The following is a 52714-nucleotide window of genomic DNA, read 5'->3' on the forward strand; positions in this document are numbered from 1 at the left end:
GGCACGTGATGGGGTTGTTAGCGTTGTATGGGGTGCGCGTGACGACCCAGTCTCGGAACGAGGGGCCAGCTGATTCTTGAGATCAGTGCTTAGCCATGGATGGACGCCCCCACTCGTAACGGCTTCGCGATGTGCCAAAGAGGAAGCGTTGCTTCAGCCATTTGAACCGAGAGGGGCGTTCATCCATTGTTCAGTACCCCCTCGGGATCACAAGTGCAACGCTGCGCCCGTCGGTCGTGTGCCAAGCTCCCCGCAACGGAATGGGTTGGCCGTTGTCGTCCTTGCCCTGGTTGCTGCTGGCCTCGATGCACAGCCGCCCGCCGCACTCAGTCATGACAATGCGACCACCCTTCTTCGCCAGCGCGGCGATGTTGGCCTGCAGCTGCTGCACCTCGTCTTCCAACGCCGCGTGCTGCTCCACTAGGCCGGCCATCTGATGCAACTGCCACTCGACCATCGACCAGGCCGCCACGATCACAACAAGGACAGCGGCACTGCTCACGCCGCCCACCACCGCCGCCAGCTTCCAGCCGAAGCCGTTCAGCGAGCGCGTCAGTGTGCCGTCTGCCTCGCGGGCGGCCTGCGCCGCGCCATTGATCGTGGTTAGGACTGGCTCGGTGGCTGTTTTTAGTGCCGCTACGGCGGTTCCGGAGATCCCGGCAAGGCTCTGCCTCACCGCAGCTCCTGCGGCCGTTCCTGCGGCCTGCTGGAGCCTTGGAGCAGCCTGCTCTGTGGCGGTGGTTACCGCGTCAGCCAGCTCGGCCATGCGCTCCGCGGCGTCGGTCAACACGGCCCGTTCTTCAGCCAGCGCCTCGCGCTCTTTGGCAAGCTCGGCTCGCTCCTTGGCGAGCCCTTGCAGGGCCTTCGTGACGACCTTCTGCTGCTCCTCGGCCAGGGCCAAAAGCCCGAACAGTTCCTGTTGAGGGTTGTCCACGCGCTACCTCCTTGGGGACTACCGCGACCAGCTCGGACCATCCTGCCGTCGCTGCTGTGCTCGCTGCTTCTCGGCCTCGCGCTGCTGCTCCGACTGCCTTTGCTGCTCCTGCTGCTGCAGCACTTCCTGACGGGCTTGCGCGGCCCGCTCGGCGGCCTGCCGTGCCTGCTCAGCTTGGAACCTCTGCAGTGCCCGCTCCTTGCCCACCTTGGCCTGTCGATGCAACTCGAATTGGCGCCGAAACTCAGCTATGCCGCTGGTAACCAGAGGTTTCACAGCTTCTATAGCTTGCCAACGCTCCTGCTCCTGACGCTGTTCGCGCTCGCGCTCTTGCAGCGCGGCTTTCAAATCACCCGACAAATCGAAAATGCAGCGGTCTAGCTGGCTTGCTTGGCGCTCCAGTTCACCGGCCTCTTTCGCGTGTGTCAGTCGCTCGGCCACCTCGCGCTCAAACTCCAAACGTTTGCGGCTGGCTTTTCCGGTACGTCGCTCAATGGCTGCCGCTGTCGGCCCTAGATGCCTTGTGGCTTGCCGCTCGATTCCCTGCGCTTCCAAGCTACGATGATCGACATAGGTTTCATGACCGTATTCCCGCAGCCGTTCGTTCTGAAGCTGAGCAAATCGTTCTCTCCACCGATCCACTTCCCGGCTCTTGCGGTCATCTAGTTCGCGGGTTTTCTCTGTAAATCCCTGCGGCCCCAAGCGCCGAGTCGTGAGCAAGACGTGGGCGTGATGATTTCGGCTGTCGCCAGCCTTGCCGGCAGCATGAATGGCAAGGTCCACCGCGCAACCGTGGCGCTCCACAATTTCCCGCGCCAGGTCTCGGGCCAGCCGCTCCCGCTGCTGAGCCGAAAGCTCGGCCGGCAGGGCAATTTCAAATTCGCGGGCAACGGTCGAGTTTTTCCGCGTCTCAGCCTGCTCAGCCGCATTCCACAGGGCATCCCGGATATGTGCCCACCCGGGCGCACCTTTTGGCAGAAACAGCTCAGTTAATTCCACCCCGCCCTTTCGGCGGTAATCGTGGAGTTCGCCCGTGCGCTGGTCCACCAGCCGCTCGGCAGTGCGGTACGCCACCGCCGCCACCGCGCTACGGCCGGCAGATCGGCTCACCGTCTTTACCGACAGGTGGTAGATCGCCATGGGGGCTTTCTCCCGGCGGGGTTGAGGGGCGCAGTCCCCACGCACGGCAAACAGGCGCAGCCTGTTTGCATAAGTGCGCCCTTGTCTACCTCGTAGCCTCGGGACACACTGCGCTCAGCGTACTCCTAGCGATCTGTCTTTGGGCTTTCGCTGACAGCGCGTTACGCTGCTCCTGACATCGCTTCTAGGGTCCTCATGGCAACCATCGACGAACGCATTGCAAGCCTGGAAGCCAAGCTCAAGCAGGAACGAGCCAAAAAGCAAAAGGTCGAGGCTAGGAAACGGGCTATCGAACGAAAGCTTCAGCGGGCAGCCGACACGCGCCGAAAGATTCTCGCGGGCGCCTTGGTGCTGGAACTCATAGAGCGCGACGAAGCTTCCCGGCAGCGTTTTATGCAGCGCTTGGATGCTTACCTGACACAGCCTGAAGACAGAGCGCTTTTTGGCCTAAATGAAAATGACGGCAGCGGGAATTGAAAGTACTATTGGCGTCGACAAAATTTTTCCACTTTCGCAAGATCGCTGCCTGGAGAAAATTCAGCCACTCTAAGAATTTATTACATTGACGCACCATAGCATCGCCACCCATTGGGACAGTGGGCGACGCTCCTTAAATACCGGGGAACTTTTTGCTTTTAGCAGTTAAAATATAACGATAATTACCAGAGAAGGCCTAATCTTCCTTCAGAACGTTGAAATTAATACGAGCGCTTCAAACCATTCCCCTCACAGGCCATGTCAAAGCCTGGACGGGACACGGTAATGAACGGACTACCTCAGTCCACCCCCGCAGGCGTGTTATAGGCGCCTGAAATTTTGTATCTATTGCCCAGGATTCTCCCGGGACACCACAGCAACCCCTGCCGCCCCAACTTCAAAATTCAATTTTCATGCAATGAATACCGTGAAGATTCTTCGCGTCCGAGTATTCCTGGCACCAGTTCCCGGTTGGACGCATTGGCAATACAGGTGAATACGTTGCTCCGACCTTCGGCAGCCGCCCCTCACCCCTCCGGCAACCCCGCCGCCCGCAGCAGCGCGACATATCTGCCGCCCCATTCGCCGCCCTCCCTTTCGCCCGCTGGCCAGGTGGCCTTGAGTTTCGCCACGCTCCAGCCCGGATTGCTCGCCATGAATTCCGTCATCACGCGCCGCCCCTGGTCCACGTTGCCCAGTTCCATCGCCGCCGCCGATACCACCAGCGGCGCATAGCGGTTGCCTCCAGGCACCCGCATCGCCTTCTCGCCCGCTTCCAGCGCGCCTTGGGCGTCGCCGCTGAAGAGCCGCGCCCGCGCCAGCACGCCGTAGAAGAGGCCCGCGTCCGGGTCGTCCGGCCCGGCCAGGCGCAGCGCCTCGTCGGCTTCGCGCACGGCCGTCGCGGCGTCGCCCAGACGCAGGTGCGCCACGGCGGCCCACATCCAGGCCGGCGCGTAGCCCGGGTTGCCGCGCAGCTGCGCCTGCACCAGCTCCAGCAGTTGCTCCGGTGTGGCCGCGGGATGCCGCCCGGCGCGGCCGGCCGCGTCCACCATCAGCACCATCTGCAGCTCGCGCGCCACGCGCGCGGTGAGCGCGGGCGGCAGCGCTGCCGGATTGGCGTCCAGACCCTCCGCGCGGTGCGACCACACCACCTCGCCCGCCTGCGCGTCCACCAGCCGCAGGTTCAGCTGCGCCCGCGCACCGGCGCGATGCAGGCTGCCCTCCATCACATAGCGCACGCCCAGCTCGCGGCCCACGCGGCGCGCGTCCTGCGCCTCGCCGCGGTAGCGCTCCGCCAGGCCGCGCGCGACCACGAAAGTCCCGGGAATGCCGGTGAGGTCCGAGGTGAGGTTGTCGGCGATGGCCTCGGCCAGCGCGTCCCGCGCCTGCCCGCTCACCGCCGAGGACAGCGGCAGCACGGCCAGCGAGAAGCGCGGCGGCTCCACCGCTGCCGGGCGCACCGACAGGCCCAGCGCTACCAGCGCCGCCACCGCCAGCACGAAGCCGCCCAGCAGCCAGCGCAGCCGCGCGGCGCGTAGCGGGGCCGGGAGGGCGGCAACTGCCGTTTCAACAGGAACAGCTGCCACGTCGCCGTCCGGAGCCGGTGAGGCCGGTACCGGCTCGCCAGCCGGACTCGGCCCGGTTTCCGTCGGCGTCGGTGCCTCGTCCGCCTCGGCCTCGACGTCCGCGAAGGCGTAGCCCACACGCGGCAGGGTGCGGATGCGCTCGGCCGCCGGGCCCAGCGCGCGGCGGATCTCCTTGATGCACTGCGCCAGCGAGTCGTCCGTGACCACGGCGTCGGGCCACACCTGCCGCATCAGCGTCTCGCGGCCCACCACGCGGCCCCGCTCCTCCAGCAGCACGGCCAGCACCGCGGCGCTGCGCGGGCGCAGCCGCGCCTGCCGCTCGCCCAGGCGCAGCTCGCCGCGCAGCGGGTCGAAGCTGCCGCCGGCAAAACGCATCGGGTGAAGGGGTGCTTCCATCGCGCCACCTGCCGGAACCGCCCGGCTCTCAAGGAGATTTCAGCCGCCTTCCCGGTTTTTTCAACCGATTTCCGCGACAGCCGGAGGCCGCAGGCGTCCCATGAGGGCATCGGTCCGCACCCCGGGCCGCCCTCACGAGGAGCCCCACATGACCTCCATATCCCTCGCCGCCGCGGCCTGCGCGGCGCTGTGCGCTTCGGCCTCCGCGGTCGCGGCGCAGGCCGAGGCCCCGGCCGACACGCCGGCCACGCCACAGGCGCTGGTTGATGCCTTTGAAAGCGTCTCCGGCAAGCACCCGGGCTTCCGGCGCGGCGGGGCCAAGGGTTTGTGCGCCGAAGGGCATTTCACCGGCACGGCGGAAGGCCGCGCGCTGTCCTCGGCTTCGGCCTTCAGCGGCGAGCGTTTCCCGGTGGTGGCGCGCTTCTCCGTCACCGGCGGCAATCCGCGCGGCTCGGACAAGGCCCGCACCACGCGCGGCCTGGCCCTGCAATTCGCCCTGCCCGGCGGCGAGCGCTGGCAGATAGCCAACATCTCGGCGCCCATGAATTCGGTCTCGACCCCGGAAATCATGCTGCGCTCGCTGGAAGCGCGGAAACCCGACCCGGAAACCAAGAAGCCCGACCCGGCGAAAGTCAAAGCCTTCACCGAGGCCTATCCGGAAACCCGGGCGCAGGCGGATTGGCTGAACAGCCACGGCGTTCCGGCCAGCTACGCGGCCGTGAATTACTGGGGCGTGCACGCCTTCCAGTTCACCAACGCCAAGGGGCAGTCGCAATACGTGCGATGGGTTTTCGAGCCCGTTGGCGGACAGGAATTGCTGGACGAGGAAAAACTGAAATCGCTGCCTGATGATTTCCTGACCGACGAGTTGCGGCACCGCGTGGCGGACCGCCCGGCGGAATTCGCCCTGCGGCTGCAATTGGCCGAGGCCGGGGACAACCTGGTGAATCCAACCCTGACCTGGCCCGACACCCGCAAGACCGTCACCGTGGGCCGGCTCGTGATCGACAAGGTCGACAGCGGCCCCGGCGGCGCCTGCGACCCGATGGTGTTCGACCCGAACGTGCTGCCCAAGGGCATCGCCGCCTCCGACGATCCGGTGCTGCGGGCGCGCTCGGGGGTGTATGCGGTATCGGCGGGGAGGCGGCTGGCGGGGCAGTGAGCACTGGAAGGCGACGGCCCGGACCAGCCATTCGTCACCCCGACGACACCCGCGCCCGCTCCTCGCCAACCGGCGCCGCGTCCTCGGCAACGGGGGCCACCCGCTGCGCCTGTGCGTCCGCGCCGCCGGTTTCCGCTCCTCGCCCATGCACCCGGGCGCGATCGCGCCCGGCCGCCTTGGCGGCGTACAGCGCCTCGTCCGCGCGGCCCAGCGCGGGCTCCAGGTTCTCCTCTCCGGGGCGCCAGACGCTGATGCCCACGCTGGCCGTCACGCGGATCTCCTGGCCCTTGTGCGGCACCACCAGGCGCCGCAGCGCCTTGCGCAGGCGCACCGCCGCGCGCAGCCCTTCCCGCTCGTCGGCCCCCACCAGCAGCGCCACGAACTCCTCGCCGCCGAAGCGGCCCACCAGGTCGCTGCCGCGCAGCACGCCCTTCAGCGCCTCGGCCACGCGCGTGAGCACGAGGTCGCCTGCCTGGTGGCCGAAGCCGTCGTTGATGCGCTTGAAGTGGTCGATGTCCACCATCAGCGTGGCCAGCGCGTGCCGGCCGTGCCGGATCTCCTGCTCCGCGAGCTGGTTGAAGTGACGCCGGGTCAGCAGCGAGGTCAGCGAGTCCACGCGGGCCTGGCGCTTGAGCTCGGCCTCCAGGCGTTGGCGCTCGGTCACGTCCATCACCGTGATCTGCAGCGCCGCCTCGCCCTGCCAGGCGATGCGCCGGCCCATCATCTCCATCCAGAACGGCGTGCCGTCGCGCCGCAACGCGGCCACGCGCAGGTGCATGGCGTCGACGTCGCCGCGGCACATCCACTCCCAGTGCTGGCGCATCTCCTGGCGGGCGTCCTCGGGCAGGAACGAGGCCAGCCGCGGCTCGCGCAACAGCGCCGCCGCCGTCCCGTAGCCGTACATGCGCGCGGCCACGTCGTTGGCGAAGAGCACCTCCACGTCCTCGCCCATGCGCGCCACCAGGATGCCCTGCAGCGAGCCGTCGATCAGCGCCCGGTAGTGCCGCTGGCTGTCGCGCAGCTCGGCCTGTGCCTGGCGCAGCGTCATCTCGGCGTGCTTGAGGTCGGTCACGTCTTCCTGGCTGATCACCACGCAGCCGTCGGCTCCCTCCAGCGGCGTGACGCGCACCTTGTACCAATGGCTCCCGTCCGCGCCGGTGCATTCGTAGTTGTGCTTGGACCACGGCAGGTCCTTGCGCATGACGGCCTGGATGCCCCACAGCACGGCGGTGACGCCGTCGCGGTCGGCGGTGCCGGCGCGGCGCAGCACCTCCAGACCGTTGCGGGCCTCGGGCTCGGCCCCGTGCGCCAGCGTGAAGCGCGCCCAGGCCTTGTTGGCGTCCACGATGCGGCCCTCGCGGTCCACGATGGCCACGGTGGCGGCCACCGAGTCCAGGATGGCGCGCGTGAATGTGCGGCTGGCTTCAAGCTGCGCCTGCTGCTCGGCGTCGCGCTGCAGCGCGCGCAGCTGCTGCGCCGTGGCCTTGGCCAGCACCGCGATGGCCAGCGTCAGCAGCAGCGCCGAGAGGAACAGCTCGCGCTCGAAAGCGCGTGCCAGCGGCACCGCGCTCACCGAGGCCGTCACCACCAGCGGATGTGCCTTCGAAACGCGGTAGCCGACGAAGCGCTGCTCGCGGTCCAGAGGCGACACGCCCACGAAGGCGCCGCCGTCGCCGGCGCCCAGGCGGCGGCCGAGCAGCTCCCCGCCGCGGGCGCTAGCGCCGGCCAGCTCCGCGGGCATGGGCTCGCGCAGCAGCACGCGAGCGTCGCTGCGGAACAGCGTCACCGCGCCGCCCGGCCCCAGGTTGAGCGAGCGGTAGAAGCTGCGGAAGTAGTCCAGCTCCAGCATCGCGACCACCACGCCGGCGAAGTTGCCGTCGCGGTCGCTGACGCGGCGGCTGTAGGTGAAGGCCCGCTGGCCCCAGGCGGTGTCGATCAACGGACCCAGGAACGTGATGTCGCCGCGGCGGTGCGCCAGGAAGTAGTCGCGGAAGGCAAAGCTGCCCGGCAGCGCGGGCGGGAAGCGGGCCGAGTAGCTCATCACCCGGCCCTGGGCGTCGAGGATGACCAGGGCACTGATCTGCTGCAGCGACGCCGCCGACACGGCAAGCTCCTCCCACTCCTGGCGCGACTGCCCGAAGCGGTCGATGCCCTGGCGCCGGATGCGGTCCGCCACCTGGCGCAGGATCAGGTCGGCCGGGTCCAGCGAGCGGTGCATGTGCTCCAGCAGGGTCTGCGCCACGCTGTCGGTGCGCTGCTCCACGTCGCGCGCGATGCCCGCGCTCTCGTTGCCCAGGATCAGCGCCCAGGCCGCGACCAGTCCCGCCGTCGTGACGCCGGCCACGGCCAGCGGCGCGGCGTGGCGGCGGCAGCTGCCCGGGGCCGTGGCGGCGAGGCACAGGCCGCCGGTCGCCAGGGCCAGCACCATCTGCAGCACCGCCGACTGCGGCGACTGCGTCACCAGCAGCAGCCGCTCGCCGCTTTGCAGCCACCAGGCCGCGTAGGCCACGGCCACCACGCCGCTGGCGGCCGTGCCCACCACCGCGGCCACCGCGGCGCAGGCTAGGCCGCGCCCGGTGCGCGGGTCGAAGTACAGCGCCGCCCCAGCCACCAGCGCGAAGCTCAGCGACAGCAGGGGCGGGCTGAGCAGGGCAGCGTACTGGCTTGGCGGCTGGGCGAAGACGCAGGCCAGGCTGGCGAGCGACACCGCCAGCAGCGGCAGCGCGGCGTGCTGGACCTGCAACCCCCTGAAGGGCGGCCGGCCCATGGCGGCCACGCACAGGCCGGCCAGGAGAAAGCCCAGCGCCGAGCCGGGCCGCATCGGCGGCACGGCGGGCAGGCCCAGGGAAAGCAGCTGCCCGTGGCCGTTGAGGCAGATTCCCAGCGCCAGCAGGCCGCAGGCGGCCACCAGCAGCGCACCGGCACGTGCGCCACGCTCGCTCCACAAACGGAGGCTCATCTCCTGATGACGCGCACGACGCCGGACACTGAAAGCCTTCTTTCGGACAACGAAGGAACGTCGTCATCGGCACGTCAGGTGGCGCCTGTAGAGCGCAGCGGCTTGTTCCGGGTCGATCCGGAGGGATTGGAGGCAGGGACGTGAAGTAGTTCCGGTTGGGAGATGGGTTCAGATGGATTGCCGCAGGCCCGCCGGGCAGCTCTCGAATGACGCGGTGCCAGCTTCCCCTTGCCCGCAAACCTTCAACCACCCCCGCCGGCTCGCAGATGAAGCCCGACACGCGGCTGCCGTCGGCCAGCAGCGTGGTGCCGATGCCCAGCGGCGCGGGGATGCCGGCCACGAAGCTGCCGAAGTGGCGCGCGGGCAGCTCCCATACCTCCACCTCGATCGCCGCCCCCGCCTCGCCCTCTCCCACGCGCATCAGCCCCCGCAGCGGGCAAAAGTCGAGAGGGCACTTCTCGCAAAGTGGTCCTCCCGGGCTTTTGTCCCTCCGTGGAGCCTGCGCCGATGGAAAGGTCGCCACAGGCCGACAGCTCTCGGACCAGACAGGGCGCGCAAGCCGCGAACCCCCAGAACCCTAGCCATCCTTGAAGGCACGGCGCCAAGGCTGTCCCTCTCAGTGCCCCGTTTCCGGCCGCCGTGGCGCTTGAATACCGCTCTCGTTTGCCCCATGTCGGCGCGTCCTGGGCACGGAGATGCTTGTGGTGCACGCGAGTGGTGCCGATTCGGCGTCCTGAGGCCGTTCACTGGTTGCCTCGGACACATCCCGGGTTTGGCTTTTGCCCGTCTGGGGGGTGTCCTCTTCCCGCACTCCCCGTCCGGGGCCGCCTGAAGCCCCCGACAGCCTGCAGACCGCCGCTGCCGCCGATGGGTCGCGTTCGCGCCTGGGAGCCGGCCTGATCACCGGCGCCTCGGACGACGACCCCAGCGGCATCGGGACTTATGCGCAGGCCGGATCTCAGTTCGGCTTCGGGCTGCTGTGGGTAATGTGCTTCACCTACCCGCTGATGGTGGCGGTGCAACTCATCTGCGCACGCGTGGCCCGCGTGACGGGGCGCGGCCTGGGTGCCAACCTCGCTCGGGTGCTGCCGCGCTGGGTGCTGCTGCCGCTGCTGCTGGCGCTGTTCGCCACCAACGCCGTGACCATCGGCGCGGATCTGATGGCCATGGGCGAAGCCGCCACGCTGCTCGTGCCCGGCCACGCCGCGGCCTGGGGCGTGGGGCTGGGCCTGGGTTCCATCGCGCTGCAGGTGTTCGTGCCCTACAGCCGCTACGTCAACCTGCTGAAGTGGCTCACGCTGAGCCTGCTGGCCTACGTGGCGGCGGCCTTCACGCTGCACGTGCCCTGGGGCGAGGTGCTGCAGCGCGCGCTGCTGCCGCATTGGCAGGACAGTGCCGACTACGCGCGCATGACCGTGGCGGTGCTGGGCACCACCATCTCGCCCTACCTGTTCTTCTGGCAGTCGTCGCAGGAGGTGGAGGAGCAGCGCGCCGCGCCCGGCGAGGCGCCGCTGCGGGCAGCACCCGCCCAGGCGCCCGCGCAGTTCGCGCGCATGCGCTTCGACACCAGCCTGGGCATGGCGGTCTCCAACGGCATCGGCTTCTTCATCATGCTGACCACCGCCGTGACGCTGCACGCGCACGGGGCGGGCACGATCGAGACCGCGGCCGAGGCGGCCAAGGCGCTGCAGCCGGTGGCGGGCAAGCTGGCCTTCGCACTGTTCGCCGCCGGGATCGTCGGTACCGGGCTGCTGGCCATCCCGGTGCTGGCCGGCAGCGCGGGCTACGCGCTGGCCGAGGCCTTCGGCTGGCGTCGCGGGCTGGAGCGCAGGTTGGGCGCAGCGCCGGCCTTCTACGCCGCCATCGCCGCCGCCGTGGTGCTGGGCATCGCCATGACGCTGCTGCACGTCAACGCAATGAAGGCGTTGGTGTTCACTTCCATGATCAACGGCGTGGTGGCCGTGCCGGTGTTGGCGGCGCTGCTGTGGGCGGCGCGCTCGCGTGCGCTGCTGGGAGACTTCACCATCGGCCGCGGCCTGTGGGCACTGGGCTGGCTCACCGTCGTGCTGATGCTGGTGGCGGCCGTGGCGCTGTTCTTCTAGCGCGCGGCCCGCTTCGTGCTTGCGCCTTGGCGCAACGCGCTCGTCATTGCCCTGGACACAGTGCGGGCCACAGCACGGCGTTGCACTACTGTGCAAAGGGACAGTGCGGAGGTACGCATACCGGAGTACCCTGCCCAAAGAGTAGGCAGAGCGCCCCGCCCGGCGTCGAGCTTGCCCATGCACGGGCCGTCCAGCAATGAGGCGCCTGCATGCCGCTCGCGCAGGAAGCGATCCTGAAACCTGATCCAGGAGCAGAAGCCATGGCCAGCCTACCCGTCTCGTCGCTCACACCGTCCCGGCGTGATGCCTTGCGAGAGAACCTTCCGATCATCGTGCAGCTGCTCAAGCAGCACCTGGCCCGCCACATCCCGGACGGCTACGTCGAGGACTACCTCGCGCTGGACTGGCTGGAGTGGCACGGCGGCACGCTGCGGCTGACGATCACGGGGCAGAACATCTGGCGCTACGCCACCTCCATGCAGGGCCGCGCGGCGGAGGGCCTCAAGTCAGCGTGAGCAGGATGTCGGCGTACCAGGCGCAGTTCAGGCCCAGCGCCTCGTCCTGCAATTGGTCGCGCCCGGCGATGTCCATGCGCGAGGAGTGAACACCCAGCAGCTTCCAGGGCAGGCCCTGGACGGCTGCGGACGGCGAGGTGTCGCGCATCAGCACCGGCGCGCCGCTGGTGCCGCGGTGAGTGCGGGCATCGGTCAGGAAGTAGCCCTTGCCCTGGAAGCGCATGCCGTAGGACGACGCGATCACGGCCTGGCGCACCACCGGCAGGTGGTGCAGCAGGTCATGGAAACCCAGGGGGAAGCCGACGATCAGCAGCGCGTCCCCGACTTCGATGTGCTCGCCCTCGGCGGCCGGCAGGTGCGCCGGCGTGAAGGCCTGCAGCACGCAGCGCTCGGGCAGCGCGGCGCGGTCGATCTCGAGCACCGCGACGTCGATGTCGCCGCCGCTGTCCTTGCCGTCGCGCCACACGCTGCGTCCCTCGCGGTACAGCAGCATGGACAGGCCGATGGACTGGGTCAGGTTGTCCGGATCGGTGTGCAGCTCGATCTCGATGCGATCGGGAAAGTGCTTGCTCGGCTCGTCGATGAACACGTGCCGGCTTGTCACCAGGAACAGCCGGTCCTCGCGCTCGAAGAAGAAGCCGCTGGCGCCGGTCAGCGGTTGCTGGCCGTCAAAGGTCGAGATGCGTGCCGCGGACAGCAGGATGGCCTCCGTGGTCGTCGAGGGACCGGAATTCATCGTGCGTCCTCCTGCGGCAGCTTTCTCAAGGCACGCTGCCGGTGCCTGGGACGTGCTTACAGCGTCCGGATGTTGGAGGCCTGCGGGCCCTTCTGGCCCTGGGTGACCTCGAACTCCACGCGCTGGTTCTCGTTGAGGGTCTTGAAGCCGGTGCCCTTGATTTCCTTGAAGTGGGCAAACAGGTCCTTGCCGCCGTCGTCAGGCGTGATGAAGCCGAAGCCCTTGCCTTCGTTGAACCATTTCACGGTGCCGGTCTGGGTAGTCATGTCGTCGATCCTTGTTGGGACGGTTGGGGGAAAAAGTTTGGGGTTGCGTGCCGGGACTGCCCGGCATCAGCGCCGACGCTGCGGTGCAGACGAAGGCGGCGGACCGCGGCGCTCCAGGTGGCGGAACGTGATGCGGCCCTTGCTCAGGTCGTAGGGCGAAAGCTCCAGCGACACGTTGTCGCCCGCCAGGATGCGGATGTGGTGCTTCTTCATGCGCCCGGCGGCGTAGGCCACGAGCTCGTGCCCGTTCTCCAGCTTCACGCGGTAGCGCGAGTCCGGAAGGACCTCGTCGACCACGCCGTGCATTTCGATCAGTTCTTCCTTGGCCATGTGCTTGCTCCTGTTTCGAGAAGGACGGGAGGCCACGGCTGCGCCTGGCCGGCGGTGGTGCGGCCTATCCAGTCCAGTCCTTGGGTGGTGGCGTACTGCAGCGCTTCCTCGGCGGAGTCGAACTCCGGAACGAAGCGCAGGACGCGGTCATGCGTGGAACTGCCACGCCCGCTGCGAATGGAGACGGACGAGGCATGACGACCCAGCCCTGCGGGGCGGGTCAGCGGGGAGACAAGGTACTTGCCTACCTGGATGGAGGAATCGATGAGGTACTTTCAATCGCCCGAACCTTCAACGAGGCCGAGCAGGGCTGGCAGGAACAGCGCGCAAAGCGCACGCTGGCGGCGGATGAACTCGGTCCGGGCGCGGGCTGGCAGGGGTATTCGCTGCCGGCCTGGGGCAACCAGAACGTCGAGATCGCCGTAGCAATCAGCAGCCCTGGAAAAGGAGAGAGATCAACTCGTGATCCGAGCACCTGCGCGATGGCGTCAATCCTTTTGGGAAGACCTCCGGCCGCAAGTGCCAGGTTGGAAATGTACCACTCTTGATGTAACGGCTGCTTGGCAAGGTCTTGTGTGCAGGCCATGCAGGCCGCTGCCAGCGCTGACCAACGATCAGCCGGGCTTGTTGCGCCCAGAGGTGGCGCCCTGGCAAATGTTGTGGCCCGTGATCGTCAACCGCAGCGAGCCCCCATGCCACTCCAGCCAGTCCAGTGCCAGGTAGTCTTCAAGGTAGCCAGCCGGTATGTCGCAGGCAAGCCGTTGCTTGAGCAACCCGGCGGTGACCGGCAGGCCGTCGCGCAAGGCCTCGCGCCGGGATGCGGGAGGTGAATGGGATGGTCTTGGCATGGTGTGGGCTCCTGGTTTGCGCGTTTCATTCAGCCCTGCGCTGCCGGCGCAGCATGCACGGCATAGGCCACTGCGTCGGCCAGGCGCTCGTAGCGGTAGCGCCCGAGCCTGTAGATGCCGGCATCGAAGCCGATGCCCCAGGCAGCCATCTGGGCCAGCTCATCGGTGCCTGGCAGTCGGGGCGGCTCGTCGGGGGCAAGGGACGCATGGGCCCGCGCCTGGAGGCCGCTGATGTTCCTGGGCAGTTGCGCGTAGGCCATGGCATCGGCCAGTCGGTCGTATCGGTAGCCCCGGTATTCGTAGTGCCAGCCAACGCGCCGCACACCCAGTTCATGCATGTGCTGCTGGCTCTCGTCCGCCGGCACCGGGCACGTTGACGGGCCCGCCGCGTCCAGCGCGCCCTGGGTGCACGGACCCGTGCCCTGAGACGCCGCAAGGTCGTACTGGCAACGCAGTCGCTCGACGACGGACCGGAACTCGGCTTCCAGTTGGGCGTCCTGCCGCGCGCCGTGCTCCAGGCGCTCCATGTTCCAGTTCCGGCCGACCTCGTCGCGCGCGTGCTCGGTCGGCACCGGGATCTGCAACAGCGTTTGCGGAAGCACGGCCACGGGGGTGCGGGCGCTGAGGAGCCAGTGCATCCGGCGCTGTACCAGGGTGGTCAGCAGCGCCGGGGTCAAGGGCTCCTTGCGGCGCTGGGCGAAGTCCGGGCCGAGCTGGAAGTACCCCTCGAAGCCCCGTTGCCACGCATCGTGCCGGCCGGACCAGTCTGCCAGTGACTCGCCCGTGGCCTGCGGCATGTTCTCGCGCAGAAGGAAGGGGTTGGATCGCCAGCTTGCACCGCGCGATGCAGCCTGCGCGCCATCGCGCTCCAGCGCAGATTGGCCGAACACGTCCATGACAGCCGCCTTGCCCGGTCCCTGGGACCGCGTGATGTGAGCTCAACCTTGTTGATCAGAGGCTGCGCCTGGTCTCACGAGAGCATCGGCCTTGTAGGAACACGCTCGATCCGCGTCCCCTCGACAGGCTACTCCTTTATCCGGGCAAGAACACTGGCCCTTTGCCTCGCAGTGCCAAGGCGGCCATCAGGCCAAGCGGATGCTGGAAGCCGTGCTACGGCCCAAGCAGTTCGTCCAGCTCCCAGGATGTGACGGCACCGGCCGGCGGCGCATCCGTCACGGCCACGCCGATGCGGGCCACCTTGGTCATGAGCTTGAGCTCGCCGATGCCCATGCCCAGCACCAGCTGCGAGGCCAGCGAGCCCGGCACGCCCTGGTCCATGTCCGTGACCGCGCCCGAGGGCACGAAGCAGGCGATGTCGAAAGCGCCCGGCTCGGCCTCGCTGGGCTTGGCCATGTACCGCAACGCCGTCACGTCCAGCGCCTTGCCGGCCAGGTCCATCGGGCCCTGGCTTTCGGCCACCTCGCGCGGCACCGGGGGCTTGAAGGCACAGGCGCTCAGCCCGGGCGGCAGTTCAGGTGCGGCCTCCACCAGCGTGCGCGCCGCGGCCATGCCCGCGGGATCGCATCCGCAGCTGATGGCCAGCAGCACCGTGCTGCCCCCTCCCGTCGGCACCTGGTTGATCTCCACCGACAGGTGCTCGTCGAAGTCCCGGGCGGCGGTGTCGATCGCGTCCAGCTTGTCGATTGCCGCCTCGACGGCTTCGCCCCACTCCACGCTCTCGGGCGGGAGATGCGCAGGCGCACGCAGCACATCGGCATGGGCCTGGACGGTGTTCCAGAACCCGGCGGCCTGGTCTTGATGCATGGCTTCTCCAGTTGCCGCCGCGAAGGACTCCGGCGGGCGCGGCCCAGCATACGCCCCGGCCATGAGCCGGCCTGCCGGCAACGCCCATTGAATTTTTCGTCCGCACTGCCCTCCCGACACGGGTCGCCTATCGGGCTGGCGTGTTCTCGCACGCTCATGGCCGCGGCTTGCGGTGCAGGACAATCCGCCCACCCGGCGCCACGGCCCACGAGGCCGCCCGCGCGCCGGGCCACGCGGCGTGCCGGGCCACACCCGGGTGCGCCGTTCCCTACGCCCAGGACGATGAACCCTTCATGGAACTCAAGTGGCTTGAAGACCTTTTGAGCCTGTCGCGCACGCGCAGCTTCTCGCGCACGGCCGCCGAGCGCTTCTGCACCCAGTCGGCCCTGAGCCGGCGCATCAAGGCGCTGGAGCTGTGGGTGGGCGTGCCGCTGGTGGACCGCAGCGCCTACCCCACCTCGCTCACCCCGGCCGGACTGGTGTTCCGCGACACCGCCGAGGAGGTGGTGAGCCAGCTGCTGGAGGTGCGCGACGACCTGCGCGACCGGCTGCAGCCCAGCAGCGACGCCGTGACCATCAACTCGCTGCAGACGCTGTCGGTGGTGTGCTTCCCGCAGTGGCTGCAGGCCTGCCAGCAGCGCATCGGTCCCTTCGACGTGCGCCTGGTGCCCGACAACCTGCACGGCTGCGTGCGCGCCCTCGTGGAAGGCAGCTGCGACCTGATGCTGTCCTATGCGCATCCGGCCGTGTCGGCCGCGCTGGACCCGGAGCGCTTCCCCTCCGTGCTGCTGAGCACCGAGCGCTTCCTGCCCGTGAGCAAGGCCGGCGCGAACGGCCAGCCGCTGTTCGCCCTGCCCGGCACGCGGCGCGAGCCTCTGCCCTACCTGGCCTACGGGCCGGACACCATGCTGGGCCAGGCTGCCGACTTCGCGCTCAAGCAGCGCCAGCACCACGGCGTGTACCTGCGCTGCTGCTACCAGAACCCGATCGCGGAAGGCTTGAAGCCCATGGTCAAGGCCGGCCACGGCGTGGCCTGGATGCCCAGCAGCCTCATCAAGCGCGAGCTCGACAGCGGCGAGCTGGTCCCCGCGGGCGACGCAAGCTGGGAGCTGGCGCTGGAGACGCGGCTGTACCGCCGCGCCGAGGGTACCAAGCCGCGCGCGCTGCAGGCCTGGGGCGCGCTGCAGGAAGGGCTGCCCGGGCAGGCCTGAGCCCGTCCGCGGCCGGGCGCTTCGGCCCAGGCCCCCGCGTGCGCGGGATGGCTGCACACGACAGCCCCGTGCCTTGCGCTTTCGCAATCCACGGCCGGCTCCCGTATTGACCATGGCCGACGCCCGGCACACACCGGGCCGGCCAAGCCGCCGGCATCCGCCCGCGCTCACGAGCCGCGGCCTTGGGCCTTCACGTCTTCGGGTGAGCGTACCTGGTCAACCACGGGGGTCCCCTATGCAACGCATTCGCTACAGCCTTGTCGCCCTGAGCGTCGCCACGGCACTGGCGCTGCCCAACGCCGGCAGCGCGCATGAAGACAACCGCTTCGATTACGAGGCAACCAGTGCGAAATGGTGGCAGTGGGCCCTGTCCATACCCACCTCCACCAACCCGCTGGCCGACACCAGCGGTGCGCACTGCATGGTCGGCCAGCGCGGCCCGCTGTGGTTCCTGGCAGGCACCTTCGGACTGGGTACCGTCACCCGCCACTGCAGCGTGCCGGCGGGGGTGACGCTGTTCTTCCCGGTCGTCAACTCGGTGCAGGTCAACACCCCGGGTGTCTGCGGGCAGACAGGCCCGTTGAGCGTGCATGAGATGCGCGCCAACAACGCAGCGTTCATCGATGGTGTCACCCAGATGACGCTGACGCTGGACAGCCGTCCCGTGCCCAAGCTGCGCAGGGTGCGCTCGGAGCCCTTCGTCGCCGTGCTGCCGGCGGACAACCTCTTCCTGAACCCGTGCAACGGCGACTCGCCCGCGGGCGTGTACGGCCCCTCGGTGGACGACGGCTACTACGCCCGCCTGGAGCGGCTGTCCCCGGGCCGCCACGTCCTGCAGTTCACGGCGAAGAACCCCAGCGCCAACTTCGACCTGAACGTCACCTACATCCTGGACGTCGTCAGGACTGCCGGACCGCGGTAGGCCAGTGAGGGCCAGGCCGGACCGGCCTCACGCCAAGGCCGCGGTGAGCGCCGGCACGGCCTCGAACACGTCGGCTTCCAGGCCGTAGTCGGCCACGCTGAAGATCGGCGCCTCCGGGTCCTTGTTGATCGCCACGATCACCTTGGAGTCCTTCATGCCCGCCAGGTGCTGGATCGCACCGCTGATACCGCAGGCGATGTACAGGCTCGGCGCGACGATCTTGCCGGTCTGGCCCACCTGCCAGTCGTTGGGCGCGTAGCCCGCGTCCACCGCGGCGCGCGAGGCGCCCAGCGCCGCACCCAGCTTGTCGGCCAGCGGCGTGAGCACTTCGGTGAACTTCTCGGCCGAGCCCAGCGCCCGGCCGCCCGACACGATGATCTTGGCGGCGGTCAGCTCGGGGCGGTCGCTCTTGGTCAGCTCGCGGCCGACGAAGGCGCTCTTGCCGCTGTCACCCACCGCAGCCAGGCTTTCGACCGCGGCGTTGCCGCCGGTGGCGGGCGCAGCGTCGAAGCCCGTGGTGCGCACGGTGACCACCTTCACCGCGTCGGCGCTCTGCACCGTGGCGATGGCGTTGCCGGCGTAGATCGGGCGCTCGAAGGTGTCGGCCGACAGCACCTTGGTGACGTCGCTGAGCTGCGCCACGTCGAGCTTGGCCGCCACGCGCGGGGCGGCGTTGCGGCCGTTGGCGGTGGAGGGGAACAGGATGTGGCTGTAGGCGCCTGCCACGGCCAGCACCTGGGCGGCCACGTTCTCCGCCAGCTGTGTGCCCAGCGCGGGCGCGTCGGCGTGGAGCACCTTGGCCACGCCCTGCACCTGCGCGGCGGCCTGCGCCACGGCAGCGGCGTTCTCGCCGGCCACCAGCACGTGCACCTCGCCGCCGCAAGCGGCCGCGGCGGTGATGGTGTTGAGGGTCGCGCCCTTGAGCTGCGCGTTGTCGTGTTCGGCGATGACGAGGGAAGTCATGTCAGATCACCTTGGCTTCGCTCTTGAGCTTGTCCACCAGCGTGGCCACGTCGGGCACCTTCACGCCCGCGCCGCGCTTGGGCGGCTCCCCGACCTTCACCGTCCTGATCCGCGGCGCCACATCCACGCCCAGGTCCGCCGGCTTCACCGTCTCCATCGGCTTCTTCTTGGCCTTCATGATGTTGGGCAGCGTCACGTAGCGCGGCTCGTTCAGGCGCAGGTCGGTCGTGACGACCGCCGGCAGCGCGACTTCCACCGTCTCCAGGCCGCCGTCCACCTCGCGCTTCACCTGGGCCTTGCCCTCCAGAACTTCGACCTTGGAGGCGAAGGTGGCCTGCGGCAGGTCGGCGATGGCCGCCAGCATCTGGCCGGTCTGGTTGTTGTCGCCATCGATCGCCTGCTTGCCCAGGAGCACCAGGCCGGGCTGTTCCTTGTCCACAAGCGCCTTGAGGATCTTGGCCACGGCCAGCGGCTGCAACTCGGCGTCGGTCTCGACCAGGATGGCGCGGTCCGCGCCGATGGCCAGTGCCGTGCGCAGCGTTTCCTGGCATGCGCTCGCGCCGCAGGAGACTGCGACGACCTCGGTGGCGGCGCCCTTCTCCTTGAGCCGCACGGCCTCTTCGACGGCGATCTCGTCGAAGGGGTTCATGCTCATCTTCAAGCCGGCGAGGTCCATGCCGCTGCCGTCGCTCTTCACCCGGACCTTGACGTTGTAGTCCACCACCCGCTTCACGGGCACCAATACCTTCATGTCGTTTCTCTCAAGGTTGCAGATAGGTCGTCTTCACGCTCGTGTAGAACTCGGCCGCATGCCGGCCTTGCTCACGCGGCCCGTAGCTCGATCCCTTGCGCCCGCCGAAGGGCACATGCGCATCCACGCCCGCGGTCGGCGCGTTGACCATCACCATGCCGGCCTGCAGCTCGCGCTTGAAGTGGGCGGCCATCCGGAGCGAGGTCGTGCACACGCCCGCCGACAAGCCGAACTCGGTGTCGTTGGCCACAGCAAGGGCCTCATCGGCATCCCGCACCCGGATGACGCTCGCCACCGGGCCGAAGATCTCCTCCCGGTTGATGCGCATGGCATTGCTCGTACCGGTGAACAGCGCCGGCTGCAGGTAGTGCCCGGGCTGGCCGTCCACGCTCTGCAGCGCCTGACCGCCGAAGGCCAGCGTGGCACCCTCCTCGCGGCCGATGGCGATGTAGTCCAGGTCCTGCCGCAGCTGCTGCGCATCAACCACCGGCCCGATCACGGTGCCCGGATTGCGCGCGTCGCCCACCTTCAAGGTGGCCAGTCGATCGACCATGGCGGCCACGAAGCGGTCGTGGATGCCCGCGCTCACCACCAGGCGCGAGCTGGCCGTGCAGCGCTGCCCAGTGCCGAAGTAGGCGCCGTTGACGGCGCAGCTCACGGCCACGTCGAGGTCGGCATCGTCCAGCACCACCAGCGGGTTCTTGCCGCCCATCTCCAGCTGGAACTTGGCCATCGCGCCACGGCGCGTCACGCAGGTGGCCGCCACCTTGCGGCCCGTGGCCTCGGAGCCAGTGAAAGTCACCGCCGCCACGCGCGGGTCCTGCAGCAGCGTGTCGCCGATGTCGCGCCCGCGCCCCATCACCAGGTTGAACGTTCCCGCGGGCAGCCCGGCGCGGCTGAGGATCTCGGCCAGCGCCCAGGCACTGCCGGGCACCAGCTCCGCCGGCTTGAACACCACCGTGTTGCCATAGGCCAGCGCCGGGGCGATCTTCCACGCCGGAATGGCGATGGGAAAGTTCCACGGCGTGATGATGCTCACCACGCCCACGGGCTCGCGCGTGATCTCCACGCTCATGCCCGGCCGCGTCGACGCCAGCAGCTCGCCCGGGATGCGCAGCGCCTCGCCGGCGAAGAACTTGAAGATCTGCGCCGCGCGCGTCACCTCGCCCGTGGCATCGGCCAGCGCCTTGCCTTCCTCGCGCGCCAGCAGGTCCGCCAGCTCCGCCTTGCGCGCGGCGACCTCGCTACCCACGGCGTCGAGCACGTCGGCACGCTGCTGCGGCGTGGCTGCCGCCCACTTGGGCAAGGCCGCATGCGCCGCGCCAATGGCGTCCAGCGCCTGCGCCTGGCTGGCGCGTGCGTACAGCCCGATCACGTCGCGCGTGTCGGACGGGTTGATGTTCTCTCCGGCGGAGCTGCCCTCGATCCACTTGCCGCCGATGTAGTTGCGCCTGATGTCCATGTCCTCAGGCCTCCGGATACAGGCCATGCACGCGGGCGAACAGCCGCGTGAGCCCCAGCAGTGCATCGATGCTGGGCATGGGCATGCCCAGTCGGCTGCCGATCTCGTGCACCGCGCCCACGATGGCGTCGAGCTCGATGGCCCGCCCCGCTTCCACGTCCTGCAGCATCGAGGTCTTGAAGGCGCCCAGCTTGGCCGTGACGGCGTGGCGGTCCTCGGCGTTCTGGCTGATGGCGCAACCAATGCGCTCGCCGATGGCCGCGGCCTCCTGCATGGCCGCAGAGCAGAAGCCGCGCACCAGCGGGTCGGCCAGCAGTCGGTCGATGGTGGCGCCGGTGATGGCGCTCACCGGGTTCATGGTCAGGTTGCCCCAGAGCTTGTACCAGATGTCATAGCGCACGTCGGCCGAGTGCGTGACGTTGAAGCCGGCCTGCGCCAGCAGGTCCGCCACGGCCTGCACGCGCCCGCTCTTGCCGCCACGTGGCTCGCCGACGATCAAACCATCGCCCATGCGGTGCTGCACCAGGCCCGGCTCGGGCGTGGAGGTGCTGGCATGCACCACGCAGCCGACCACGCTGTCGAACGGGATGGCCTGCGCGATGACGCCGCCCGGGTCCACGCTCTGCAGCGGCGCCTCGAAGCCGGGCTGGCCCTGGCAGAACCACCAGGGCACGCCGTTCATCGCCGGCAGCACCAGCGTGTCCGGCCCCAGCAGCGGCGCGATGCCCTGCGCGACCGAGGTCAGCGCCGGGCCCTTGACCGCGATGACCACCAGGTCCTGCACACCCAGCGCCTCGGCGCGGTCGCTGGCCCGCACGGGTCCCGTGACCCGGCCCTGCGCCGTATCCATCCGCCAGCCGTGCTCGCGCAGCGCCGCCAGCGTGGCGCCGCGCGCCACGGCGCTGACGTCCGCGCGGCCCGCCGCCGCCAGCCGCGTGCCGATGAAGCCGCCGATCGCGCCGGCGCCGACGATGCAGACCTTCATTGAGCACCCTCCTTGGCCCGGCGCAGGTTGTCCTTGAAACGATCCGGCACCCGCTCGTCGAAGCCCAGCGCCACGCGCCGCACCTCGGGACTGTCGGTGGGCTGGTGGCCCACGCCGAGCGCTGCAGCACGCGGCGCATCGACCGCGGTGACCGTGCCGCTGATGCGGCCGATGCCCGTGATCTCGCATTCCACGACCTGCCCCGGATCGACGCTGCGCGAGTGGCAGGGCGTGCCCATCAGGATCACGTCGCCCGGCACCAGCGTGATGTGGCGCGCGATGTCGGCAATGACGTAGTGCGGCCCCCAGATCGTCTCCTCGCCGATGTGGGCCTCCTGCACCACCAGCCCGTTGACGTAGGTGCGCAGCGTCTGCTCGAACAGGTTCACGCCGCGCACGATGCCCGGTCCGATGGGCAGCAGCGTGTCGGCGCCCTTGACGCGCAGCATCGAGCCCTGGTCGGTGTCGCGGAAGTCCTGCAGACCCATGTCCAGCGCCGGGCAGAAGCCCTCGATGCAGTCCCACGCCTCATCTGGCGTGACGTTGCGCGCCGTGCGGCCGATCACCACCGCGTACTCGCCCTCGTAGTTGAGGTACTTGCAGTCCGCGGGCTTGAGGATCTGCCCCTTGTGCCCGTTGAGCGAGGTCGGCGGCTTGGTGAAGTAGGTCGGCGTCTCGGTAGGCCGCGCCTTGTTGCGCGTCTCGAAGCTGCGCGAGCTGTACGAGATGTGCACCGCGATGATCTTGCTGGGACTGACCGGCGGCAGGTAGGTCGCACCGTCGGCGTCGAGCAGGCGCCCGTCGTCCAGGCGCAGCCGGCCGCGGTCCGGGCCCTCCTCGACCATCGTGCCCCAGAACGCGCTGCCGCCCACCAGCACGCGGCGGCGCTCCACGCGCGGGCCGCGCATCACGGCCGGCAGTCCCTTCAGCGGAAACTCGAAATTCATGCCGCGCTTCCCGTGGTGTCGAACCAGATGTGGATGTTGCCGGTGCCCCGCGCGTTCTCATAGGCCGACAGCGGCTCGCCCCTGGCCCGGCAAGCCTCACCGCCCATGGCGCCGAGCATCTGCAGGTAGTGTGCGCCGAAGGCCTCCCAGGGCAGCTTGCGGTACTCGTCGTCCCAGCGCTCCAGGATGAGGTCGTGCCGCCCCTGCTTGAACAGCTCAATGGCGCCCTTGTCGCTCTCGATGTTCTCGGGCCGCGAGACGTTGCTCTCGTGGAAGATGCGCGGGTGCTTGGGCTGCCAGTCGATGCCGTTGAACTTGTGGCTCAGCGCGCCGGAAGCCAGCAGCACGACCTTCAGGTCGCTGCGGCGGATCGCCTCGCCGATGGCCTCGCCGGACTTCAGGAAGTGCGGCCACTCGCAGTTCTGGCAGGAACTCACGCTCACCACCGGCGTGTCGCTGATCTCCAGGCGCAGCTGCTTGATGAGGTTGATGCTGGCGTACTGCCGGCCCAGCTCGGGATGGCAGACGGCGCGGTTGTAGCCGCCCTGCTCGCGCGACACGGCCTCGATGGCCAGCGCGAGCCCAGGATGGCCACGGTAGTCGTAAGGCACGCCATGCAGGTACCAGGGCATCTCGTCCGAGATGTAGCTGCCTTGGTAGCGCGCACCGCCGTCCACCAGGTGGTAGCCGGTGGTGAACCAGTGCGAGTCCAGGATCACGACCACGTCCGGCCTGGCGGCCGTGATCTTGTCCCTCAAGCGTGCGAAGCCGGCGATCAGGTCCGAGTCCTCGCCAGCGCCCATGGCGCGGCGAAACTCCTCGCACTGCATCAGGCCGGGGTGGTGCGAGACGACGGCTGCGCCAACGATCTGTCCCATGATGATGATTCCTTGATGTCGTTGACGGGCTCAGCGCTGGCTGAAGCTGGCCCGGAAAGGTTTCTTGGGCACCACGACATCCTTGATGTCGCAGAAGAACTCGAAGCTCCAGTCGCCGCCCTCGCGGCCCACGCCCGAGCGCTTGATGCCGCCGAAGGGCGCCGCCAGGTCGCGGATGCCGAAGCTGTTGATCCAGATGAAGCCGGTGCGCACCCGCTGCGCGACTTCCGTGGCATGGCCGGTCTCGCCGTAGCACACGCCTCCCAGCCCGTAATCGGTGCCGTTGGCCAGCTCGATGGCCTCGTCATCTCTGCCGAAGGTCTGCAGCGTGAGCACCGGCCCGAACACCTCGTTCTGCACGATCTCATCGTCCTGCCGCAGCTTGGTGACCATGGTCGGCTGCACGTACTGCGCGCCGAAGGGATGCCGGGCGCCGCCCCACAGCACCTCGGCGCCGCCGGCCACCGCACGCTCGATGAAGCCCATCACGCGCTCGACCTGGCGCGGGTGGATGATTGGGCCCACCTCGGTGGCTTCCTCGCGCGGGTCGCCGATGGTCAGGCGCTCCACGTAGCCGCGCATCGCGGCGATGAATTGATCAGCCACCTTCTCGTGTACCAGGAAGCGCGTGCCCGCCAGGCACACCTGCCCGGCATTGCGGTACATCAGCGCGCCGGTGGCGGCGGCGTTGTCGATGTCCGCGTCCTCCAGCACGATGAAGGGGCTCTTGCCGCCCAGCTCCAGGCTGCAGGGCACGAGGTTGGCGCCGGCCGCCTGCGCGATCCACTTGGCGGTAGGCACGCTGCCGGTGAAGGACACGCGCGCGATGCGCGCATCGCTCACCAGCTTCGCGCCGGTATTGGCGCCCGTGCCCTGCACGACGTTGAACACCCCCGGGGGTAGCCCCGCCGCGTGCGCGGCATCGGCCAGCAGCGAGCAGGTCAGCGGTGCCCACTCGGGCGGCTTGAGCACGCAGGTGTTGCCCGCGGCCAGCGCCGGGCCGAGCTTCCAGGTGGAGAGCATCAGCGGCGCGTTCCAGGGCGTGATGATCGCCACCACCCCGGCCGGGTCGTGGCGCACGATGTGGTGCGCCTGCTCGGTGTCGATGGGCCGGTCCTGCAGCTCCAGCGCGTGCTGCGCGAACCAGGTGATGTTGAGCATGGCGCGCGGCACCACGCCATGGCGCATGCGCGACAGCAGCACGCCCGCGTCGTTGCTCTCCAGCCGGCAGAAGTCGTCGGCCCGCTTGCCGATCTCCTCGGCGAAGCGGTCCAGGTAGGGCTTGCGCTCGGCCGCGGTGAGCGCCGACCAGGCCGGGAAGGCCTGCTGCGCGGCGCGGATGGCCGCATCCACGTGCGCCGCGGTGCCCTCGCTGATACGGCCCAGCGGGCGTTGGTCGATCGGGCTGAACAGATCGAAGCTCTCGGCGGAGGCCACGCGCCGGCCGCCGATGTAGTGGTCCGGCGAAACCGCGATGCCGGCGATGTCCAGGAGTGTCGTGCTCATGAGGTCCTCAGGCGTCGGCGGTGAAGCCGATGGTCTTGATCAGCGGCGCCCAGCGCTCGGTGTCCTTCTTCAGCAGGGCCGCCAGCTCGGCGGGCGTCGAGCCCTTGGCTTCGAGCCCCATCTGCGCCAGCGCGGCCACCAGGTCCGGCGCACCCAGCGCCTTGCGCACGGCCACCGAGAGCCGCTCGACGACGTCCTGCGGCGTCCTGGCCGGCACGAACACGCCGAACCACTCGTCGTACACGATGTCCTTGAAGCCCTGCTCGACGAAAGTCGGCGCGTTGGGCGCGAAGCGGCTGCGCGTGGGGCCGGAGGTGGCGAGCAGCCGGACCTTGCCGGCAGCCAGGTGCTGCATGAACTCGCCCACGGGACCGCAGGCAGCGGCGAGCTGGCCGCCGATCACGTCCATGATCGCGGGCTGCGAGCCGCGGTAGGGCACGTGCTTGAGATCCACGCCCGCGGCCCGGCCGAACAGCTCGCCCACGAAGTGCGGCACCGAGCCCGCGGCGGGGCTGCCGAAGTTGGCGTCCCTGCCGTTGGCCTTGCACCAGGCCGCGAAGTCCGAGAGGCTGCGCACCGATTCCGGCACCAGCGGGCCCACGGCGAAGCCGAAGTCCAGCCGCACGATCTGCGAGACCGGCGCGAAGTCGGTCATCGGGGCATAAGGCAGCTTCTTGTAGGTGTGCGGGTAGATGCCCAGCATGGACATGGGCGACACCGCCAGGGTCAGCCCGTCCGCCGGTGCCACCTTGAGCGCCGACAGCGCGATCTGCCCGCCCGCGCCGGTGCGGTTCTCCACCACCACGGCCTTGGCCGCCACGTCCCGCAGCTTCTCGGCCAGGCGTCGGGCGGTCACGTCGATGGTGCCGCCGGCCGCGAAACCGGCGAACAGCCGGGCCGTGTCGGGCAGCGGCTGCGCACGGGCGGCCGTGGCCAGCAGGGACAGGCCGCCACCCGCAGCGACTGCGGTGGCACCCAGGAATTGACGTCGTTGCATGCTCATCGCATGGTCTCCAGGTCTTGGTTGTCTTGGGCAGGCAAAAGCTTGCCGGGGTTCATGAGGTTCAAGGGATCGAGCGCGGCCTTGATGGCGCGCATGAGCTTCATTTCGACGGCGGACTTGTAGCGGGCCGCCTCGTCGCGCCGCAGCACGCCGAGGCCGTGCTCGGCCGAGATCGAGCCGCCCGCGGCCACCACCGCGTCGTGCACCAGGCGGTTGACGCTTCCCTCCAGCGCCACGAACGCGGCTTCGTGCACCTTGCCCAGCCGGTCCTCGGCGGGCGAGAGGTTGAAGTGCAGGTTGCCGTCGCCCAGGTGCCCGAACACCACCAGCCGCACGCCGTCAAAGCGGGCTTCGATCTCGCGGCTGGTCGCTTCGACGAACCCGGCGATGCGCGAGATCGGCAGCGCGATGTCGTGCTTGATGGTCTTGCCTTCGGCACCCTGCGACTCGGAGATGTCCTCGCGCAGCGCCCACAGCGCGCGCAGCTGCGCCAGGCTGGACGACAGCGCCGCGTCCGTGGCCAGCTCCTGTTCCAGCGCAACTTCCAGCAGCGACTCCAGCCCGGCGGCCGCCTGCGCCTCGCTCACCGGGTCGCTGACCTCGATGAGCACGTACCACGGCGAGCGCTCGCCCAGCGGCAGCCGTGCCGCGTCCACGTGCTTCTCCACCAGCGTGATGCAGGCGTCGCTCATCAGCTCGAAGGCCGTGAGCGTGGAGGCCAGATGCGACTGCGCCAGCTGCAGCAGCTGCACGGCCACCGCCGGCGACGGCACTGCGACGAAGGCCACCGCCTGGCCAGCGGGGCGAGGGAAGAGTTTCAGCGTCGCGGCCGTGATGATGCCCAGCGTGCCCTCGCTGCCGATGAAGAGGTCGCGCAGGTCGTAGCCGGTGTTGTCCTTGCGCAGCGCGCGCAGGCCGTTCCAGATCTCGCCTTCCGGCGTCACCACTTCCAGGCCGAGACACAGCTCGCGCGCGTTGCCCCAGCGCAGCACCTGCACGCCGCCGGCGTTGCTCGCGAGGTTGCCGCCGATGGTGCAGGTGCCCTGCGCCGCCAGGCTCAACGGAAAGAGCCGCCCGGCCTGTTCCGCCGCTTCCTGCACCTGCCGCAGCGTCACGCCGGCCTCGACCTCCAGCGTGTTGTTGAGCGCGTCCACCGCACGCACGCGGGTGAGCCGCGTGAGCGACAGCACCAGCGCCGCGCCGGAGGCATCGGGCGTGGAGCCGCCCGACAGCCCCGTGTTGCCGCCTTGCGGCACCACCGGCACGCGATGCTGGTGGCACCAGCGCAGCACGGCGGCCACGTCCTGCGTGGTGTCGGGCTGGGCCACGGCCAGGGCGCGGCCGGTCCACTTGCCGCGCCAGTCGGTGAGGAAGGGCGCCATGTCGGCGGCCTCGGTGTGCAGCCGGCCGCTGAAGGCGGTGCGCAGCGTCGAGAGGTTCATGGCAGTCGCTCCCATCAGTAGCCGCCGCCGGAGGCAGTGCTCACCGGTGCCGGCTTGAAGCGCGTTGCCAGGTCGCGCGTGGCGCGCGCCAGCAGCGTGGTGTCCACGCCCACGGCGACAAAGCGGGCGCCGAGATGGATGCAGTGGCGGGCGAACGCTTCGTCGGTGGCCAGGATGCCGGGCGCCTTGCCGGTGGCCACGATGCGGCCGATGGCCTGGTCGATCGCCGCGCGCACCTCGGGGTGGCCGGGCTGTCCCAGGTAGCCCATGGAGGCGGACAGGTCCGCCGGCCCGATGAACACGCCGTCCACGCCCTCCACCGCCGCGATCTCGTCGAGGCGCTGCAGCGCCTCGACGGTTTCCACCTGCACCAGCAGGCAGGCGCGCTCGTTGGCCTCCTGCAGGTACTGCGGGTACGCGCTCCAGCGCGAGGAGCGGGCCAGCCCGCTGCCCACGCCGCGCACGCCGGCGGGCGGGTAGCGCATGGCGCGAACCAGCGCGCGAGCCTGGCTGGCGCTCTCTACCATCGGCACCAGCAGCGTCGTCGCGCCGATCTCCATGACCTGCTTGATCAGCGCGGTGTCGCCCTGCGGAACGCGCACCACCGGGTGCGACGGGTACGGCGCCACGGCCTGCAGCGCGGCGAGCGTGGAGCGCAGGTCGTTGGGGCCGTGCTCGCCGTCGATGAGCAGCCAGTCGAAGCCGGCGGTCGCGCACAGCTCGGCCGCATACGGATCGGCCAGGCCCAGCCACAGGCCGACCTGTGCGCCGGGTTGGGCGATGGCCCGCTTGAACAGGTTGTCCGGCGTGCGCATCAGACGAACCTCACCGAGATCGAGCCCAGCGGGCCGTAGTCGGCATGGAAGGCGTCGCCGGCGGCGCAGGGCACCGGCCGCGTGAAGGAGCCGCCCAGCACGATCTCGCCGGCGGCCAGCCCCTCGTCGTAGGCACCGAGCTTGTTGGCCAGCCAGGCCACGCCGTTGGCCGGATGGTTGAGCACGGCGGCGCCCAGGCCGGACTCCTCGATGACGCCGTTCTTGTAGAGCAGCGCGCCGGCCCAGCGCCAGTCCACCGCGTCGGGCTTCATGGGACGGCCCCCCAGCACGATGGCGGCATTGGCGGCGTTGTCCGCGATGGTGTCGAGCACCTTGCGCGGCGCCTTGGTCTCGCGGTCGAACTGATCGATGCGCGCGTCGATCAGCTCCAGCGCCGGCACGACGTAGTCGGTGGCGTTGAGCACGTCGAACAGCGTCACGCCCGGCCCCTTCAGGGGCTTGGCCAGGATGAATGCGAACTCAACCTCGAAGCGCGGCACGATGAAGCGCGCGGCTTCCACCTCGCTGCCGTCGCGCAGCAGCATGTCGTCGAGCAGCGTGCCGTAGTCGGGCTCGGCGATCTGCGAGGCCAGCTGCATCGCGCGCGAGGTCAGACCGATCTTGTGGCCGATGACGCGGCGCCCTTGCGCATGCTTGAGCTTCATCCAGGCACGCTGGATGGCGTAGCTGTCCTCGATCGTCATGCCGGGATGGCGCTTCGAGAACTGCTCGACCTGCTGGCGGGTGCGCTCGGACTGGTGCAGCTCCTGCGCCAGCGCAGCGTGAACGGACGAGTCAAGCATGGGTTTTCGTCTCCATGCAGGCCACGGCGGCCTGCCCTGTGTGTTGATGCAGCGCAAGTGTCCCGGCCGGCATTAGCAACAACAAGCAATCTATTTCGTACAGTCATCAAGCACCGCTTGATAATCCAGCCATGGCCCTGACCCGATTCACCCTGCGCCAGCTGGAGGCGTTCGCTGCGGTGGCCGAGCTGCACAGCTTCAGGAGCGCCGCCGAGCGCATGGCGCTCACGACCCAGGCCGTGAGCCAGCTCGTGGCCGAGCTCGAAGCCGTGCTGGGCTTCCGCCTCTTCGACCGCACCACCCGCCGCGTCGCGCTCACCAGCGCCGGGCGCGACTTCCTGGGCTCCGTGCAGACGGTGCTGCGCCACGTGCACGACGCCGAGACGGCCGCCGACGACGTGCGCCAGCGCGCGGCCGGCCTGGTGCGCGTGGGCGCGCCGATGGTCCTGGCGAGCACCGCCCTGCCGGCCGCGATACGCGCCTATGCGGCGCAGCGGCCCAAGGTGGTGGTGCGCATCCGCGACCTGCCGGTGGACCACCTGATCGACAGCGTGGCGTCGGGCGACGTGGACTTCGCGGTGGGTCCGGACCGGACCGGCGGGCCTCAAGTCAGCAGCCTGGCGCTGTTCGACAGCCCGTGGGTGTTGTGGTGCTCGGCCGAGCACGCGCTGGCGGAACAGAAACGCGTGCGCTGGGCCGACCTGCGCGACCACGCCCTCGTGGCCGCGGGCCGCGACCACGAGCTGAGCGTGTCGCAGATGCGCGTAAGCGCGCCGGAAGACTCCCGCATCACGCCGGTGGACGTGGTGGACAACATTTCCACGGCGCTCGGCATTGCCGCGCAAGGCTTGGCCGCGACGCTGGCCCCGGCCTACGTCGGCGTGATGGCCAGCACGCTGGGGCTGGTGATGAAGCGGGTGGTCGAACCGGAGACCGTGCGCAAGGTGTGCCTGTACCGGCCGCAGGCGCGCACGCTGTCGCCCGCGGCCGAAGGCTTTGCCGAGTACCTGGCGGATTGGCTGCGCCAGTGGAGCAAAGGCGGCGTGACGGCGCACGCTGCGGCTTGACGATGGAGGCCTGCACCCAGCCACTGCCCGGGCCGAAGAAGGCCGAAGCGTCTATGCAGTACCAATGTTTGATGCCGATTCAAGGAATCCCGTCACACCCGCGAAGGCGCGTGTCCACGAACTCCGGGCGGCATCCCGCTTAGCGTGGATACCCGCCTGCGCGGGCATGACGGGATGACTTCACTGGCAGTCGTGAACTGAACGCTTCAGTCAGAACGCCGCTACCAGCGACGCCCGCAGCAGCGAGCCCTTGGGCTCGGCCGCCGTGCCAGCCTCGACCCGGTACTCCTTGTAAGCCGCCCCCTTGAGCAGCAGCCCCGGGCGAACCGCGTAGACCAGCTCCGCACCGACGGCGTGGCGGCCGGCCTTGTGCGTGCTCGCACCCGGGCCGCTGTCCTCGCCGAGCTGCCACTGGTCGTAGCCGACGATGCCCGCCTGCCAGCCACCGAACTGCTTGCCCACGCCCCATTCCAGCGTGAGCTGGTTGCCCGGGCGCAGGCCCGCGTCGGTGCGGCTGTTGCGCTCGAAACGGTTGAGCGCCGAGGCGGAGATCGTCTTGGCCTCGTCCAGGTAGACCGTCACGCCGCCGGTGAGCATCGTGGAGCGGTAGCCCTTGCCCGGCGAGGCCGGGTGGTCGTGGTTGCCGGTGTCCAGCCACACGCCCGCCGCCGCTACGGCATCCCAGCGTGGGCCGTGCCAGCCCAGCACCAGCGGGCCGACGTAGACGTCGCCCACGCCGGAGCGGCGGTCCGACACCCCGGCCGCGCCGATGTCCAGCGAGGTCCGCGTCACGGGGATGATGGTCTCGAAGCCGTAATCCGCCCCCAGCAGCTTGGCCGAGGTGATCCTGACAAAGCGGTTGGCCAGCGCGGTGACCTTGCCGCTGTTGCTGCCAGGCAGCTTCGAGTCCGTGCCCGGGGCGCGGAAGTTGTCGATGTCGTAGCGGACCGCGTAGCCCAGGTAGTAGTTGCCGGGCGGCGGCACGCTGGAGCCCTGCAGCCCTTCGACGCCGGCCACGTAATGGCCGCCGGCATGGGCCGCGCCCTGCGCAAGCAGCGCGCACAGGCCTGCCGCGGCCAGCGCCGCGTGGTGTTTCTTCAGCATGTTCATGGCTGGTCTCAGAACGGGTAGTGGCGCTCGGTGGTCTGCACGGTGATCCAGCGCAGGTCCGTGAAGGCCTCGATGCCGGCACGGCCGCCGAAGTGGCCGTAGCCCGACTCCTTGACGCCGCCAAAGGGCATCTGCGCCTCGTCGTGCACCGTGGGCGCGTTGATGTGGCAGATACCGGACTGGATGCGCCGGGCCACGTTCCAGGCCTGGGCGACGTCGCGGCTGAACACCGCGGCCGACAGCCCGAAGGGGTTGTCGTTGGCGCAGGCGATGGCGGCCTCGGTGCCCTCCACGCGCACGATGCCCTTGACCGGCCCGAAGCTCTCCTCGTGGTAGATCGCCATCTCGGCCGTCACGTGGTCCAGCAGCGTCGCGGGCATGAGCGTGGTCTCGGCCTTGCCGCCGCACAGCAGCTTCGCGCCCTTGGCCAGCGCGTCGTCGATGAGCGCGTTGCAGCGCTCGACGGTGCCCCTGTCCACCACCGAGCCCAGCACCACCGGGCCCTGGCGTGGGTCGCCCAGCGGCAGGCTCTGCGCCTTGGCTTTCAGCTTCTCGACGAAGGCGTCGGCAATGGCGGCGTCCACGATGATGCGCTCGGTGGACATGCAGATCTGGCCCGAGTTGGCGAAGGCGCCGAAGGCGGCGCCATTGACGGCAGCGTCCAGGTCGGCGTCGGCCAGCACCAGCAGCGGCGCCTTGCCGCCCAGCTCCAGCACGGCGGGCTTGAGGTGCTTCGCGCACAAGGCCGCAATGATCTTGCCTACGCGCGTGGAGCCGGTGAAGTTCACGCGGCGCACAGCCGGGTGCGCCACCATCGCTTCCACCACGGCGCCGGCGTCGGCCGGGGCGTTGGTGACGAAGTTCACCACGCCCGGCGGCAGCCCGGCCTCCTGCAGCGCCTCGATGATCAGGCCATGCGTGGCCGGCGACAGCTCCGAGCCCTTGAGCACCACGGTGTTGCCGCAGGCCAGCGGCGTGGCGATGGCACGCACGCCGAGGATCACCGGCGCGTTCCAGGGCGCGATGCCCAGCACCACGCCGGCGGGCTGGCGCACCGCCATGGCCAGGCTGCCCGGCACGTTGGAGGGGATCACTTCGCCGCTGATCTGCGTGGTCAGCGACGCGGCCTCCTGCAGCATGCCGGCGGCCACGTGCACGTTGAAGCCCGACCACAGCGCCGATCCGCCCGTTTCGGACGCAACGGCCTGAGCGAAGGCGTCGGCCTTGGATTCGAGAGCGGCAGCGGCCTTGAGCAGCAGCCCGCGGCGCTCGCCCGGGCCCATCCCGGACCAGGCCGGGAAGGCCTTCTGCGCGGCCTCGACCGCGCGCACCGCGTCGGCCGGCGTGGCGGCCGGGGCGCGGGTGGCGACCTCGTTGTCCAGCGGATTGCGGCGCTCGAAGGTCGCGCCGCCGGTGGCGGCCACGCGCTCGCCGCCGATGAGCATGGAAATGGTGTTCATGGGTGTCTCCCTCTCGGTGGCGGCGTCAGATGCGGATGCCCGACTTGCCCGGGGCCAGGATGCCGTTGGGGTCCAGCGCGCGCTTGATGCGGCGCTCCACGTCGCGCTTGACCGGGCCGTAGGTCTTGGCCACGCGCTCCTGGAACGCGGTGTTCACGCGGTACACGCCATAGCCCTGCTTCTCGAACTCGTCGAGCAGTTCGTTGAAGCAGGCGTTGGCGCGCTGGGTTTCCTCGGGGTTGGATCGGTCGTAGAGCACGTCGATGACGTGGTGCATGTCGCGCCAGCCGACGATGAACTCGCCCACGTAGTCCAGGCCGTGCTTGTTGAGGATGCGCGAGGCCAGCTCCACCTGCTTGCCGCACTCGCTGCCGCGGGCCTGGCTGACCGGGGCGAACCACATCGAGCCGCCGCCCCCGCGCCAGTTGTAGAGCCCGAACTCCTGCAGGTTGGGCACGCCCGACATCAGCTCGGCGCGGTACTTGAAGGGCTGCGTACCGCCGGCCTCCTCCTCGGTGATGAGCGTGCCCTTGCCGGCGGCCTTCACCACCTGGGTGATGATCTTCCAGTTCACGTCCACCTGCTCCTGCGTGCCGTAGAGCGCGGCGTAAACGTTCCAGGCGCCCAGGCCCTTGTCCTTCTTGATCTTGTCGATCACGGCCTGCGGCGTGGCGCCGGGCGTCTGGATGTAGTCGGCGCGGCGCACATTGGCACCGCCCGCCTCCCACAGCGTGCCGGCGATCACCACGGCGTTGGGGATGACCTGCGCGATGCGCAGCGGGCGCAGCATCTCGACGATGTCGCCGATGTCCGTCTCGTTCTCGAACTTGATCGCGAAGGGCTTGAACACCGGCGGCTTGGGCATCAGCCAGAAGCCCATCTTCGTGCAGATGCCGTAGTTGCTCTGCGTGAACATGCCGTCCAGCGTCGGCCCGTAGCCCCACTTGAACACCTGCCAGGCCTTGTCGCCCGGGATGCTGCCCATGCCGGTGCGCAGCACCTGGCCGTCGGCCAGCACCACCTCCATGCCGCACTGCATGAGGAAATGCTCGCCGTAGGGCGTGTAGCCCACGCCGCGGTCCATGGTGTTGCCCACCGGGCCGGCAATGGCCGAGGGCGCCGGGAACGACAGCATCAGCGGCAGCTTCTTTTCCTGGATGTAGTCGTAGAGCTGCTGGTAAGTCACGCCGGGCTCGACCAGCGCGGTGCACAGCTCCGGGTCCACGTGCAGGATCTTGTTCATGCGCCGCAGGTCCAGCACCACCTGGCCGCGCTCGCCCGGGGCGGCGGAGCCGTAGCCGAAGTTGCGGCCGGTGGAGATGGTCCAGACCGGGATGCGGTGCTCGTTGCACACGCGCACCACCGCCTGCACCTCCTCCACCGAGGAAGCCAGCAGCACTGCGGACGGGGCGTGCAGCTTCTCGTCCACGGCCATCATGACCTTCATGTAGGGCGCCAAATGCTCGGCCTTGGTGAGCACGTGCTGCTCGCCCAGGATGGCGGTGAACTTGCGGATGGCGGCGTCGAGGTCGCGCTCGCTGCGGCCCTTGGGCAGGGCCACGTACTTGTCAGCCATGGGATGTCTCCGTTGTCGTGGGTTCAGATCAGGCAGGCCAGCGCCACGCAGGGCAGGCCCGCGGACGCGGCAGCCGTGGCGGGCAGCGACTGGCCCTGGGCCAGCGCCTGGCCGATGGCGCGGGCGGCTTCGGCGCCGGCTGCCGTGAGCGGCAGGCGCAGCGGCTCGTAGGCCTCCACCTGGGCGCCCTGGGCGCGCAACAGGTCCAGCGCCAGCGTGGCGCCGGCGTCGTCCAGCAGCGCCACCACGCGCCGCGGCGCGGCGTCGCCGTCCAGCCGGCGCGTGAGGTGCGCCAGCGAGGGCGCGTCCAGGCCCAGGCGGGCCAGCGGCTCGCGCCCGGCGCCCTGCCTCCGCACGGCCTGGGCCACGCCGTCGAGGAAGGCCTCGTCCAGCGCGCCGCCGCCCAGCAGCGGCAGCACGCGTGCAGGCACGGTGGAAGCGGCGGCAGCCGGTGCCTGCGCAACGGCTTCGGCCGGGGCGGCCGAGACGCGCAGGCCCGCCAGCGAGGCGGTGGCGGCCAGGGCCTGGAGCACGGAGCGGCGGCCGTTCATTGCTGGGCTCCTTTCGCGGCCCGGGCCGGCGTCGCGGCCAGGTACTCGCCCAGCGCCTGCAGCGTGGTGTCGTCGATGTCCGAGATGCGGAAGGCCGGCATGGCGTTGCGGCCGCTGCGTGCCATCGCCACGTAGAAGGCCGCGGGCAGGTTGCGGCCGGTGATCACGGGGCCGAGGCCGGTGTCGTGGCAGCGCGCGCACACCTGCGCGTAGAAGCGCTGGGCGCGGGCCTGCGTCTCGGTCGAGGGGGCAGTCGCGGGTGCGGGCTGCGCGAGCACGCTGCCGCCGAGCAGCAGGCCCAGCAAGGGAAGCAGGCGGTGCCCGCGGGGAAAGCGTCGATCCATGGAGGTCTCCGGTTCGGCACGAAGGCGCACATCACCGGGGCCCGGCGCTGTCTCCTTCGTGTTGTGAATGGCCGGTCGTTGCTGCCGGTCTCGACGCTTCATTCGCAAGCACGGTGCCAGTCCACCCGCTTGCCTGCACTTCCTTGTGAATCAAGCACTTGGCTCGAAGCAAGGTCCTCCGGACTTGATCAATCCGGGTTTGCTTGATCACTTTTTGATCATCAAATAGTTAGCATGCTGAGATGAAAACCGCTTCTCCCCGTCTCACGCTGAGCCAGTTGCGGCCCGGCGATGCGCTCACCGATGCGGACCTGGACGCCGGCGCCAGCCCCACCGTGCGCGAGCTGTCGGAGAGCCTGCGTTTCTCGCCCGGCGACGGCCGCATCTGGCTGGAGGACCAGCGCATGCTGCTGCTGCGCGCCAGCACCTACGGCATGTTGCGGCGCGAGCTGATTGCCAGCACCGGCCAGGCGCAGGCGCGCTCGCTGTTCACGCGCGTGGGCTACAGCGCCGGCGCGCGCGACGCGGGCCTGGTGCGGCGCAACTGGCCCGACGGCAACCCCGCCAACGCCTTCGAGGCCGGCCCGCGCATGCACGCGCTCTCGGGCATGGTGCGGCCGCAGACGCTGCGCTTCGAGTTCGACATCGCGCGGGGCGAGTTCCATTCCGAGCACCTGTGGTTCGACTCGGTGGAGGACGACGAGCACATCGCCGCCTTCGGCATCGGCACCGAGCCCGCGTGCTGGATGCTGGTGGGCTACGCCAGCGGCTACGCAAGCGCCTTCATGGGCAAGCGGGTGCTGTTCCGCGAGGTGGAGTGCCGCTCCATGGGCCACGAGCTCTGCCGCATCGTGGGCAAGCCGGCGGATCAGTGGGACGACGCCGAGGAAGACTTGCGCTTCTTCGAGCCCGAGGCCTCGGCGCAGGACGTGCGGCGCCGGCTGCAGGTGGCGGCCCGGCCCGAGTTGCCCGAGGCCGTGACGCAGGCCGAGCGCGAGGGCGAGCCCATCGGCATCTCGGCGGCCTTCAGCGCCGCGCGCCACCTCATCGAGCGCGTGGCGCCCACCACGGCCACCGTGCTCTTCACCGGTGCCTCGGGCGTGGGCAAGGAACTCTTCGCGCGCACGCTGCACCGCATCAGCCCGCGCCACGGCCAACCCTTCGTCGCGCTCAACTGCGCGGCCATTCCCGATTCGCTGATCGAGGCCGAGCTTTTCGGCGTGGAGCGCGGCGCCTTCACCGGTGCCAACGCCTCGCGGCCCGGGCGCTTCGAGCGCGCGCAGCGCGGCACGCTGTTCCTGGACGAGGTCGCGTCGCTGAGCCTGGTGGCGCAAGGCAAGCTCTTGCGCGCGCTGCAGGAGCGCGTGATCGAGCGCGTGGGCGGCACGCGCGAGATTGCGGTGGACGTGCGCGTGGTGGCGGCCAGCAACGTGGACCTGCGCCAGGAAGTGGCCGCCGGCCGCTTCCGCGAGGACCTGCTGTTCCGCCTCAACGTGTTCCCGATCCAGCTGCCGCCGCTCAAGGAGCGGCGCGACGACATCCCGCTGCTGATGGAGGCCTTCCTGCGCCGCTACGGCGCGCTGCACGGGCGCCGGGTGCCGGGCTTCACGCCGCGCGCGGTGCGCACGCTGGTGCAGTACGAGTTCCCGGGCAACGTGCGCGAGCTGCAGAACCTGGTGGAGCGGGCGGTGATCCTGGCCAACCCGGACGAGCCGATCGACGTGCACCACCTCTTCCGCAGCGGCGAGGCGCCGGGCCCCGGCCTGGGGCTGGACGAGTCCGGCCGCCTCACCACCGCGGCGCAGCCACAGACGCCCAAGCCGGCCACCGATGCGAACAAGGCCCGCTACGCGCAGGTGCTGCAGGACGCCCGCTACAACGTGGCCGAGGCCGCGCGCGTGCTGGGCCTGACGCGGCCCCAGATGGCGTACCGGCTCAGGAAGCTCGGGCTGCTGTGAGGCCACCCACCTAGGGAAAGTACCAAGTCCGCGCAGCGCCCTCGGCGAGGCGCTGCGGTCGGGGGCTTTGCGCGTCCTGCGCATGTCATGCGCGCCGCGCAAGCCCTCATGCGCGCCGCGCATGGGCGCGTGCGCCATGCATGAGGCCCCGCCGCATCGTCATTGGACGCTCCAGGGGGCGGTTCCTAAGCTCACGGTCATGGATTGAGCAACGAAAACGCGCAGCGGTTCCGCTGCGGCGAAGCCCGGACTCTCCCCCCTTACAAGCCATGAGCAACCTCGCCATCGACACCGCAACCACCGCTGCCGCCCTCGTCACCCGCATCGAGCACGACCTGCTGGGCGAGCGCGCGGTACCGGCCCAGGCCTATTACGGCGTGCACACGCTGCGGGCCGTGGAGAACTTCCCCATCACCGGCACGGCCATCTCCATCTATCCCGACCTGATCCACGCGCTGGCCTGCATCAAGGAAGCCGCCGCGCGCGCCAACCAGGACCTGGGCCTGCTCGACGCCACGCACGCCGACGCCATCGCCCGCGCCTGCCGCGAGCTGCGCGAGGGCCGGCTGCACGAGCACTTCGTGGTGGACGTGATCCAGGGCGGCGCGGGCACCTCGACCAACATGAACGCCAACGAGGTGATCGCCAACCGCGCGCTGGAGCTGCTGGGCCATGCCAAGGGCGAGTACCAGCACCTGCATCCCAACGACCACGTCAACCTCAGCCAGAGCACCAACGACGTGTACCCGACGGCGCTGCGCCTGGCGGCGCACTTCGGCATCCAGCGCCTGCTGGACGCGATGGCCGTGCTGCGCCGCGCCTTCGAGCGCAAGGCGCAGGAGTTCGGCGACGTGCTCAAGATGGGCCGCACGCAGCTGCAGGACGCGGTGCCCATGACGCTGGGCCAGGAGTTCTCCACCTACGCCACCATGCTGGGCGAGGACGAGCAGCGGCTGCGCGAGGCGGTGCTGCTGATGCACGAGATCAACCTCGGCGGCACGGCCATCGGCACCGGCATCACGGCGCATCCGGAGTACGCGGCCCGCGTGCGCGAGCACCTGGCGGCCGTGACGGGCCTGCCGCTGCTGACCGCGCCCAACCTGGTCGAGGCCACGCAGGACTGCGGCGCCTTCGTGCAGCTCTCGGGCGTGCTCAAGCGCGTGGCGGTAAAGCTGTCCAAGACCTGCAACGACCTGCGGCTGCTCTCCAGCGGCCCGCGCGCCGGCCTGGGCGAGATCAACCTGCCGGCGATGCAGGCGGGCTCGTCGATCATGCCGGGCAAGGTGAACCCGGTGATCCCGGAGGTGGTGAACCAGATCGCCTTCGAGGTGATCGGCAACGACCTGACGGTGAGCTTCGCCGCCGAGGGGGGTCAGCTGCAGCTCAACGCCTTCGAGCCGGTCATTGCCCACAGCCTGTTCAAGAGCGTGAACCACCTGCGCAACGGCTGCCTGACGCTGGCCGAGCGCTGCGTGGACGGCATCACCGCCAACCGCGAGCACCTGGCGGCCACGGTGCGCGACTCCATCGGCGTCGTCACCGCCCTGAACCCCTACATCGGCTACAAGCAGGCCACCGCCGTGGCGCGCGAGGCCCACGCCACGGGCGGCAGCGTCTACCGCATCGTGCTGGAGAAGGGGCTGCTGACGCAGGCCCAGCTCGACCACGTGCTGCGGCCCGAGGCGCTGACCACGCCGCAGGTGTTCGAGCTGACGGGGCGTTGAGACCACCGCGCACTTGAAACGGCCTGACAGCGGCCGTGAGCTGGAACGCCTCGCCTGTTGACTCGTCATTCCCGCGAAGGCGGGAATGACGAAGCAGAGCGCGGCGCGCTTCGGCTCACGGCCAACGCCCGGCCATTTGCGTCATTCAACGGTGCTTCCCTGCGTCGCACCCATACAGAAGCCCGGCTTCGACCGGACTCACCTCTCCGGAGACACCCTTCCCATGAAGAAAATGAACCCCCTGGTGCGCCAGATCATGGTGGCCATGGTCCTGGGCGTGGCCGTCGGCTGGGCGTGCCACGCCTGGGCTGCCGACGCCGCCGCGGCCAAGGACATCGCGCGCTACTTCGGCATCGCCACCGACATCTTCCTGCGCATGATCAAGATGATCGTGGCGCCGCTGGTCTTCGCCACGCTGGTGGCCGGCGTCGCCAGCATGGGCGACGTGAAGATGGTCGGCCGCGTCGGCACCAAGGCGCTCACCTGGTTCGTCACGGCCTCGCTGGTGTCGCTGGGCCTGGGCCTGGTGTCGGTGAACCTGCTGCAGCCCGGCGCCGGCCTCGCCCTGCCCCTGCCCGATGCGGGCAGCAGCACCGGCTTGAAGACCTCGGCGCTCAACCTGGCCGACTTCATCACGCAGGTGTTCCCCACCAGCATCGCGCAGGCCATGGCGGGCAACGCGATCCTGCAGATCCTGGTGTTCTCGCTGTTCTTCGGCTTCGCCATCGCCGCGCTGCCGCGCGACGCCACGGCCACGACCACGCGCTTCGTCGACGAGCTGGTGAGCATCATGCTCAAGCTCACCGACTTCGTCATGAAGTTCGCGCCGGTGGGCGTGTTCGCCGCCATCGCCTCCGTGATCACCACGCAAGGCCTGGGCGTGCTGTGGACCTACGGCAAGTTCATCGGCGGCTTCTACGCCGGCCTGGCGCTGCTGTGGCTGGTCATGGTGCTGGTCGGGACGCTGGTGCTGGGCCCGACGGCCATGAAGCAGCTGCTGCGCCTGCTGCGCGAGCCGGTGCTGATCGCCTTCTCCACCGCCAGCAGCGAGTCGGCCTACCCGAAGATGCTGGAGCAACTGGAGCGCTTCGGCGTGCGCCGCCGCATCGCCAGCTTCGTGCTGCCGCTGGGCTACTCCTTCAACCTGGACGGCTCGATGATGTACCAGGCCTTCGCCGCGATCTTCGTCGCGCAGGCCTTCGGCATCGAGATGTCGCTCACCACGCAGATCACGATGCTGCTGGTGCTGATGGTGTCGAGCAAGGGCATCGCCGGCGTGCCGCGCGCCTCGCTGGTGGTGGTGGCCGCGGTGCTGCCGATGTTCGGGCTGCCCGAGGCGGGGCTGCTGCTGATCATGGGCATCGACCAGTTCCTGGACATGGGCCGCACCGCCACCAACGTCATCGGCAACGGCATCGCCACCGCGATCGTGGCCAAGTGGGAAGGCCAGGAGTCCACGGCCGAGGACGAGGCCGGGGAAGCCCCGCAGGCCGCCCCGGCCGTCGGCACCCAGCCGCTGGCTGGCTGAAGCCGGGCCGCTAGGATCGGGCCGGTTGCAACCCGCAGGAGAGCTCCATGCGCACTGTCCCGCTTCCCAACGGCACTGCCCTGCCCGCCCTGGGCCTGGGCACCTGGCACACCGGCGAGTCCCAGCGCAGCCGCGCGGCGGAGGTGAAGGCGGTGCGCTTGGCCATCGAGCTGGGCGTGCGCCTGTTCGACACGGCCGAGATGTACGGCGAAGGTGGCGCCGAGGAGATGCTGGGCCAGGCCGTGGCCGAGGCGCTGCGCGCCGGCGACGTGCGGCGCGAGGAGCTGACCATCGTCAGCAAGGTCTATCCGCACAACGCCAGCCTCAAGGGCCTGCCGCAGGCCTGCGAGCGCAGCCTGCAGCGCCTGGGTCTGGAGCGCCTCGACCTGTACCTGCTGCACTGGCCCGGCTCGCACCCGCTGCGCGACACGGTCGCGGCCTTCGAGGCGCTGCAGGCGCGCGGGCGCATCACGCAGTGGGGCGTGAGCAACTTCGACACCGACGACATGAAGGCGCTGTGGCGCGTGCCCGGCGGCGAGGCCTGCGCGGTGAACCAGGTCTACTACTCGCTGTCGCAGCGCGGCATCGAGTTCGACCTGGTGCCGTGGCAGCGCGCGCACCGGGTGCCGCTGATGGCCTACTGCCCCATCGACCAGGGTGCGCTGGCGCTGGAGCCCGAGCTGCAGAGCCTGGCGCAGCGCATGGGTGCCACGCCCGCGCAGCTTGCGCTGGCGTGGCTGCTGCAGCGGGGCGACGTGATCGCCATCCCCAAGGCCGTGCGCGAGGCGCACCTGCGCGAGAACGTGGCTGCCGCAACCATCGAGCTGGATGCGGCGACCCTGGCAGAGTTGGATGCGCTGTTCCCACCGCCGGAGGGGAAGGAGGCGCTGGCGATCGTGTGAGCGCAACGGCGCGCGCATGAAAAAGGGGCGCCTCGCGGCGCCCCTTCAAGTTTCAACGGGACTTCAGGCCACCACCACCGAGCCGGAGCGCGCGGCCTGGGCGCGTGCGTTGTCGATCACCTGCCGCGCCAGCTCCTGCGGCCCGGACGAGGGCGGGCCGCCGGCGCCACCGGCGAAGGAAGGCGCGCCGCCCACGTTGAACACCGAGACCACCTGCGCCAGGCGCTGGGCCTGGTCCTGCAGCGAGCGGGCCGCGGCGGCCGACTCCTCCACCAGCGCCGCGTTCTGCTGCGTGACATTGTCGAGGTGGCTCACCGCCGAGTTGATCTGCCCGATGCCGTCGCGCTGCTCGCTGGCCGCCGCGGCGATGTCGCCGATGAGGTCGGCCACGCGCTGCACGCCGGTGACGATCTCCTTCATCACCTCGCCCGTCTGGGACACCAGGGCGCTGCCGGCGTTCACGTTGTCCACCGAGGAGCCGATGAGCGTCTTGATCTCCTTGGCCGCCGCGGCGCTGCGCTGCGCCAGGCCGCGCACCTCGCCGGCCACCACCGCGAAGCCGCGGCCATGCTCGCCGGCGCGCGCGGCTTCCACCGCCGCGTTCAGCGCCAGGATGTTGGTCTGGAACGCGATGCCGTCGATGGTGCCGATGATGTCGGCAATGCGGCGCGACGAGTCGCTGATGCGCCCCATGCTGGCCACCACCTGCTCCACCACCTGGCCGCCGCGCCCGGCGGACTCGGCCGCGGCGCTGGCGAGCTGGTTGGCTTGGCGCGCGGTGTCGGCCGCCTGGGTCACGGTGGCGGTGATCTCCTCCATCGAGCTGGCGGTCTGCTGCAGGTTGCTCGCCATCTGCTCGGTGCGCGCCGACAGGTCATGGTTGCCGTGCGAGATCTCGGCCGAGGCCGCCGACACCGATTCCACGCCATGGCGCACCTCGGTGACGATGCCCCGCAGCTGCCCGGACATCGCGCCGATGGCGTTCATGAGCAGCCCCAGCTCGTCGCGGCGGTCCACTTGCGGCCGCCGCGTGAGGTCGCCCCCGGCGATGGCCTGCGCCACCTGCACCGCCTCGTGCAGCGGGTGCGTGATCGAATAGACCATCCAGGCCACGCCGGCCACGCTCACGACGAGCATGCCGGCCATGAGCAACCAGCCGATCTGCTCCACGCGCGTGGCGTGCGCCAGCGTCTCGGCCTTGGCCTCGTCGCGTAGCCGCTGCTGCAGCGTCACATATTCGTCGATCTGGCGCACATATTCGGCAGCCCGCGGCTTGAGCTGCTCCTCCACCAGCGCCAGCATCACCGCGCTTTCGCCGCTGTCGCGCACTTCACCGACCTTGCGCACGATTTCCAGCGTCGCCTTGCGCGCCTGCGCCACTTTCTCCAGCGCCTGCTTTTCCACCTCGGTGTCTGCGGCTTCGGTAACGCTCTTTTGCAGCTCGGTCACCGCGGCAATGATTTCCTTCACGCGCGGCGCCAGTGTTTCATTGAGCAGCGGCTCGGAGCTGATGGCGCGCACCAGCACGCCCTGCACGCCGGCGTCCGTGAGGCCCTTCCAGCGCAGCGCCATGCTGATGCGCCGGTCGTGTTCCTCGACCTTTTCCAGGGCGTGGTGCAGCGCTCCCTTGGTCAGGCTCTGGATGCCGATGCCGGCCGCGATCAGCGCCACCAGGGCCATCAGGGAAAAGGCCCAGAGCCGTTTGGCTACTGAAATATTGTTGAGAAATTTCATTTCGGGAATATTTGCTCGCTGAAGCCGTTGAAATACTGAGTCGTTACTGCACCCTCCCTTTCGGCTGGAGCGCGGGCTTTTGAAGCACTAACGCCTGAACCTCGGGAAAACCTCTAATCAAGTTGGCGCAATATGTGGCCCGCCCGGCCGAAATTGTTCCTTCCGGGACCAAAGCGCTGCAGGGGATCCTGATCTGGATCAGGATGGAGGCATGAATACCTCCTCTTCAAGCCCCAGCCGGGCCACCTCCGCACAAGTTCCTGAAACCGCCGCGGACGCCGCTTCCACGGGGCCGAGCGCGAGCGCCCCGGCGTTGCAGGCCGACACCCGCGTCGCCTGGGTGGCCGCCGAGGCCCCCGAGCGCGCCAAGGCGTCGAACTATCCGCCGCCCTTCGCGGCGCTGATGGCCGGGCGCAGCAAGCGCCCGCTGGGCGACCTGTTCGGCTTGAGCAACTTCGGCGTCAACCTCACGACGCTGCAGCCCGGGGCCCAGTCCGCGCTGCGGCATGCCCACAGCCGGCAGGACGAGTTCATCTACATCCTGCAGGGCAACCCGATGCTGCACACCGATGCCGGCGCAACGCCACTGGCGCCCGGCATGTGCGCGGGCTTCCGGGCCGGCAGCGGCGATGCGCACCACCTCGTCAACCCGGGTCCCGAGGAAGTGGTCTACCTGGAGATCGGCGACCGCAGCGCGGGCGACAGCGCCACCTACCCGGACGACGACCTGCGCGCCGAGAAAGTGGAAGGCGGCTGGCGCTTCCTTCACAAGGACGGCACGCCGTATTGATGCATGCCGTCGGGCCGCTGGCGGCCCTGAACGGCACCGCGGCGCCGGGATGCGGCGCCGCGGTCCTTGCCGGGGAAAGAAAAAGGGCGGCAGCCTGGGCTGCGCGGACCGAGGAAAAGCGGCAAGGAATAGTCGGAGGAGTCCACCCGGTCCGCGAGTCGCCCTGCAACTGGTGCGGGGCCGGCGCCGCGTCAGCGAGCGCCGTTGAAGACATGTTGCAGCCGAAGAATTAGGCGAGGCTTAGGAGACCCCCTCCCAGCGCTACGCCGTGCGTTCCCTGAAGCCCCGGACGGTCTCCAGCATGGCGGCCAGCAGCGGTGAGGGCTCACCGCGCAGGTAGAAGCAGTGCAGCTCCATGAAGGCCTCCACGCGCGAGTGCAGCGGCCGGTAGGTGATGCCGGGGAAGCGCACGTTGCTCATCGAGTCCGGCACGAGGGTGACGCCCAGGCCCGCCGCGGCCAGCAGCGTGGCCGTGACGACGTCGCTGGCCGGCGGCGCCAGGCGCGGCTCGAAGCCATGCGCGCGGCACAGCTGCAGCGACATCGCCGCGATGGACGGCGACGTGCCGATGAGCATCGTCTCGTCGCGCAGCGCCGACACGTCCACGTGCTCCTGTGCCGCCAGCGGATGCCCTTCGGCCATGCCCAGCAGCAAGGGTTCGCGCGCAACCAGTTCCACCTCGATGTCGCTTTCCTCCGGCAGCATGCGCTCGAACACCAGGTGCACCCGCCCCTGGCGCAGCGCTGGCAGCTGCGCCGGGGTCTGCGCGTAATGCAGCACCAGCTCCACGTCCGGGTGCCGGGCGCGGAAGGCTGAAAGCACCTCCGGCACCAGGCCGAACATCGCCGAGCCGTACACGCCCACGTCCAGGCGCCCGGCCTGGCCCAGTCCCGCGCGCTGCGCGCGCTCCGCCGCCTGCGACACCAGGGTGCGGATGTTCTGCGCGTCGCGCAGCAGCTCCTCACCGGCCTGCGTCAGCTCCATGCCGCGCGGCGTGCGCCTGAAGAGCTGCACGCCCAGTTCCGCTTCGAGCTGCTGGATCTGCCGCGTGAGCGGCGGCTGCGACAGGTGCAGCCGCTCCGCCGCCCGGCCCAGGTGCCGGGTCTCGGCCACGGCGATGAAGTAGTTCAGCTGCCTCAAGTCCATCGGGTTGCCTCTTACCGAAAAGGTATCGGGTTGAAGAAATTTGGCATTGGACCTTAAGAGGTCGACTGTCGAGACTACGCACTCACCACAACGACGATCACGGGCGGCGCGGCAGCCGATCCGCTGACAGGAGACAAGATGACGTTCCGTGCACCCTCACGCCTGCGCCCCGTGTCCGGCGCCTGCGCGCTCACCCTGGCCACCCTGGCGCTGGGCGGCTGCTTCGGCGGCGACGACGGCGCGCCCGCGCTGGAGCAGCCCGCCATCGGCGTGCGCAGCAAGGCCAAGCTGGTCAAGGACGGCTACGAGTTCCGCGACGCCAACGGCAACGGCCAGCTCGACCCCTATGAGGACTGGCGCCTCCCGGCCGAGGCCCGCGTGGCCGACCTGCTGCCGCGCATGACGCTGCAGCAGAAGGCCGGGATGATGCTCATCGACACGCTCAACGCCGGCTGCGCCGGCACCGTCGAGGGCACGCAGGCCGCCAATTTCGTGCAGGCGCAAAAGATGACGCGCTTCATCCTGCGCAACGTCGCCAACGCCACGCCCAGCCCCTGCACGGGCACGCCGGGCCGCGGCGGCTTCACCGTCACGCCGCGCCAGCTCGCCGAGTTCCAGAACGCCGTGCAGGCCCTGGCCGAGACCGAGCCGCTGGGCATCCCGGCGCTGTTCAAGGACAACGCGCGCAACCACTACAACAGCGACCCGCGCTTCGGCATCTCCGGCAGCGCCGGCGCCTTCACGGAGTTCCCGCGCGAGGCCGGCATCGCCGCGGCCGCACTGGGCACAGGCGATATGTCGCCGGTGCAGAAACTCACCGAGGTGATGGGCGCGGAGTGGCGCGCGGTGGGCCTGCGCGGCGCCTACGCCTACATGGCCGACCTGGCCACCGAGCCGCGCTGGTACCGCGTGTCGGAGACCTTCACCGAGAACGCGGACCTCAACGCCAACATCATGACCGCGCTGGTGCAGGGCCTGCAGGGCGGGCCGGTGAGCACCAAGACGGCCGTGGCGCTGACCATGAAGCACTTCCCCGGCGGCGGGCCGCAGGAGCAGGGGCTGGACCCGCACTACTCCTTCGGCAAGAACCAGATCTACCCGGGCGGCAACTTCGGCTACCACCTCAAGCCCTTCATGGCCGCCATCAACGCGGGCGTGTCGTCGATCATGCCGTACTACGGCGTGCCCATCAGCGTGACCTACGAGGGCGTGACCTACGACCAGACCGGCTTCGCGTTCAGCAAGCAGATCGTCACGGACCTGCTGCGCGGCAAGCTGGGCTTCCAGGGCTACGTCAACTCCGACACCGGCATCATCAACGACCGCGCCTGGGGCCTGGAAGGCAAGACCGTGCCGGAGCGCGCCGCCGCGGCCATCAACGGCGGCACCGACGTGCTCTCGGGCTTCAACAGCAACCAGACCATCACGGACCTGGTGGCCGCCGGGCTGGTGAGCAGCGCGCGCGTGGACGAGGCGGCGCGTCGGCTGCTTACGGAGCAGTTCAAGCTGGGCCTGTTCGAGAACCCCTACGTGGACTCGGCGCAGGTGGACGCCGTCATCGGCAGCGATGCCAACCGCGCCAAGGGCCTGGAGGTGCAGAAGCAGTCCATCGTGCTGCTGCAGAACGGCGACACCGGCACAGGCGCGAAGCTGCTGCCGCTGGCCGCGGGCAAGCGCGTCTACACCATGGGCATGGGCAAGGCCGACGTGGAGAAGTACGGCTACCTTGTCACGGACGGCAACTACACCACGCCCGGCGCGCGGCCCAGCGCCACGGGCCACGATGCGGCCGTGATCCGCGTGCAGGTCAGCAACCCCGCCGCCGTCACGGCCGGCTACCGCACCAAGGGCGCCACCACCGGCGCCGACCCGAGCAAGCTCAATCCGCGCACGGGCAAGGTGTGGGGTGCCGAGGACAGCTGCATCCTGTTCCCGGCCCTGAACCCGAGCTGCGTGGACGATGGGGGCCTGATCTACGGCGGCGCCTTCCCCTGGGAGGCGAACAACCTCTCGTTCACGACCATGGCGGCCTCGCAGTCGTGGCAGGTCACGCCCTCGCTGGCGGACATCCAGGCGGTGATGAACGAGGTGGGCGCGAAGAACACGGTGCTGGCGATCTACTTCCGCCAGCCCTACGTGCTGGATGACGCCAGCGGGCTGAAGAACGCCGGCGCCCTCGTGGGCACCTTCGGCGTCAGCGACGTGGCGCTGCTGGAAGTGCTCAGCGGCAAGTTCAAGCCGCAGGGCAAGCTGCCGTTCGCGCTGGCCAACAAGCTGGAAGCGGTGGTGAACAACCAGCCCGACGTGCCCGGCTACCCGGCCGCCGACACGCTCTATCCCTACGGCTACGGCCTGGGCTACTGACCGTCCAGCCCCGCACGGCCCATCCCTGAATCCCTACCCCGGTTGCCTGCAGGCAACCGGGTGAGCCGAGCTCACCCCAAAAAAGAGCCGTCAACCCTGCGCCCGCTGCTGAACGGCCATCCGCATTGGAGACATGCCCCCATGAAATCACTGTTCCCGTCCCGCAAGACCGTGGTTGCCGCCGCGGTGTCCGCCTGCCTTGCCGCGCTTCTCGCTGCGTGTGGCGGCAGTGATGGTGACACGGCGCCCACGTCCGGCGGGACCGCGAGCGTTGCGGAAGTTCGTTCCACGACGCTGCTGGACAAGAAGGATTGGCGCTTCATCCAGGACGACAACCTCACCGACGCCGCGGCGCTGAGCGCCAGCACAGCTGCGTGGTCCACCGTCAACCTGCCCCACTCGTGGAACGAGAAGGATGCCGCCCGCACCGACCAGACCTCCCCGACCAGCGTGGACTACAAGCGCGGCCAGGGCTGGTACCGCCTGGAGTTCGATGCCCCCGCCGGCGGCGCCACGCAGTGGCTGCAGTTCGACGGCGCCAGCATCGTGGCCGACGTGTGGCTCAACGGCGAGAAGCTCGGCCAGCACAAGGGCGCCTTCACGGCGTTCCGTTTCGACGTCACGGGCAAGCTCAAGAGCGGCCAGAAGAACGTGCTGCTGGTGAAGACCGACAACAGCGCGCCCACTTCCGACACGGCCCTCACGGCCATCGCACCATTGAGCGGTGACTTCAACATGGCGGGCGGCCTCTACCGCAGCGTGTCGCTGGTCACGACGCCCAACCCGGTGCACTTCGCGCTGGACGATCTGGGCAGCTCCGGCATCTTCGCCCGCACCACCGCGCTCACCGAGGGCAGCGCCTCGGTGAACGTCCGCGCCAAGCTGAAGAACGGCACCCAGGCGGACGCCACCTACACCGTCAAGGCAACACTGCTGGAAGCCGACGGCAAGACCGTCAAGAGCACGGCGCAGCGCAACTTCGCGGTGAAGGCCGGGGCACAGGTCGATACCGAGCAGGACATGGCCGTGGCCCAGCCGCACCTGTGGCAAGGTGTGGCGGATCCGTACCTGTACAAGCTGGTCGTGGAGATTCAGGACGCCGGCGGCACCACGATCGACAAGGTCGTGCATGACTTCGGCATCCGCATGATGAGCTTTGACGTCAACAAGGGATTCTTCCTCAACGGCAAGGCCGTTGCCCTGCGCGGCGTCAACATGCACCAGGACTTCCTAGGCAAGGCATGGGCCATCGGCACGGAAGACACCGACTTGTCGATGGAGCTCATCAAGGAGATCGGGGCCAACACGCTGCGCCTGGCGCACTACCCGCACGCTTCGTACACGTACCAGCAGGCCGACAAGCTGGGCCTGGTGGTCATGGCGGAAGTTCCATTCGTCAACGGCAGCACCCTGAGCATTCGCAATGCCAATGGCAGCGTGACTTGCTCCAACGCCGATCCGGAGACGACCGGGTTCAGCGCCAACGCACGTCAGCAGTTGCAGGAGCTGATCCGCCAGCAATACAACCATGCCTCCATCGGCCTGTGGTCCATCGGCAACGAGATGACCACCAACGGTGCGGGCTGCGGCCAGACCGATGCCAACAACAACGTCCAGCCGCTGCTGCGCTCGCTGCAGACGGTGGCCAAGAACGAGGACCCTGGGCGCCTGACGACGCTGGCGCAGGAGATCACCCGTAACGGCGACACCATCCTGCCGTCGCCGATCTCGGTCGGCTCGATCGCTGACAGCTTCAGCGTCAACCGCTATTTCCTCTGGTACTACGGCACGGACCCGGCTCAATTCGGACAGCACCTGGACGAGTTGCACGCGCAATACCCCACTAAGCCGCTGGGCGTGAGCGAGTACGGCGCCGGTGCAGCACTGGCGCACCACACCGACAATTCGCTGGGCGGACGGGTGTGCTCACGTGACGCCACGCGCTCGGCGCGGATCTGCTACCAGCCCGAGGAGTACGCCAACTACGTGCACGAGCAGGACTACGCGACGCTGCAGAGCAAGCCTTACATCTACGGCACCTATGTCTGGAACATGTTCGACTTCGGCTCGGGCATCCGTCACGAGGGCGACATCGGCGCGACCAACACCAAGGGTCTGGTGACCTTCGACCGGCGCACCAAGAAGGACGCGTTCTTCTTCTACAAGGCCCACTGGAGCGCCGAGCCGTTGACCTACCTGACCGGACGCCGCTACACGGAACGCGCCTACCCGGTGGCCGACGTCAAGGTGTACAGCAACGGCGACTCGGTGACGCTCAAGGTCAACGGCACCGCGGTCGGCACGCTTAGCCGCGCGCAGTGCGCGAACATGGTGTGCGAGTTCAAGGGCGTGACGCTGAAGGCGGGCGCCAACAGCGTGGTGGCCGAAGGCTCGCACGGTGGGCAGACGATCAGCGACGGCGCCACCTGGAACCTGGCCACGGACAACGCCACCAACCTGTTCATCGCCGCGGGCCAGCTGACCACGGGCTTCGTGTCCAACGATGCGCTGCTGGGCAGCCACCGCTACGGCTCGGACAACTTCTTCACCGGCGGCACGCCGGTCACGCTGGGCGCGACCACGGTCATCCAGGGCCTGGGCAGCACCGCGGTGCCGGAAACCGGTCGGGTCTGGGACGCGTACCGCGAGGGCAGCAGCTTCAGCTACGAAGTGCCGCTGGCCAACGGCAACTACACCGTGACCCTGGGCTTCCTGGAGCCCACCGCCACGGCGGCCGGCGCGCGCGTGCTCAACGTGGACGCCAACGGCGTGAACGTGGTGTCGGGGCTCGACGTCTTCGCCAAGGCCGGCGGGCGCAACGCGGCCACCACGGCCAGCTTCCCGGTGGCGGTGACGGCCGGCAAGCTCAAGCTCGACTTCAAGGGCAACGTGGGCAACGCCATCGTCTCGAACATCGCGGTGGTGAAGCAGTAACGCCGATCCCAAACATCCCCACAGCCGCCTGAACTGCCGGCTACCCGGGCGTCGTGCCTGCAACCCGGCGGCCTTTCTCGGCGGCCGGGCGGGCCACGCCCACCCTTCGAATCTCCAGCCCATCCGCGACCACCATGCTGCCTGACCCCTTCTCCCCTATCCGCTTCAACCGCCTGCTGCTCACCGGCGCGGCCGGCAACCTCGGCCGCGAGCTGCGCCCGCGCCTGCGCCGCTACTGCGACACGCTGCGGCTGAGCCACCGCCGCGACTTCGGCCCCGCCGAAGCAGGCGAGGAGATCGTGCTGGCGCACCTGGAGAACAAGGCCGCCATGCACACGCTGCTCGAAGGCGTGGACGCGGTGGTGCACATGGGCGGCGTCTCCACCGAGCAGCCCTGGCAGCCGATCCTGGAGGCCAACATCGTCGGCGCCTACAACCTCTACGAGGCGGCCCGCCACCACCGCGTGCGGCGCATCGTGTTCGCCAGCTCCAACCACGTCACCGGCTTCTACCGGCAGGACCAGGTGATCAGCCCGCGCGACCCGGCCCGCCCGGACGGCCTCTACGGCCTGTCCAAGGCCTTCGGCGAGGACCTGGCGCAGCTCTACTACGACCGCTTCGGCATCGAGACCGTGAGCCTGCGCATCGGCTCCAGCTACGCCGAGCCCAAGGACCGCCGCATGCTCGCCACCTGGCTGAGCTTCGACGACCTGGAGCGGCTGGTGGTGGCTGCGCTCACCGCCCCGGTGGTCGGCCACAGCGTCATCTACGGCGTCTCCGACAACGCCACCACCTGGTGGGACAACTCGCCGGCGCGCCACGTCGGCTACCGGCCCCAGGACAGCTCCGACACCTTCCGCGCCGCCGTGGAGGCGCGGCAGCCGCGCATCGACCTGGACGACCCCGCCACGCGCTACCAGGGCGGCGCCTTCGTGCGCACCGGCCCGTTCGAGGACAAGGCCTGAGCAGCAAGCTCTTTTCGCCACACACCAACTTCAACCGGAGACAAACCATGATCAAGCAAATCGCCCTGGCCGCAGCCGCCGCGCTGGCCGCCCTCACCGTGCAGGCCAAGGAGTTCCGCTCGGCCGACGTGCACAACAGCGACGACTACCCCACCGTCGCGGCCGTGAAGCACATGAGCCAGGTGCTCGAACAGAAGAGTGGCGGCAGGTACAAGATCAAGGTCTTCAACAAGAGCGCCCTGGGCACCGAGAAGGAGACACTGGACCAGCTCAAGATCGGCGCGCTGGAGATGAACCGCGTCAACATCTCGTCGCTGAACTCCATGTGCCCGAAGTCGCTGGTGCCCACGCTGCCCTTCCTGTTCAACAGCGTCGAGCACATGCACCAGGTGCTCGACGGCCCGGTGGGCGAGGAAATTCTCAAGGGCTGCGAGCACGAGGGCCTGGTGGGCCTGGCCTTCTACGACAGCGGCGCGCGCAGCATCTATGCCAAGAAGCCCGTGCGCAGCCTGGCCGACGCCAAGGGCATGAAGATCCGCGTGCAACCTTCGGACGTCTGGGTGGCCGTGGCCTCCGCGATGGGTGCCAACGCCACGCCCATGCCCTACGGCGAGGTCTACACCGCGCTCAAGACGGGCATCATCGACGCGGCCGAGAACAACGTCCCGTCCTTCGACACCTCCAAGCACTATGAGGCGGTGAAGGTGTTCTCGCGCACCGAGCACTCGATGGCGCCCGAGGTGCTGCTGATCAGCAAGGCGGTGTTCGACAAGATGCCCAAGGCCGACCAGGACCTGTTCCGCGCCGCGGCGAAGGAGTCCGCGGCCTTCCAGCGCCAGAAGTGGGCGGAGCAGGAAGCCAAGTCGCTGGCCACCATCAAGGCCGCCGGCGTGCAGATCGTGGACAACGTGGACAAGGCCTCGTTCCAGGCCGCCATGCAGCCGGTGTACGCCAAGTTCGTGACCACGCCGGACCTGCAGCGGCTGGTGAAGGCGGCGCAGGACGCCAGGTAAGCCGTCCACCGGCGGCGCCCGCCGCGCCGCCGCTTGTTGCATGAACGAGCGTCATGCCCTCGGGAGAGGGTGTGACGAGCCTTGTCGCGCGCGTGCCGCATGCAGCGCGCGCCCTCCCGGAGCCCTCCATGACTTCCTCCGCCGCCCTGCCGGCCACCGTCGCGGACAACGAGCACATCGATGCCGTTGGCTCGCCGCTGGAAGCGGACCACACGCGTCCGCCGTCCACCCACCTCTACTCGCGCTTCTGCGCCTTCCTCTCCAAGGCCAGCCTGATGCTGGCCGTCGTCGGGCTCATCGCCCTGATTCTGTGCGTGCAGTTCCAGGTCGTCGGTCGCTACATCTTCAATGACACGCCCACCTGGGCCGAGGCCCTGGCGCTGCAGCTTGTGCTCTACATCACCGCACTGGGCGTGGCGGTGGGCGTGCGCGACGCGGGCCACATCGGGCTGGAGTCGCTGGTGTCGCTGCTGCCCGACGCCTGGCGGCTGCGCCTGGAGATCCTGATCCACGGCTTCGTCGTGCTCTTCGGCGCCATCATGGCCAAGAGCGGCTGGCTGTGGACCACCATCAAGTGGAGCGACATCAAGCCCATGCTGGGCGTGCCCGTGGGCGCGGACTACCTCGCGCTCGTGGTGGCCGGCG

The 52714-nt window shown here is 69.4% G+C and carries 47 protein-coding genes, 1 pseudogene and 1 riboswitch (1 of these 49 only partly in view); of the genes and pseudogenes, 19 read left to right on the plus strand and 29 right to left on the minus strand.

The genetic code is table 11. From position 1 onward, the window contains the following. Positions 1-80, plus strand: the final stretch of a protein-coding gene (locus H537_RS50750) for a helix-turn-helix domain-containing protein (RefSeq protein WP_084150540.1). It extends 190 nt beyond the left edge of the window; 80 of the gene's 270 nt are visible here — the last part of the coding sequence; the start codon falls outside the window, past its left edge; its stop codon occupies positions 78-80. A gap of 110 nt (positions 81-190) precedes the next feature. Here H537_RS50750 and H537_RS0109030 read toward each other — a convergent pair whose 3' ends face one another. After that, entirely contained in the window at positions 191-934 is a 744-nt protein-coding gene (locus H537_RS0109030) for a hypothetical protein (protein ID WP_028997653.1), read from the minus strand. A gap of 18 nt (positions 935-952) precedes the next feature. After that, positions 953-2074: a MobQ family relaxase gene (gene mobQ, locus H537_RS50755; protein ID WP_084150541.1), complete on the minus strand. Its 1122-nt coding sequence runs from the start codon at positions 2072-2074 to the stop codon at positions 953-955. Between the two features lie 195 nt (positions 2075-2269). Here mobQ and H537_RS50760 point away from each other — a divergent pair, with 195 nt between their 5' ends. Next, positions 2270-2551, plus strand: a complete 282-nt coding sequence (locus H537_RS50760; RefSeq protein ID WP_084150542.1) for a DUF8583 domain-containing protein — start codon at positions 2270-2272, stop codon at positions 2549-2551. Between the two features lie 527 nt (positions 2552-3078). Here the strand turns inward: H537_RS50760 and H537_RS41985 are convergent. Beyond that, complete coding sequence (locus H537_RS41985; protein ID WP_084150543.1) at positions 3079-4533, minus strand: winged helix-turn-helix domain-containing protein; 1455 nt, start codon at positions 4531-4533, stop codon at positions 3079-3081. 148 nt (positions 4534-4681) lie between these two features. On the opposite strand from H537_RS41985, the gene H537_RS0109050 reads away from it, so the two are divergent. Then, a complete protein-coding gene (locus H537_RS0109050; protein ID WP_028997655.1) occupies positions 4682-5695 on the plus strand; it encodes a catalase family peroxidase in 1014 nt (337 codons plus the stop codon). 34 nt (positions 5696-5729) lie between these two features. Here H537_RS0109050 and H537_RS0109055 read toward each other — a convergent pair whose 3' ends face one another. Beyond that, complete coding sequence (locus H537_RS0109055; RefSeq protein WP_156901562.1) at positions 5730-8654, minus strand: diguanylate cyclase; 2925 nt, start codon at positions 8652-8654, stop codon at positions 5730-5732. A 301-nt stretch (positions 8655-8955) separates the two neighbouring features. Then, positions 8956-9075: pseudogene (locus tag H537_RS55485) on the minus strand (allophanate hydrolase-related protein); the annotation flags it as partial. A 48-nt stretch (positions 9076-9123) separates the two neighbouring features. Next, positions 9124-9246, minus strand: a riboswitch (guanidine-I (ykkC/yxkD leader). A 202-nt stretch (positions 9247-9448) separates the two neighbouring features. On the opposite strand from H537_RS55485, the gene H537_RS0109060 reads away from it, so the two are divergent. Then, positions 9449-10756 carry an NRAMP family divalent metal transporter gene (locus H537_RS0109060; RefSeq protein WP_238446639.1) on the plus strand — a complete coding sequence of 436 codons (1308 nt, stop codon included), beginning with the start codon at positions 9449-9451 and terminating at the stop codon, positions 10754-10756. Positions 10757-11016: 260 nt separating this feature from the next. Further along, on the plus strand, positions 11017-11271 hold the full coding sequence (locus H537_RS41990) for a hypothetical protein (protein WP_064735931.1): 255 nt from the start codon (positions 11017-11019) through the stop codon (positions 11269-11271). Here H537_RS41990 and H537_RS0109070 read toward each other — a convergent pair. From H537_RS0109070 to infA, 3 genes are all read right to left on the minus strand, one after another. Then, a complete protein-coding gene (locus H537_RS0109070) occupies positions 11258-12007 on the minus strand; it encodes a S1 family peptidase (RefSeq protein WP_028997658.1) in 750 nt (249 codons plus the stop codon). The genes H537_RS41990 and H537_RS0109070 overlap by 14 nt on opposite strands. Before the next feature lie 56 nt (positions 12008-12063). Beyond that, complete coding sequence (gene cspE, locus H537_RS0109075) at positions 12064-12273, minus strand: transcription antiterminator/RNA stability regulator CspE (protein ID WP_028997659.1); 210 nt, start codon at positions 12271-12273, stop codon at positions 12064-12066. A 66-nt stretch (positions 12274-12339) separates the two neighbouring features. After that, positions 12340-12603 carry a translation initiation factor IF-1 gene (infA, locus tag H537_RS0109080; RefSeq protein ID WP_028997660.1) on the minus strand — a complete coding sequence of 88 codons (264 nt, stop codon included), beginning with the start codon at positions 12601-12603 and terminating at the stop codon, positions 12340-12342. 194 nt (positions 12604-12797) lie between these two features. Here infA and H537_RS52480 point away from each other — a divergent pair, with 194 nt between their 5' ends. After that, a complete protein-coding gene (locus tag H537_RS52480) occupies positions 12798-13151 on the plus strand; it encodes a hypothetical protein (protein ID WP_156901563.1) in 354 nt (117 codons plus the stop codon). Positions 13152-13217: 66 nt separating this feature from the next. Here H537_RS52480 and H537_RS41995 read toward each other — a convergent pair whose 3' ends face one another. From H537_RS41995 to H537_RS0109095, 3 genes are all read right to left on the minus strand, one after another. Continuing rightward, on the minus strand, positions 13218-13406 hold the full coding sequence (locus H537_RS41995; RefSeq protein ID WP_238446640.1) for a hypothetical protein: 189 nt from the start codon (positions 13404-13406) through the stop codon (positions 13218-13220). Positions 13407-13480: 74 nt separating this feature from the next. Then, complete coding sequence (locus tag H537_RS52485; RefSeq protein WP_043458448.1) at positions 13481-14347, minus strand: CrpP-related protein; 867 nt, start codon at positions 14345-14347, stop codon at positions 13481-13483. 214 nt (positions 14348-14561) lie between these two features. Next, positions 14562-15215, minus strand: coding sequence for a hypothetical protein (locus H537_RS0109095; protein ID WP_028997661.1), 654 nt, complete (start codon positions 15213-15215; stop codon positions 14562-14564). A 293-nt stretch (positions 15216-15508) separates the two neighbouring features. On the opposite strand from H537_RS0109095, the gene H537_RS0109100 reads away from it, so the two are divergent. Beyond that, positions 15509-16426 (plus strand): LysR family transcriptional regulator, encoded by a 918-nt coding sequence (locus H537_RS0109100; protein WP_028997662.1) that lies wholly within the window; start codon positions 15509-15511, stop codon positions 16424-16426. A gap of 235 nt (positions 16427-16661) precedes the next feature. Next, the gene (locus tag H537_RS49015) at positions 16662-17348 is read left to right on the plus strand and encodes a hypothetical protein (RefSeq protein ID WP_051242235.1); all 687 of its coding nucleotides are present in this window, start codon (positions 16662-16664) and stop codon (positions 17346-17348) included. 27 nt (positions 17349-17375) lie between these two features. On the opposite strand, the gene H537_RS0109110 is transcribed toward H537_RS49015, so the two are convergent. Genes H537_RS0109110 through hpaH form a run of 11 tightly spaced genes read right to left on the minus strand, consistent with a single transcriptional unit; the run spans position 17376 to position 28903 of the window. Then, complete coding sequence (locus H537_RS0109110; protein ID WP_028997663.1) at positions 17376-18311, minus strand: electron transfer flavoprotein subunit alpha/FixB family protein; 936 nt, start codon at positions 18309-18311, stop codon at positions 17376-17378. Position 18312: 1 nt separating this feature from the next. Further along, positions 18313-19062 (minus strand): electron transfer flavoprotein subunit beta/FixA family protein, encoded by a 750-nt coding sequence (locus H537_RS0109115; protein ID WP_028997664.1) that lies wholly within the window; start codon positions 19060-19062, stop codon positions 18313-18315. Between the two features lie 10 nt (positions 19063-19072). Next, positions 19073-20518, minus strand: a complete 1446-nt coding sequence (locus H537_RS0109120) for an aldehyde dehydrogenase family protein (RefSeq protein ID WP_028997665.1) — start codon at positions 20516-20518, stop codon at positions 19073-19075. A 10-nt stretch (positions 20519-20528) separates the two neighbouring features. Next, positions 20529-21509 (minus strand): 2-dehydropantoate 2-reductase, encoded by a 981-nt coding sequence (locus tag H537_RS0109125; RefSeq protein WP_028997666.1) that lies wholly within the window; start codon positions 21507-21509, stop codon positions 20529-20531. Then, positions 21506-22456, minus strand: a complete 951-nt coding sequence (locus H537_RS0109130; RefSeq protein ID WP_028997667.1) for a fumarylacetoacetate hydrolase family protein — start codon at positions 22454-22456, stop codon at positions 21506-21508. The genes H537_RS0109125 and H537_RS0109130 overlap by 4 nt, the downstream gene beginning before the upstream one ends. Continuing rightward, positions 22453-23334 (minus strand): DODA-type extradiol aromatic ring-opening family dioxygenase, encoded by an 882-nt coding sequence (locus H537_RS0109135; RefSeq protein ID WP_028997668.1) that lies wholly within the window; start codon positions 23332-23334, stop codon positions 22453-22455. Before H537_RS0109135 ends, H537_RS0109130 begins: the two co-directional genes overlap by 4 nt. A gap of 30 nt (positions 23335-23364) precedes the next feature. Next, complete coding sequence (locus H537_RS0109140) at positions 23365-24840, minus strand: aldehyde dehydrogenase (RefSeq protein WP_028997669.1); 1476 nt, start codon at positions 24838-24840, stop codon at positions 23365-23367. 7 nt (positions 24841-24847) lie between these two features. Beyond that, complete coding sequence (locus tag H537_RS0109145) at positions 24848-25843, minus strand: Bug family tripartite tricarboxylate transporter substrate binding protein (RefSeq protein ID WP_028997670.1); 996 nt, start codon at positions 25841-25843, stop codon at positions 24848-24850. Continuing rightward, complete coding sequence (locus H537_RS0109150) at positions 25840-27285, minus strand: FAD-binding oxidoreductase (protein WP_028997671.1); 1446 nt, start codon at positions 27283-27285, stop codon at positions 25840-25842. Before H537_RS0109150 ends, H537_RS0109145 begins: the two co-directional genes overlap by 4 nt. Before the next feature lie 14 nt (positions 27286-27299). After that, entirely contained in the window at positions 27300-28100 is an 801-nt protein-coding gene (gene hpaI, locus H537_RS0109155; protein WP_028997672.1) for a 4-hydroxy-2-oxoheptanedioate aldolase, read from the minus strand. Then, positions 28100-28903, minus strand: a complete 804-nt coding sequence (gene hpaH, locus H537_RS0109160) for a 2-oxo-hept-4-ene-1,7-dioate hydratase (protein WP_028997673.1) — start codon at positions 28901-28903, stop codon at positions 28100-28102. The genes hpaI and hpaH overlap by 1 nt, the downstream gene beginning before the upstream one ends. Before the next feature lie 131 nt (positions 28904-29034). Here hpaH and H537_RS0109165 point away from each other — a divergent pair, with 131 nt between their 5' ends. Continuing rightward, complete coding sequence (locus H537_RS0109165; protein WP_028997674.1) at positions 29035-29970, plus strand: LysR family transcriptional regulator; 936 nt, start codon at positions 29035-29037, stop codon at positions 29968-29970. A gap of 210 nt (positions 29971-30180) precedes the next feature. Here the strand turns inward: H537_RS0109165 and H537_RS0109170 are convergent, their stop codons facing one another. Genes H537_RS0109170 through H537_RS42010 form a run of 5 tightly spaced genes read right to left on the minus strand, consistent with a single transcriptional unit; the run spans position 30181 to position 35011 of the window. Further along, positions 30181-31074 (minus strand): SphA family protein, encoded by an 894-nt coding sequence (locus H537_RS0109170; RefSeq protein ID WP_028997675.1) that lies wholly within the window; start codon positions 31072-31074, stop codon positions 30181-30183. Positions 31075-31088: 14 nt separating this feature from the next. Further along, positions 31089-32540, minus strand: a complete 1452-nt coding sequence (locus tag H537_RS0109175; protein WP_028997676.1) for an aldehyde dehydrogenase — start codon at positions 32538-32540, stop codon at positions 31089-31091. Positions 32541-32565: 25 nt separating this feature from the next. After that, complete coding sequence (locus H537_RS0109180; RefSeq protein ID WP_028997677.1) at positions 32566-34116, minus strand: FAD-binding oxidoreductase; 1551 nt, start codon at positions 34114-34116, stop codon at positions 32566-32568. A gap of 23 nt (positions 34117-34139) precedes the next feature. Further along, positions 34140-34667: a hypothetical protein gene (locus tag H537_RS0109185; protein ID WP_028997678.1), complete on the minus strand. Its 528-nt coding sequence runs from the start codon at positions 34665-34667 to the stop codon at positions 34140-34142. Beyond that, on the minus strand, positions 34664-35011 hold the full coding sequence (locus tag H537_RS42010) for a c-type cytochrome (RefSeq protein WP_084150545.1): 348 nt from the start codon (positions 35009-35011) through the stop codon (positions 34664-34666). The genes H537_RS0109185 and H537_RS42010 overlap by 4 nt, the downstream gene beginning before the upstream one ends. A 242-nt stretch (positions 35012-35253) precedes the next feature. On the opposite strand from H537_RS42010, the gene H537_RS0109195 reads away from it, so the two are divergent. The 4 genes from H537_RS0109195 to H537_RS0109210 all read left to right on the plus strand — a co-directional run bounded on the left by H537_RS0109195 (position 35254) and on the right by H537_RS0109210 (position 41123). Beyond that, positions 35254-36969, plus strand: coding sequence for a sigma-54-dependent Fis family transcriptional regulator (locus H537_RS0109195; RefSeq protein WP_028997679.1), 1716 nt, complete (start codon positions 35254-35256; stop codon positions 36967-36969). A 269-nt stretch (positions 36970-37238) separates the two neighbouring features. Then, positions 37239-38693, plus strand: a complete 1455-nt coding sequence (aspA, locus tag H537_RS0109200) for an aspartate ammonia-lyase (RefSeq protein WP_051242237.1) — start codon at positions 37239-37241, stop codon at positions 38691-38693. Between the two features lie 223 nt (positions 38694-38916). Then, positions 38917-40221 (plus strand): dicarboxylate/amino acid:cation symporter, encoded by a 1305-nt coding sequence (locus tag H537_RS0109205; protein WP_156901566.1) that lies wholly within the window; start codon positions 38917-38919, stop codon positions 40219-40221. A gap of 47 nt (positions 40222-40268) precedes the next feature. Then, entirely contained in the window at positions 40269-41123 is an 855-nt protein-coding gene (locus tag H537_RS0109210; RefSeq protein ID WP_028997682.1) for an aldo/keto reductase, read from the plus strand. Positions 41124-41186: 63 nt separating this feature from the next. Here H537_RS0109210 and H537_RS56495 read toward each other — a convergent pair whose 3' ends face one another. Beyond that, positions 41187-42857 (minus strand): methyl-accepting chemotaxis protein, encoded by a 1671-nt coding sequence (locus H537_RS56495; RefSeq protein ID WP_084150546.1) that lies wholly within the window; start codon positions 42855-42857, stop codon positions 41187-41189. Positions 42858-43068: 211 nt separating this feature from the next. Here H537_RS56495 and H537_RS0109220 point away from each other — a divergent pair, with 211 nt between their 5' ends. Further along, entirely contained in the window at positions 43069-43647 is a 579-nt protein-coding gene (locus tag H537_RS0109220) for a cupin domain-containing protein (protein ID WP_084150547.1), read from the plus strand. 261 nt (positions 43648-43908) lie between these two features. Here H537_RS0109220 and H537_RS0109225 read toward each other — a convergent pair whose 3' ends face one another. Continuing rightward, the gene (locus H537_RS0109225; protein ID WP_028997684.1) at positions 43909-44793 is read right to left on the minus strand and encodes a LysR family transcriptional regulator; all 885 of its coding nucleotides are present in this window, start codon (positions 44791-44793) and stop codon (positions 43909-43911) included. 138 nt (positions 44794-44931) lie between these two features. On the opposite strand from H537_RS0109225, the gene H537_RS0109230 reads away from it, so the two are divergent. The 5 genes from H537_RS0109230 to H537_RS42020 all read left to right on the plus strand — a co-directional run. Beyond that, the gene (locus H537_RS0109230) at positions 44932-47157 is read left to right on the plus strand and encodes a glycoside hydrolase family 3 protein (protein ID WP_043458451.1); all 2226 of its coding nucleotides are present in this window, start codon (positions 44932-44934) and stop codon (positions 47155-47157) included. Positions 47158-47298: 141 nt separating this feature from the next. Beyond that, positions 47299-50091, plus strand: a complete 2793-nt coding sequence (locus H537_RS0109235; RefSeq protein ID WP_028997686.1) for a glycoside hydrolase family 2 — start codon at positions 47299-47301, stop codon at positions 50089-50091. A gap of 134 nt (positions 50092-50225) precedes the next feature. Then, entirely contained in the window at positions 50226-51056 is an 831-nt protein-coding gene (locus tag H537_RS0109240) for an NAD-dependent epimerase/dehydratase family protein (protein WP_028997687.1), read from the plus strand. Between the two features lie 47 nt (positions 51057-51103). Beyond that, a complete protein-coding gene (locus H537_RS0109245) occupies positions 51104-52069 on the plus strand; it encodes a TRAP transporter substrate-binding protein (RefSeq protein WP_028997688.1) in 966 nt (321 codons plus the stop codon). A 128-nt stretch (positions 52070-52197) separates the two neighbouring features. Then, on the plus strand, positions 52198-52714 hold a 517-nt coding region (locus H537_RS42020; protein WP_084150548.1), incomplete at its 3' end, for a TRAP transporter small permease.

Source organism: Azohydromonas australica DSM 1124 (assembly GCF_000430725.1).
GTDB lineage: Bacteria > Pseudomonadota > Gammaproteobacteria > Burkholderiales > Burkholderiaceae_C > Azohydromonas > Azohydromonas australica.

Bases quoted from the DNA above. Each gene is read 5' to 3' on its own strand.
- H537_RS50760 (WP_084150542.1), top strand. From the start codon at position 2,270: ATGGCAACCATCGACGAACGCATTGCAAGCCTGGAAGCCAAGCTCAAG.
- H537_RS41985 (WP_084150543.1), bottom strand. From the start codon at position 4,533: ATGGAAGCACCCCTTCACCCGATGCGTTTTGCCGGCGGCAGCTTCGAC.
- H537_RS56495 (WP_084150546.1), bottom strand. From the start codon at position 42,857: ATGAAATTTCTCAACAATATTTCAGTAGCCAAACGGCTCTGGGCCTTT.
- H537_RS52485 (WP_043458448.1), bottom strand. From the start codon at position 14,347: ATGGACGTGTTCGGCCAATCTGCGCTGGAGCGCGATGGCGCGCAGGCT.
- H537_RS0109150 (WP_028997671.1), bottom strand. From the start codon at position 27,285: ATGAACCTCTCGACGCTGCGCACCGCCTTCAGCGGCCGGCTGCACACC.
- H537_RS0109185 (WP_028997678.1), bottom strand. From the start codon at position 34,667: ATGAACGGCCGCCGCTCCGTGCTCCAGGCCCTGGCCGCCACCGCCTCG.
- H537_RS0109125 (WP_028997666.1), bottom strand. From the start codon at position 21,509: ATGAAGGTCTGCATCGTCGGCGCCGGCGCGATCGGCGGCTTCATCGGC.
- H537_RS0109245 (WP_028997688.1), top strand. From the start codon at position 51,104: ATGATCAAGCAAATCGCCCTGGCCGCAGCCGCCGCGCTGGCCGCCCTC.
- infA (WP_028997660.1), bottom strand. From the start codon at position 12,603: ATGGCCAAGGAAGAACTGATCGAAATGCACGGCGTGGTCGACGAGGTC.
- H537_RS0109145 (WP_028997670.1), bottom strand. From the start codon at position 25,843: ATGAGCATGCAACGACGTCAATTCCTGGGTGCCACCGCAGTCGCTGCG.
- H537_RS0109225 (WP_028997684.1), bottom strand. From the start codon at position 44,793: ATGGACTTGAGGCAGCTGAACTACTTCATCGCCGTGGCCGAGACCCGG.
- aspA (WP_051242237.1), top strand. From the start codon at position 37,239: ATGAGCAACCTCGCCATCGACACCGCAACCACCGCTGCCGCCCTCGTC.
- mobQ (WP_084150541.1), bottom strand. From the start codon at position 2,074: ATGGCGATCTACCACCTGTCGGTAAAGACGGTGAGCCGATCTGCCGGC.
- H537_RS0109220 (WP_084150547.1), top strand. From the start codon at position 43,069: ATGAATACCTCCTCTTCAAGCCCCAGCCGGGCCACCTCCGCACAAGTT.
- H537_RS49015 (WP_051242235.1), top strand. From the start codon at position 16,662: ATGCAACGCATTCGCTACAGCCTTGTCGCCCTGAGCGTCGCCACGGCA.
- H537_RS0109140 (WP_028997669.1), bottom strand. From the start codon at position 24,840: ATGAGCACGACACTCCTGGACATCGCCGGCATCGCGGTTTCGCCGGAC.
- H537_RS0109130 (WP_028997667.1), bottom strand. From the start codon at position 22,456: ATGAATTTCGAGTTTCCGCTGAAGGGACTGCCGGCCGTGATGCGCGGC.
- H537_RS0109175 (WP_028997676.1), bottom strand. From the start codon at position 32,540: ATGAACACCATTTCCATGCTCATCGGCGGCGAGCGCGTGGCCGCCACC.
- H537_RS52480 (WP_156901563.1), top strand. From the start codon at position 12,798: ATGACGACCCAGCCCTGCGGGGCGGGTCAGCGGGGAGACAAGGTACTT.
- H537_RS0109100 (WP_028997662.1), top strand. From the start codon at position 15,509: ATGGAACTCAAGTGGCTTGAAGACCTTTTGAGCCTGTCGCGCACGCGC.
- H537_RS0109055 (WP_156901562.1), bottom strand. From the start codon at position 8,654: ATGAGCCTCCGTTTGTGGAGCGAGCGTGGCGCACGTGCCGGTGCGCTG.
- H537_RS0109230 (WP_043458451.1), top strand. From the start codon at position 44,932: ATGACGTTCCGTGCACCCTCACGCCTGCGCCCCGTGTCCGGCGCCTGC.
- H537_RS0109180 (WP_028997677.1), bottom strand. From the start codon at position 34,116: ATGGCTGACAAGTACGTGGCCCTGCCCAAGGGCCGCAGCGAGCGCGAC.
- H537_RS0109195 (WP_028997679.1), top strand. From the start codon at position 35,254: ATGAAAACCGCTTCTCCCCGTCTCACGCTGAGCCAGTTGCGGCCCGGC.
- H537_RS42010 (WP_084150545.1), bottom strand. From the start codon at position 35,011: ATGGATCGACGCTTTCCCCGCGGGCACCGCCTGCTTCCCTTGCTGGGC.
- H537_RS0109095 (WP_028997661.1), bottom strand. From the start codon at position 15,215: ATGCATCAAGACCAGGCCGCCGGGTTCTGGAACACCGTCCAGGCCCAT.
- H537_RS0109135 (WP_028997668.1), bottom strand. From the start codon at position 23,334: ATGGGACAGATCGTTGGCGCAGCCGTCGTCTCGCACCACCCCGGCCTG.
- H537_RS0109205 (WP_156901566.1), top strand. From the start codon at position 38,917: ATGAAGAAAATGAACCCCCTGGTGCGCCAGATCATGGTGGCCATGGTC.
- H537_RS0109240 (WP_028997687.1), top strand. From the start codon at position 50,226: ATGCTGCCTGACCCCTTCTCCCCTATCCGCTTCAACCGCCTGCTGCTC.
- H537_RS0109050 (WP_028997655.1), top strand. From the start codon at position 4,682: ATGACCTCCATATCCCTCGCCGCCGCGGCCTGCGCGGCGCTGTGCGCT.
- H537_RS0109115 (WP_028997664.1), bottom strand. From the start codon at position 19,062: ATGAAGGTATTGGTGCCCGTGAAGCGGGTGGTGGACTACAACGTCAAG.
- cspE (WP_028997659.1), bottom strand. From the start codon at position 12,273: ATGACTACCCAGACCGGCACCGTGAAATGGTTCAACGAAGGCAAGGGC.
- H537_RS0109235 (WP_028997686.1), top strand. From the start codon at position 47,299: ATGAAATCACTGTTCCCGTCCCGCAAGACCGTGGTTGCCGCCGCGGTG.
- H537_RS0109210 (WP_028997682.1), top strand. From the start codon at position 40,269: ATGCGCACTGTCCCGCTTCCCAACGGCACTGCCCTGCCCGCCCTGGGC.
- H537_RS0109070 (WP_028997658.1), bottom strand. From the start codon at position 12,007: ATGAATTCCGGTCCCTCGACGACCACGGAGGCCATCCTGCTGTCCGCG.
- H537_RS0109110 (WP_028997663.1), bottom strand. From the start codon at position 18,311: ATGACTTCCCTCGTCATCGCCGAACACGACAACGCGCAGCTCAAGGGC.
- H537_RS0109165 (WP_028997674.1), top strand. From the start codon at position 29,035: ATGGCCCTGACCCGATTCACCCTGCGCCAGCTGGAGGCGTTCGCTGCG.
- H537_RS0109170 (WP_028997675.1), bottom strand. From the start codon at position 31,074: ATGCTGAAGAAACACCACGCGGCGCTGGCCGCGGCAGGCCTGTGCGCG.
- hpaH (WP_028997673.1), bottom strand. From the start codon at position 28,903: ATGCTTGACTCGTCCGTTCACGCTGCGCTGGCGCAGGAGCTGCACCAG.
- H537_RS41990 (WP_064735931.1), top strand. From the start codon at position 11,017: ATGGCCAGCCTACCCGTCTCGTCGCTCACACCGTCCCGGCGTGATGCC.
- hpaI (WP_028997672.1), bottom strand. From the start codon at position 28,100: ATGCGCACGCCGGACAACCTGTTCAAGCGGGCCATCGCCCAACCCGGC.